The 57,108-nt window shown below is 73.0% G+C and carries 48 protein-coding genes (1 of these 48 only partly in view); 34 read left to right on the top strand and 14 right to left on the bottom strand.

Annotation, left to right across the window (positions count from 1 at the left end; translation table 11 throughout):
- A protein-coding gene (locus tag ACFVS8_RS15390; protein WP_387064039.1) for an alpha-hydroxy-acid oxidizing protein crosses the window boundary here: on the top strand, positions 1-1,109 show its 3' portion. Its footprint begins 202 nt before the window's first position; only the last 1,109 of its 1,311 coding nucleotides appear in the window; its start codon lies off the left edge, out of view; the stop codon is at positions 1,107-1,109.
- Between the two features lie 83 nt (positions 1,110-1,192).
- Positions 1,193-2,491: an alpha/beta hydrolase-fold protein gene (locus ACFVS8_RS15385; RefSeq protein WP_387064036.1), complete on the top strand. Its 1,299-nt coding sequence runs from the start codon at positions 1,193-1,195 to the stop codon at positions 2,489-2,491.
- Positions 2,492-2,510: 19 nt separating this feature from the next.
- On the opposite strand, the gene ACFVS8_RS15380 is transcribed toward ACFVS8_RS15385, so the two are convergent.
- Entirely contained in the window at positions 2,511-3,824 is a 1,314-nt protein-coding gene (locus tag ACFVS8_RS15380) for an alpha/beta hydrolase-fold protein (protein ID WP_387064033.1), read from the bottom strand.
- A gap of 119 nt (positions 3,825-3,943) precedes the next feature.
- On the opposite strand from ACFVS8_RS15380, the gene ACFVS8_RS15375 reads away from it, so the two are divergent.
- Positions 3,944-5,329 (top strand): glycine--tRNA ligase, encoded by a 1,386-nt coding sequence (locus ACFVS8_RS15375; RefSeq protein ID WP_387064031.1) that lies wholly within the window; start codon positions 3,944-3,946, stop codon positions 5,327-5,329.
- A 39-nt stretch (positions 5,330-5,368) separates the two neighbouring features.
- Here the strand turns inward: ACFVS8_RS15375 and ACFVS8_RS15370 are convergent, their stop codons facing one another.
- From ACFVS8_RS15370 to ACFVS8_RS15360, 3 genes are all read right to left on the bottom strand, one after another.
- On the bottom strand, positions 5,369-6,115 hold the full coding sequence (locus ACFVS8_RS15370; RefSeq protein ID WP_387064028.1) for a GNAT family N-acetyltransferase: 747 nt from the start codon (positions 6,113-6,115) through the stop codon (positions 5,369-5,371).
- 86 nt (positions 6,116-6,201) lie between these two features.
- On the bottom strand, positions 6,202-7,554 hold the full coding sequence (locus ACFVS8_RS15365; RefSeq protein ID WP_387064025.1) for a glutamyl-tRNA reductase: 1,353 nt from the start codon (positions 7,552-7,554) through the stop codon (positions 6,202-6,204).
- Between the two features lie 112 nt (positions 7,555-7,666).
- A complete protein-coding gene (locus ACFVS8_RS15360; protein WP_387064022.1) occupies positions 7,667-8,395 on the bottom strand; it encodes a hypothetical protein in 729 nt (242 codons plus the stop codon).
- Between the two features lie 379 nt (positions 8,396-8,774).
- Between ACFVS8_RS15360 and hemE the strand changes: the two genes are divergently transcribed.
- The 10 genes from hemE to ACFVS8_RS15310 all read left to right on the top strand — a co-directional run bounded on the left by hemE (position 8,775) and on the right by ACFVS8_RS15310 (position 17,408).
- The gene (gene hemE / locus ACFVS8_RS15355; RefSeq protein WP_387064019.1) at positions 8,775-9,914 is read left to right on the top strand and encodes a uroporphyrinogen decarboxylase; all 1,140 of its coding nucleotides are present in this window, start codon (positions 8,775-8,777) and stop codon (positions 9,912-9,914) included.
- Complete coding sequence (gene hemG / locus ACFVS8_RS15350) at positions 9,911-11,488, top strand: protoporphyrinogen oxidase (protein ID WP_387064016.1); 1,578 nt, start codon at positions 9,911-9,913, stop codon at positions 11,486-11,488. Before hemE ends, hemG begins: the two co-directional genes overlap by 4 nt.
- Before the next feature lie 97 nt (positions 11,489-11,585).
- On the top strand, positions 11,586-12,047 hold the full coding sequence (locus ACFVS8_RS15345) for a hypothetical protein (RefSeq protein ID WP_387064013.1): 462 nt from the start codon (positions 11,586-11,588) through the stop codon (positions 12,045-12,047).
- Positions 12,048-12,060: 13 nt separating this feature from the next.
- A complete protein-coding gene (locus ACFVS8_RS15340) occupies positions 12,061-12,465 on the top strand; it encodes a phage holin family protein (RefSeq protein ID WP_387064010.1) in 405 nt (134 codons plus the stop codon).
- A complete protein-coding gene (locus tag ACFVS8_RS15335; RefSeq protein WP_387064007.1) occupies positions 12,452-12,775 on the top strand; it encodes a hypothetical protein in 324 nt (107 codons plus the stop codon). The genes ACFVS8_RS15340 and ACFVS8_RS15335 overlap by 14 nt, the downstream gene beginning before the upstream one ends.
- 14 nt (positions 12,776-12,789) lie before the next feature.
- Complete coding sequence (locus ACFVS8_RS15330) at positions 12,790-13,440, top strand: GntR family transcriptional regulator (protein WP_387064005.1); 651 nt, start codon at positions 12,790-12,792, stop codon at positions 13,438-13,440.
- Positions 13,441-13,607: 167 nt separating this feature from the next.
- Entirely contained in the window at positions 13,608-14,360 is a 753-nt protein-coding gene (hemQ, locus tag ACFVS8_RS15325; RefSeq protein ID WP_387064003.1) for a hydrogen peroxide-dependent heme synthase, read from the top strand.
- A complete protein-coding gene (locus ACFVS8_RS15320) occupies positions 14,360-15,631 on the top strand; it encodes a ferrochelatase (RefSeq protein WP_387064000.1) in 1,272 nt (423 codons plus the stop codon). Before hemQ ends, ACFVS8_RS15320 begins: the two co-directional genes overlap by 1 nt.
- Positions 15,628-16,599 (top strand): hydroxymethylbilane synthase, encoded by a 972-nt coding sequence (gene hemC, locus ACFVS8_RS15315; RefSeq protein ID WP_387063998.1) that lies wholly within the window; start codon positions 15,628-15,630, stop codon positions 16,597-16,599. The genes ACFVS8_RS15320 and hemC overlap by 4 nt, the downstream gene beginning before the upstream one ends.
- The gene (locus tag ACFVS8_RS15310) at positions 16,596-17,408 is read left to right on the top strand and encodes a uroporphyrinogen-III synthase (protein WP_387063996.1); all 813 of its coding nucleotides are present in this window, start codon (positions 16,596-16,598) and stop codon (positions 17,406-17,408) included. Before hemC ends, ACFVS8_RS15310 begins: the two co-directional genes overlap by 4 nt.
- Positions 17,409-17,445: 37 nt before the next feature.
- On the opposite strand, the gene ACFVS8_RS15305 is transcribed toward ACFVS8_RS15310, so the two are convergent.
- A complete protein-coding gene (locus ACFVS8_RS15305; RefSeq protein ID WP_387063993.1) occupies positions 17,446-18,381 on the bottom strand; it encodes an SDR family NAD(P)-dependent oxidoreductase in 936 nt (311 codons plus the stop codon).
- A gap of 102 nt (positions 18,382-18,483) precedes the next feature.
- Here ACFVS8_RS15305 and hemB point away from each other — a divergent pair, with 102 nt between their 5' ends.
- The 12 genes from hemB (at position 18,484) to ACFVS8_RS15245 (ending at position 38,453) form a co-directional block, all read left to right on the top strand.
- A complete protein-coding gene (hemB, locus tag ACFVS8_RS15300) occupies positions 18,484-19,482 on the top strand; it encodes a porphobilinogen synthase (protein WP_387063990.1) in 999 nt (332 codons plus the stop codon).
- Positions 19,479-20,822 (top strand): glutamate-1-semialdehyde 2,1-aminomutase, encoded by a 1,344-nt coding sequence (hemL, locus tag ACFVS8_RS15295; RefSeq protein WP_387063987.1) that lies wholly within the window; start codon positions 19,479-19,481, stop codon positions 20,820-20,822. Before hemB ends, hemL begins: the two co-directional genes overlap by 4 nt.
- A 120-nt stretch (positions 20,823-20,942) precedes the next feature.
- Positions 20,943-22,628, top strand: a complete 1,686-nt coding sequence (locus ACFVS8_RS15290; protein WP_387063984.1) for a cation:proton antiporter — start codon at positions 20,943-20,945, stop codon at positions 22,626-22,628.
- Positions 22,629-22,773: 145 nt separating this feature from the next.
- Complete coding sequence (locus tag ACFVS8_RS15285) at positions 22,774-23,142, top strand: hypothetical protein (RefSeq protein WP_387063981.1); 369 nt, start codon at positions 22,774-22,776, stop codon at positions 23,140-23,142.
- A gap of 172 nt (positions 23,143-23,314) precedes the next feature.
- Positions 23,315-24,460, top strand: a complete 1,146-nt coding sequence (locus ACFVS8_RS15280; RefSeq protein ID WP_387063979.1) for a serine/threonine-protein kinase — start codon at positions 23,315-23,317, stop codon at positions 24,458-24,460.
- Entirely contained in the window at positions 24,457-30,474 is a 6,018-nt protein-coding gene (locus ACFVS8_RS15275; RefSeq protein WP_387063976.1) for an Ig-like domain-containing protein, read from the top strand. The genes ACFVS8_RS15280 and ACFVS8_RS15275 overlap by 4 nt, the downstream gene beginning before the upstream one ends.
- Before the next feature lie 88 nt (positions 30,475-30,562).
- Positions 30,563-31,528, top strand: coding sequence for an AAA family ATPase (locus ACFVS8_RS15270; RefSeq protein ID WP_387063973.1), 966 nt, complete (start codon positions 30,563-30,565; stop codon positions 31,526-31,528).
- Positions 31,525-32,928 (top strand): DUF58 domain-containing protein, encoded by a 1,404-nt coding sequence (locus ACFVS8_RS15265; RefSeq protein WP_387063970.1) that lies wholly within the window; start codon positions 31,525-31,527, stop codon positions 32,926-32,928. Before ACFVS8_RS15270 ends, ACFVS8_RS15265 begins: the two co-directional genes overlap by 4 nt.
- Positions 32,925-35,507 carry a transglutaminase domain-containing protein gene (locus ACFVS8_RS15260; protein WP_387063967.1) on the top strand — a complete coding sequence of 861 codons (2,583 nt, stop codon included), beginning with the start codon at positions 32,925-32,927 and terminating at the stop codon, positions 35,505-35,507. Before ACFVS8_RS15265 ends, ACFVS8_RS15260 begins: the two co-directional genes overlap by 4 nt.
- Positions 35,504-36,997, top strand: coding sequence for a DUF5684 domain-containing protein (locus ACFVS8_RS15255; protein ID WP_387063964.1), 1,494 nt, complete (start codon positions 35,504-35,506; stop codon positions 36,995-36,997). Before ACFVS8_RS15260 ends, ACFVS8_RS15255 begins: the two co-directional genes overlap by 4 nt.
- Positions 36,994-37,827 carry a PP2C family protein-serine/threonine phosphatase gene (locus ACFVS8_RS15250; protein ID WP_387063962.1) on the top strand — a complete coding sequence of 278 codons (834 nt, stop codon included), beginning with the start codon at positions 36,994-36,996 and terminating at the stop codon, positions 37,825-37,827. The genes ACFVS8_RS15255 and ACFVS8_RS15250 overlap by 4 nt, the downstream gene beginning before the upstream one ends.
- Positions 37,824-38,453 (top strand): hypothetical protein, encoded by a 630-nt coding sequence (locus ACFVS8_RS15245; protein ID WP_387063959.1) that lies wholly within the window; start codon positions 37,824-37,826, stop codon positions 38,451-38,453. The genes ACFVS8_RS15250 and ACFVS8_RS15245 overlap by 4 nt, the downstream gene beginning before the upstream one ends.
- 4 nt (positions 38,454-38,457) lie before the next feature.
- On the opposite strand, the gene ACFVS8_RS15240 is transcribed toward ACFVS8_RS15245, so the two are convergent.
- The 6 genes from ACFVS8_RS15240 to ACFVS8_RS15215 all read right to left on the bottom strand — a co-directional run bounded on the left by ACFVS8_RS15240 (position 38,458) and on the right by ACFVS8_RS15215 (position 44,265).
- Positions 38,458-38,838, bottom strand: coding sequence for a DUF1304 domain-containing protein (locus ACFVS8_RS15240; protein ID WP_387063957.1), 381 nt, complete (start codon positions 38,836-38,838; stop codon positions 38,458-38,460).
- Between the two features lie 49 nt (positions 38,839-38,887).
- On the bottom strand, positions 38,888-40,066 hold the full coding sequence (locus tag ACFVS8_RS15235; RefSeq protein WP_387063955.1) for a winged helix DNA-binding domain-containing protein: 1,179 nt from the start codon (positions 40,064-40,066) through the stop codon (positions 38,888-38,890).
- 2 nt (positions 40,067-40,068) lie between these two features.
- A complete protein-coding gene (locus ACFVS8_RS15230; RefSeq protein ID WP_387063952.1) occupies positions 40,069-40,884 on the bottom strand; it encodes an ABC transporter permease in 816 nt (271 codons plus the stop codon).
- Positions 40,885-40,889: 5 nt separating this feature from the next.
- Positions 40,890-41,951 (bottom strand): ATP-binding cassette domain-containing protein, encoded by a 1,062-nt coding sequence (locus ACFVS8_RS15225; RefSeq protein WP_387063949.1) that lies wholly within the window; start codon positions 41,949-41,951, stop codon positions 40,890-40,892.
- Between the two features lie 194 nt (positions 41,952-42,145).
- Entirely contained in the window at positions 42,146-42,922 is a 777-nt protein-coding gene (locus ACFVS8_RS15220) for an isocitrate lyase/phosphoenolpyruvate mutase family protein (protein WP_387063946.1), read from the bottom strand.
- A 104-nt stretch (positions 42,923-43,026) separates the two neighbouring features.
- Positions 43,027-44,265, bottom strand: a complete 1,239-nt coding sequence (locus tag ACFVS8_RS15215) for a cysteine desulfurase-like protein (RefSeq protein WP_387063943.1) — start codon at positions 44,263-44,265, stop codon at positions 43,027-43,029.
- A gap of 41 nt (positions 44,266-44,306) precedes the next feature.
- Between ACFVS8_RS15215 and ACFVS8_RS15210 the strand changes: the two genes are divergently transcribed.
- Both ACFVS8_RS15210 and ACFVS8_RS15205 read left to right on the top strand, forming a co-directional pair.
- A complete protein-coding gene (locus ACFVS8_RS15210; RefSeq protein ID WP_387063940.1) occupies positions 44,307-45,182 on the top strand; it encodes an LssY C-terminal domain-containing protein in 876 nt (291 codons plus the stop codon).
- Positions 45,179-45,691, top strand: coding sequence for a hypothetical protein (locus ACFVS8_RS15205; protein WP_387063938.1), 513 nt, complete (start codon positions 45,179-45,181; stop codon positions 45,689-45,691). Before ACFVS8_RS15210 ends, ACFVS8_RS15205 begins: the two co-directional genes overlap by 4 nt.
- Here ACFVS8_RS15205 and ACFVS8_RS15200 read toward each other — a convergent pair.
- Positions 45,688-46,677: an SIS domain-containing protein gene (locus tag ACFVS8_RS15200; protein WP_387063935.1), complete on the bottom strand. Its 990-nt coding sequence runs from the start codon at positions 46,675-46,677 to the stop codon at positions 45,688-45,690. The genes ACFVS8_RS15205 and ACFVS8_RS15200 overlap by 4 nt on opposite strands.
- A complete protein-coding gene (locus tag ACFVS8_RS15195; protein ID WP_387063933.1) occupies positions 46,641-47,822 on the bottom strand; it encodes a hypothetical protein in 1,182 nt (393 codons plus the stop codon). Before ACFVS8_RS15195 ends, ACFVS8_RS15200 begins: the two co-directional genes overlap by 37 nt.
- A gap of 120 nt (positions 47,823-47,942) precedes the next feature.
- On the opposite strand from ACFVS8_RS15195, the gene ACFVS8_RS15190 reads away from it, so the two are divergent.
- The 4 genes from ACFVS8_RS15190 to ACFVS8_RS15175 are packed head-to-tail and all read left to right on the top strand — an operon-like array spanning position 47,943 to position 51,909.
- A complete protein-coding gene (locus ACFVS8_RS15190) occupies positions 47,943-49,046 on the top strand; it encodes a spermidine/putrescine ABC transporter substrate-binding protein (protein WP_387063930.1) in 1,104 nt (367 codons plus the stop codon).
- A gap of 19 nt (positions 49,047-49,065) precedes the next feature.
- The gene (locus ACFVS8_RS15185; protein WP_387063928.1) at positions 49,066-49,968 is read left to right on the top strand and encodes an ABC transporter permease; all 903 of its coding nucleotides are present in this window, start codon (positions 49,066-49,068) and stop codon (positions 49,966-49,968) included.
- Positions 49,961-50,830 (top strand): ABC transporter permease, encoded by an 870-nt coding sequence (locus ACFVS8_RS15180; RefSeq protein WP_387063925.1) that lies wholly within the window; start codon positions 49,961-49,963, stop codon positions 50,828-50,830. Before ACFVS8_RS15185 ends, ACFVS8_RS15180 begins: the two co-directional genes overlap by 8 nt.
- Entirely contained in the window at positions 50,827-51,909 is a 1,083-nt protein-coding gene (locus tag ACFVS8_RS15175) for an ABC transporter ATP-binding protein (RefSeq protein ID WP_387063923.1), read from the top strand. Before ACFVS8_RS15180 ends, ACFVS8_RS15175 begins: the two co-directional genes overlap by 4 nt.
- On the opposite strand, the gene ACFVS8_RS15170 is transcribed toward ACFVS8_RS15175, so the two are convergent.
- Positions 51,888-52,499: a TetR/AcrR family transcriptional regulator gene (locus tag ACFVS8_RS15170; RefSeq protein ID WP_387063920.1), complete on the bottom strand. Its 612-nt coding sequence runs from the start codon at positions 52,497-52,499 to the stop codon at positions 51,888-51,890. The genes ACFVS8_RS15175 and ACFVS8_RS15170 overlap by 22 nt on opposite strands.
- Before the next feature lie 136 nt (positions 52,500-52,635).
- Here ACFVS8_RS15170 and ACFVS8_RS15165 point away from each other — a divergent pair, with 136 nt between their 5' ends.
- The 3 genes from ACFVS8_RS15165 to ACFVS8_RS15155 all read left to right on the top strand — a co-directional run bounded on the left by ACFVS8_RS15165 (position 52,636) and on the right by ACFVS8_RS15155 (position 56,982).
- Entirely contained in the window at positions 52,636-53,985 is a 1,350-nt protein-coding gene (locus ACFVS8_RS15165; RefSeq protein ID WP_387063917.1) for a nucleotide disphospho-sugar-binding domain-containing protein, read from the top strand.
- Complete coding sequence (locus ACFVS8_RS15160; RefSeq protein ID WP_387063914.1) at positions 53,982-55,430, top strand: NAD(P)/FAD-dependent oxidoreductase; 1,449 nt, start codon at positions 53,982-53,984, stop codon at positions 55,428-55,430. Before ACFVS8_RS15165 ends, ACFVS8_RS15160 begins: the two co-directional genes overlap by 4 nt.
- A 97-nt stretch (positions 55,431-55,527) precedes the next feature.
- Positions 55,528-56,982, top strand: coding sequence for an aminobutyraldehyde dehydrogenase (locus ACFVS8_RS15155; RefSeq protein WP_387063911.1), 1,455 nt, complete (start codon positions 55,528-55,530; stop codon positions 56,980-56,982).
- Positions 56,983-57,108: the final 126 nt, after the last annotated feature.

Here is a 57,108-nt window from a genome sequence, read left to right as displayed (position 1 = left end):
CGTTCGATCGCTGGCGGGTCTGGCCGCGCGTGCTCCGAGACGTGTCGCAGCGCGATCTCTCGATCGAGCTGCTCGGGCGGCGCCGACCGACCCCGTTCGTGCTGTCGCCCATCGGCGTGGCCGAGATGGCGCACCCCGAGGCGGATGTCGCGGTCGGCCGTGCCGCGGCCACCCTCGGGGTGCCGTACGTGCTCTCGAACCAGGCCTCCCGGCCCATGGAGGAGGTCGCCGCCCAGATGCGCGACGCGTCGTTCTGGTTCCAGCTGTACTGGAGCAGGTCCGACGAGCTGAACGCGTCGTTCGTGCGTCGTGCCGAGGCGATCGGGTGCGAGGCGATCGTGGTCACGCTCGACACGTCGCTGCTCGGGTGGCGCACGCGCGACCTCGATGCGGCGTACCTGCCGTTCACCCGCGGACTCGGCATCGCACAGTACACGAGCGACCCGGTGTTCGCCGGCCTCGTGCGCGACCGGGTCGCCGCGGGCGGCGATTCCGGACCCCGCCCGCGGGTCACGCCCACGCTGCTCGCCTCGGCGCTGTCGATCGCGCGGTCGGGCTCGCGCACGCAGCTGGTCGACGGCGGTGTCGCCGACGCGCTGCGCTCGCCGCTGCCGCGTGCCGCGGTCGAGACGTTCCTCGACGTGTTCTCCGATCCGTCGCTCACGTGGGACGATCTCGCGAGCCTCCGCGAGTGGACGAGCCTGCCGATCCTGCTGAAGGGCGTCGTGCACCCCGCGGATGCCGCGAGGGCGCTCGACAGCGGCATCGACGGGATCGTCGTGTCGAATCACGGCGGGCGCCAGATCGACGGCGCCGTCGCGACCCTCGACGCGCTGCCCGGCGTGCTCGAACGCGTCGGCGGCCGCATCCCGGTGCTGCTCGACAGCGGCGTGCGGGGCGGCGCCGATGCGTTCAAGGCCCTCGCGCTCGGGGCCACCGCCGTCGGCATCGGGCGCCCCTATGCCTACGGGCTGGCCGTGGCCGGGGCGGAGGGCGTGCGCGAGGTCGTGCGCAACCACATCGCGGAGCTCGACCTGACGATGGCGCTCGCCGGGCGCACGTCGATCGATGCCATCGGTCGGGATGCGCTCGTGCAGGCGCCCGCCTGACATCGGATCGGCCTTGTTCCGCGGCGAGCCGGGCCGATATCGTGTGCGGGAGCGCCGCTTGCGTGCGCACGATCGGGGGATCGATGAACGCAATCCTCGGCCTGCAGATCATCGGCGGCCCGCTGCCGTGGATCGTGTACGCCGTCGCGATCGGACTCGTGCTCGTGCTGCTGCTCAGGCCGCCGACGGGCCGATGGGTGCTCACCGCGCTCCTCGGCATCGTGATCGGCGGGGCGCTCGGCGTCGGACTGTACGCCGTCGTGAATGCGCTCGACCTGGTCGGCTCGCAGCTGCCCGTCGAGGTCTGCTTCTGGGTCGCTGCCGTCTTCGCCGCCGTCGGCTTGGCCGTCGTGAACCTGTGGCGCTCCCGAGTGTGGCGCAAGATCGTGGCCGTGATCGCCATCGTGTGGTTCGTGTTCACCGGCGTCATCGGCGTGAACGCGTTCTTCGGGCTGAACCCGACGCTGGGGTCGTTGTTCGGCATCGCGACCCAGGGCAGGATCGCGATCCCCACCGACAGCCCGACCGCGACCCCGACCGGCCCGCTGTACCAGTCGTGGAAGCCGCCCGCCGGCATGCCGGCGCAGGGCACGCAGGGCACGCAGAAGATCCCGAACACCGCCTCGGGCTTCGACGCGCGCGACGCGGGCATCTACCTGCCCCCGGCGGCACTCGTGGACTCGCCGCCGCCGCTGCCGCTCGTCATCATGATGATGGGGTTCCCGGGCAACCCCGACCCGACCTACATCGGCGGGGTGCTCGACACGTTCGCCGCCCAGCACGACGGTCTCGCCCCGATCGTGATCGTCGCCGACCAGATCGGCGGCGACGGCCAGACGAGGGACCCCGCCTGCGCGAACTCGACGACGTTCGGCAACGCCGAGACCTACATCACGACCGATGTCGTGAACTGGGCGAAGGCCAACCTCAACATCATCGAGGACCCGAAGTCCTGGGTCGTGGCCGGGTACTCGAACGGCGGCGGGTGCGCGATCAAGTACGGCGCCAAGGATCCGACGCTGTTCGGCAACATCCTGTCGGTCTCCGGCGAGGAGTACCCGGGTTCGGAGGATCCCGACCTCGTCACCCAGCAGGTCTACGGCGGTGACGAGGCCGCGTTCGAGGCGGCGAAGCCGGCCGCGATCATGCAGGCGGCCCCGGCCGGCACCTACGACGGCATGACCGCGGTGTTCACCGCGGGCAGCGATGACGCCCCGTACGTGGCCAGCCAGCAGGAGATCTCCGGTGTGGCGCAGCAGGTCGGGATGACGGTGACCAACTACGTGATCCCCGGGGCCGGGCACACCGGCGACGCGCTCACGGACGGCCTCACCGAGGGCTTCACGGTGCTGTATCCGGTGCTCGGGCTGTCGGCGCCCTGATCCGCCACCGCCACACGGCCTACTCGGCCGGCGGAGCCTCGAGCCCGAGGCGGGGCGCGAGCACGGCGAACCCCTCGTCGAGGCCGCCCGTCAGGGTCTTCGCACCGTGGTCGCCGCCGGGCACCTCGTAGAAGGTCGAGACGATGCCGGCGGCGGTCGCGGCATCCGCGAGCCGCTTGGTGCCCGGGACGTACACCGAGTCGTCGGCCCCCACCGCGTAGATGCCGACCGAGTCGGCGTACGGCGCCTTCGCCGCCATGATGTTCTCGGGCTTCACGGCGTCGTACTTGGCCTGATCGCCCTTGAACACCTTCGTCAGCGTCTCCTTCGGGTGCTCGACCCCGGGGTACTCGGTCGGCGCGATCGCGAGCGTGTTCCCGAACAGGTCGGGGTACTTCGCCCCGAAGTACGCCGCGCAGCCGCCGCCGTTCGAGTACCCGGCGACCGTCGTGTACTCGGCTCCCTGCAGCACGTTCAGGTGTAGCTTCGCCCAGGGCAGCACGTCCTTCGTGATGTAGGTCTCGACCGCGCCCAGATCGGTGTCGAGGCAGAGGGGGTCGACGGTGGGGTCGCCCAGTTGGTCGACGACGAGGGCGATGGGCGCGAGGCCGTCGTGCTTCGCGGCGAAGTCGTCGAGCGTGGCCGCGATGAAGTCGGGATTCGGCCGGCCCGGTTGGCCCATCATCATGATCACGAGCGGCAGGCGCGGCGGGTTCTCGACGAGCGCGGCGGGCGGCAGGTACAGGCCGGCCGGGCGGGCGGCGAACCCCGACACCGTGTTCGGAACGGCCGGCTCCGGCGTGCCGACCTCGCCGGCCGACGGCATGCCCGACGGGGCCGTCCAGGTGGAGTAGAGCGGGTCGGACGGGTCCGCCGGGGCCGGGTCGGCGCCCGGATCGAAGAAAGCGAGCGGCTGCTCGGTCTGGATCCCGAGCAGGTCGCCCAGGGTTCGGTCGATGCCGTAGGCCGCGTTGACGGCGAGCGTCGCCGTGATGGCGAAGACCGGGATCGCGATGATCGCGATCAGCTTGCGCCACCAGCGCGAACGCCAGAGGTTCCAGATCGCGAGCAGGATCGCGCCCGTCGCCGCGGGAACCCAGATCCACGCGGCATCCGACACCGGGCCGCCGAAGAGATCCAGCAGGTTGACGGTGAGCCAGAGCAGGGCACCGCCGATGAGGGCACCCACGATGATCACGACGATGGCGGTCACCGCCCACCCCACGGATGCCTCGCGGCAGAGCAGGTAGACGAACAGGGCGGCCGACAGCACGTAGAACGTGATGAGCACGGAACCGCCGACGATCCCGACATCCAGCACTGCGTCGAACATGCGACCCCCCGGCGCCATCGTGTGAGGCACAGCGTACTGGCCGAGGTGCGGCCCACGTAGGATGGTGGCACCGTTTCTTCCGGGCCGATCGGCCCGAACTCCCGACCATTGGAGCCACCGTGGCCGCTGCCAGCCGTCTCGAATCCGTCATCGCCCTCGCACAGCATCGGGGCTTCGTCTTCCAGGCCGGCGAGATCTACGGAGGATCCAGGTCGGCGTGGGACTACGGTCCCCTCGGCGTCGAGCTCAAGGAGAACATCAAGCGCCAGTGGTGGCGTTACATGGTGCAGGGCCGCGACGACGTCGTCGGCCTCGACTCGAGCGTCATCCTGCCGAAGCAGGTGTGGGAGGCATCCGGTCACGTCGAGGTCTTCAGCGACCCGCTCGTCGAGTGCCTGAACTGCCACAAGCGCTACCGCGAAGACCACCTCATCGAGGCGTACGAGGCCAAGAAGGGCCGCGCCCCCGAGAACGGCCTCGGCGACATCGTCTGCGCGAACTGCGGCACCCGCGGCCAGTGGACCGAGCCGCGCGCGTTCTCGGGCCTGCTGAAGACCTACCTCGGCGTCGTCGACGACGAGTCGGGCCTGCACTACCTGCGCCCCGAGACCGCGCAGGGCATCTTCGTGAACTTCGCGAACGTGCTGCAGGCGTCGCGCATGAAGCCGCCGTTCGGCATCGGCCAGATCGGCAAGTCGTTCCGCAACGAGATCACGCCGGGCAACTTCATCTTCCGCACGCGCGAGTTCGAGCAGATGGAGATGGAGTTCTTCGTCGAGCCCGGCACCGACGAGCAGTGGTTCGAGTACTGGCTCGACCAGCGCTGGAACTGGTACGTCGACCTCGGCATCGACCCCGAGAACCTGCGCCGCTACGAGCACGCGCAGGAGAAGCTGTCGCACTACTCCAAGCGCACCGTCGACATCGAGTACAAGTTCGGCTTCACCGGCGGCGATTGGGGCGAGCTCGAGGGCGTCGCGAACCGCACCGACTTCGACCTGTCGACCCACACCAAGCACTCCGGCAAGGACCTCTCGTTCTTCGACCAGTCCAAGAACGAGCGCTGGACCCCCTACGTCATCGAGCCCGCGGCGGGCCTCACCCGCTCGCTCATGGCGTTCCTCGTCGACGCGTACCACGTCGAGGAGGTGCCGAACGCGAAGGGCGGCGTCGACAGCCGCACCGTGCTGCGCCTCGATCCGCGCCTCGCGCCGGTCAAGGTCGCCGTGCTGCCCCTGTCGCGCAACGAGAAGCTCTCGCCGCTCGCGCGCGAGCTCGCGGCGAACCTCCGCAAGAACTGGAACGTCGACTTCGACGACGCCGGCGCCATCGGCCGCCGCTACCGTCGCCAAGACGAGATCGGCACCCCGTTCTGCATCACGGTCGACTTCGACTCGCTCGACGACGACGCCGTGACCGTGCGCGAGCGCGACACCATGGCGCAGGAGCGCGTGCCGCTCAGCGAGCTGCAGGCCTACCTCGGCGCACGGCTCGTCGGGGCCTGACACCCGACGCGGACCGCGTCTCCCGACCCCGCCGCAGGCTCAGCCTGCGGCGGGGTCTTCGCGTCGCTCCCACTCGCGCCGCAGGATTCCGTACATGGCGGTGTCCTGCCACTCGCCGTCGTTGAACTCCTCTTCGAGGATGGTCGCCTCCCGGCGCATGCCGAGTCGTTCGCACAGGGCGGCGGATGCCGCGTTGCGGGCGTCGAGCAGCGCATGCACGCGGTGCGCGCGCAGGGTGCCGAAGGCGACGTCCATGACCGCGGCGGCCGCTTCGCGCGCCAGTCCGCGCCCCTGGAACGCCGGGTGCACGACCCACCCGATCTCGAGCTGCGCGTGCTCGGCCGCGTCGAGGCGCAGCATGACGTCGCCGATGACCCGCGAGCCGGTGCGGCCGCCGTCGTTCGTGACATCGTCGGCGGTCACGGAGGCGTCGAGCGGCCCGCCCGCGACATCCGTCGGCGGCATGCGGGGTTCGCCGACGAGCTCCATCGCGAAGAAGATCGCATCCTCGTCGCGCTCGAGGCGGCGGAGGCCCGCTCGCTTCTCGGTGTGCTCGCGGGCCTGGGCGCGGTCGCGCTCGGGCCACGGGATGTAGCGCAGCACCTCCGGCAGCCGCTGATACTCCCAGACGTCGTCGGCGTCGGATGCCGCGAGCGGGCGCAGCACCAGGCGCTCGGTCCCGATCGGCACGACGGTCGCGGCCTGCGGTCCGTCGAAGTCGAACGGCAGCGCGAGGTCGGGCGCCCCGTCGGCGACGGCGGCGGCGAGGTCGGGATCGTGGCTCATGCTCCGACGCTAGCGCCCGCCCGGGGCGCGCGCTCGTCGAGAGCGCGTGCGCCCGGCCTGCGGATGCCGCCGGCCAGCGCAGTCGGTCAGCGCAGCTCGTCGGCGCGCACGCCGAACACGGCCTCGAGGCCGTCGATCCATGCACGCTGGTCGCCGGCCCTGGCGTACTCGCGAGCCCGCACCATCGGCGTGTGCAGCAGCACCCCGGCCATGTGCCGCAGTGCCGCCTCGACCTGCTCGTCGGCCGCGGGGTCGCCGGTGCTTCGGGCACGGGCGCGGGCGATCTCGGCGTCGAGCACCTGCTGCACGTGACCGCGGAGCGCGACCACCGAGGGCGCGAGGTCGAGCTCCTCGCCGACGGCGCCGAAGTTGCGGGCGGCGCGGTCGACGATCACGCGGGCCTCGTCGGTCGAGCTGAGCTCTTCGAGCGGGGCGTGCCGGCGGATCGTCTCGAGGTCGAGCAGCTCGACGCCGTCGACCTCGACGACGTCGGTGGCCACGTTCCGCGGCATGCCGAGGTCGACGATGAGCTGACGTGCGCCCTGCGCGGCCTCGGGAACCGGGCACCAGGCGCGGAACTCGGCGAGCACGGGCGCGTCGTCGGCGGCGTGCACGTCGGCCGGTGCGCTGATCGTCGCACGGCCGCCCTCGAGCAGCACCCGGTCGACCACGTGGTGGTCGGCGGTCGTGCACGTGATGACGACGTCGGCGGCCGCGGCGGCGACGGCGTAGCCGGCGTGCGACACGGCGGTGATGCCGTGTCCGGCGGCGAACTTCGCGGCCCGGCCGGAGGGCGAGTACACGCGCACGTCGGTCGCTCCGCGGTCGCGGAGGGCGGCGAGCGTCGCACCCGCGTACTGGCCGGTGCCGACGATGAGCACGCGTGCGGCCGACCAGTCGGCGACGCGGCTCGACGCGAGTTCGAGGGCGAGGCGCACGAGCGAGCGGCCCGCGCCGCCGATTCCCGTGCGGTTCTTCACCTTGCGCGAGGTCTGCGACGCGCGCTGGAAGAGTCGCTCGAGCTCGGGGGTCGTGGTGCCCTCGGCCCGCGCCTGCTCGAGCGAGCGGCGCACCTGGCCGGCGATCTCGCCCTCGCCGACGACGACGGACTCGAGGCCCGAGGCGACCGAGAAGAGGTGGCCGGCGACGGCGTTGCCGTGCACGAAGCCGAACGTGCTGCGCAGGTCGCCCGCGTCGAGCCCGGCGACGGCGCCGACCGCGCGGACGGCCTCGCGCACCGCCTCGACGGGCGACGAGCCCTCGGCGGCGTCGAGGTCGAGGTAGGCCTCGAACCGGTTGCACGTGGAGACGACGACCGCGCCCTGCAGGGCGTCATGGCCGTCGAGGATGCGCGGTGCCGCCAGGTCGGAGCTCGCCGAAAGACGCTCGAGCATGTCGAACCCGGCGTTCTTGTGGCTCGCAGTGAGACAGATGAGCACGCGGAGATTCTACCCTCACCCGGATGGGGGCTTGCCCAGTGCAGTCCCGGAGTCGGACGACCGGTGCGAGCGACCGATTCCGGCGCGGATCAGGGCGCAGGTACGCACGTGCTCAGACCCGCTGCGCCGCCAGCATCTCGGCCGAGATCACGGGGATCGGCGCGGTGAGCGGGGGCACCTCGAGGCCCTCGGCCGCGAGCGCGGTGCGGTGCCGCGCCTTCCAGTCGCGCACGATCGCGAAGAACGCGGCATCCGACAGGGCGTAGCGACGGATGCCGGGGGCGGCGAACACGACGGGCACCTCGACGCTGTTCTTCTGGCGACGCACGCGCAGCACGAGCACCGACACGACGGTCGAACCCATGACGACGGAGTCGGCCCGGATGTTGCGCACCTCGCGCCAGGGGTACGCGTCGACCTTGCGCGGGCGACGGCCCCCGCCGTCCCAGAAGGCGACGCCGAGATCGTCGACGGCGACGGTGTAGCGGCGGCCGAGTCGCACGGGCGACGCGTCGTCGTGGCGGAGCTCGTTCATGCGCGCCACGAGGCCGGAGGTGCGGATGCCGCAGGCGGGCGCGGTGCCGAAGGACTTCGCCAGGGTCGCGCCGCGTGCGCGGCTCCGCGCGGCCCGGGCGAGGGCGACGATCGCGCAGATCGTCGCGGTGAGCGCCGCGACCGCGCCGACGAGGAGCGGGAGCCGGTCGGGCGTCGAGACGGGCGGGAGCCGGGACAGCAGCGCCGAGACGGTCGGGGAGGCCGCGACGAGCGCGGCGACCACGAGCACGGCGGCGATCGCGACCAGTGCGGTGAGGCCGGTGCGATGGCGGGAGTCGGCGTTCATCGGCGGACTCCGTGAACGGATCGGCGGGGGGTGGACGACGTGCCCTGCCCGACAGCCTTGGCACGATGCGGCTGCGATCGCGACGCGAAGAGGCGTCGGACCGCGCGGCCGGAGATCGGCGCAGGGGACAGCGGGGGGATTTCGAGCAGGGACACGTCGTCGAATACTCCGTGGGGGGCGGAGGCACGCCACCTAGGGCGCGTCGTCGTGCGAGGGGGCGCACAACGTGACCGACTGTAGCGCTCAACCGCACCCGAATGTAAGGGGAACGTACGAACCTGTGGACAACCGGCGGAATTCGCTCGGATGAGCAGCGCAGGCCATGCGCTCCGCCCGTTCCCGTGCCCGCCTCCCAGCCCGATACGCGACAATGTGACCCGTGATCCTCTCCGCGCAGCATCCCCTGTCCGCCGGCCTCACGGGCGAGTCGCGCCTCGTGCGCGCATACCGGGGCGAGCGCGCCGACACGACCCCGGTGTGGTTCATGCGACAGGCCGGCAGGTCGCTGCCCGAGTACCGCGACCTGCGGGTCGGCACGCGCATGCTCGACGCCTGCCTCGACCCCGCCATGGCGAGCGAGATCACCCTGCAGCCGGTGCGCCGCCACGGGGTCGACGCGGGCATCTTCTTCAGCGACATCGTGGTGCCGCTGAAGCTCGTCGGCGTCGACGTCGAGATCCAGCCGGGGCGCGGGCCGGTCTTCGGCCGCGGGTATGCCGATGCCGCGGGCGTCGCCGAGCTGACGGCGATCGACCCGTCACGGCTCGACGAGGCATCCGCCCCCATCACCGAAGCCGTGCAGCGCACCATCGCCGAGCTGAACACCACCGACAACGGCTCGGGCACGGCGACGCCGCTCATCGGCTTCGCGGGCGCCCCGTTCACGCTCGCCGCCTACCTCGCCGAGGGCGGCCCCTCGAAGGACCACCTCGCCGCACGCACGCTGATGCACGCCGACCCGGGCGCGTGGCGCGCGCTCATGGAGTGGACCGCCGAGCTCACCGGGCGGTTCCTGCGCGCCCAGGTGCTCGCCGGGGCATCCGCAGCCCAGCTCTTCGACTCGTGGGCCGGCGCGCTCTCGCTCGCCGACTACGAGGAGCACGTGGCGCCCGCGTCGGCGAAGGCGCTCGCGCACGTGCACGACCTCTCGTACGAGGTGACGGATGCCGCGGGCGGGCGTTCGACGCGCGACGTGCCCGTCGTGCACTTCGGCGTCGGCACGGGCGAGCTGCTCGGCGCCATGCACGGCATCGGCGTCGACGCCGTCGGGGTCGACTACCGGGTGCCGCTGGATGTCGCGGTGGAGCGCATCGGCGAGGGCGTGCCCCTGCAGGGCAACCTCGACCCCGCGCTGCTCGCCGCGCCGTGGCCCGTGCTCGAGGCCGCCGTGCGCGACGTGCTGCGCCGCGCCCAGGCCGCCCCCGCCCACGTCTTCAACCTCGGCCACGGCGTTCCGCCCGAGACCGACCCGACCGTGCTCACGCGCGTGGTCGAGCTCGTGCACGAGGCGGGCGCATGAGCGACGCGACCGACGGCGGGGTGGCGCTCGAACGGCGCGCGGCCGACGTCGTCGTGGTCGGCGGCGGGGTGGCCGGCCTCGTCGGGGCGCTGGAGTGCGCCAAGATCGGCCTGAAGGTCGTGCTGCTCGAGCGCCGCGACGTGCTGGGCGGCTGCGTCGGCCGCATCGAGCTCGACGGGCTCTCGATCGATTCCGGCGCCGAGTCGTTCGCGACGCGCGGGGGAGCGGTCGCCGAGCTCATCGCCGACCTCGGGCTCTCCGGGTCCGTGGTGTCGCCGAACCCGGCCGGCGCGTGGCTGGTGTGGCCGAAGGGCAAGCCGGGTGCGGGCACCGACGGCGCCCTCGACGCCGCGCCGCTGCCGAAGACCGGCATGCTCGGCATCCCGGCCAACCCGCTCGGCGACGACGTGCGTCGCATCATCGGCTGGAGCGGCGCGACGCGCGCCTACCTCGACCGGCTGAAGCCGATCCTCAAGATCGGTCGCGCGCACAGCCTCGGCCGGCTCGTGCGCGATCGCATGGGCGACGCCGTGCTCGACCGGCTCGTGACCCCGATCTCGGCGGGCGTGTATTCGACGAACCCCGACGACCTCGACCTCGACGTGGTCGCCCCCGGTCTCAACGAGGCGATGACCCGCATGGGCTCGCTCTCGGGCGGAGTCGGGCAGCTGCTCGAGGAGCGCAAGGCCGGCGGTGCCGTGCAGGGGCTCGACGGCGGCATGCAGACGCTCGTCGACGCGCTCGTCGCGCAGCTCGACCGATTCGGCGTCGAGGTCGTGACGCTGGCCGACGTGACCGCGCTCGAGCGCACCGACGTCGGATGGCGTGCGACCGCCTCCGTCGCCGCGCACCCCGATCCGGCCGGCTCCGCGCCCGAGGCACCCGCGACCGCGCTCGTCGTCGACGCCCGGTTCGCGCTGCTCGCCGCGCCGGCGGAGGCCTCCCGACGCCTGCTCGTCGAGGCGGTCGAAGGGTGGGCGGATGCCACGTCGTGGCCGTCCGCGGCATCCGTCGAGATCGTGACGCTCGTGCTCGACGCACCGGCCCTCGACGCCGCGCCGCGCGGCACCGGCGTGCTCGTCGCCGCCGGAACGACGGGGGTGACCGCGAAGGCGCTCACCCACTCCACCGCGAAGTGGCCGTGGCTCGCCGCGCGCACCGGCGGGCGCCACGTGGTGCGGCTCTCGTACGGCCGCGCCGGCGAGGCGAACCCGCTCGACGGCCTGACCGACGACGAGGTGCGCGCCACCGCGCTCGCCGATGCCTCGGCGCTGCTGGGCGTCGAGCTCGGCGGCACGGCCCTGCGCGCGCTCGGCCGTGCGAGCTGGCGCGACGCGCTGTCGCAGGCGACCATCGGCCAGCGCGACCGGGTGCGCGACCTGCAGAACACGCTCGCCGCCGAGCCGGGCATCGAGGTCACCGGCTCGTGGGTCGCAGGCACGGGCCTCGCGTCGGTCGTGCCGAACGCGATCGCCGCGGCGGGCCGCATCCGCCATCTGGCCGTCGATCCCTCGGCGGGCGGGGCCGGCGACACGCCCGAGCACCCCGACGCCCGACCCTCGTCGAACGCATAGCCGGAACGGCATACTTTCCCGCGCAACCCCTTGCGCGAGCCGTCGCGGGGTCTACGCTGGAATGACGTCGCGCAACGCGCAGGGGAATGGGGTGCACATGAAGGGCAAGGTCCTCTTCGTCGTGGGGCTGGGTGTCGGCTACGTGCTCGGCACGCGCGCCGGCCGCGAGCGATACGAGCAGATCAAGGGCGCGGCCGCGAGCGTGTGGAACACGCCGACCGTGCAGAAGGGCGTCGACTCCGCGAAGGACTTCGCCATGGCCCGCGTCGGCAGCGTGAGCGACGCCGTGCTCGACCAGGTCAAGTCGTTCATCGGCAACGCCACGAAGGCCTCGGGCGCGTCGAAGCAAGACGTGCGCAGCGCCGCGGCCTCGGCGAAGCAGAACATCTCGAAGGCCGCATCGGCCGCGCGCGACGCCGTCGACGAGACGGCCGCGAAGCTCGACGACGCGATCGACGAGGCCGCAGACGCCGCCGCGGACGCGGCGCCCGCGAAGTCCGTGTCGAAGCCGGCCCGCAAGCCCGCGTCGAAGCCGCGCTCGTCGAAGTCCGGTTCCTGAGGCTGCAGCGATCATGCCAGCACCCACGAACGACGATCGGTCGCTCTTCCAGCTGATCGGCGAGCTGCCCGACACGGTCTCGACGCTCATCCGCGCCGAGATCGACCAGGTCAAGGCCGAGATCTCCTACAAGGTCAAGCACTTCGGCATCGGCGCGGGGCTCCTCGCGGGCGCCGCCGTGGTCGGCGTGTTCCTGCTCTTCACCCTCATCACGGCCGCGATCTTCGCGTTCGCGCTCATCATGCCCGCGTGGGCCGCGGCGCTGACCGTCGGCGGCATCCTGCTGCTGATCATCGGCGTGCTCGTGTGGATCGCGATCGTCAACTTCAAGCGCGGCAGCGAGCCGCTCGAGTCCGTCGAGAGCCTCAAGGCCGATCTCGACGCGCTGAAGGGAACGGGTGACTATGACCGCCGCTGACGCCTCGCGTGCCGCCGCCCCCGCGCCCTCGAAGCGCACCGAGAAGGAGCGCGAGCGCAACCTCAGTCGCGTGCAGGCGCGCATCGCCTCGGAGCGGGCCCGCGCCGACTTCGCCGGCACCCTGAACGCCCTCGAAGACAAGCTCAACCTGCCCAAGCAGGCCAAGCGCAAGACCGACGCCCTGAAGGCGAAGATCGATCGCATGGCCGACGAGCAGCCGGGCACGCTCCTCGCGGTCGCCGCCGGCGCGATCGCCGCCATCGGCGTGGGCATCTGGCTGGTCGTGCGCGCGGCGTCATCCGACGACTGAGCGGTGAGCGGCCGATGAGCCGAACGGATGCCGCGGCCGACGAGGTGCGCAACGCCACCGCCGTCGATCGCGTGGCCGACGCCGTGCGCGACGACATCCTGAGCGGGCGGCTCGCGCCCGACGCGCCGCTGCGCGAGGAGGCCGCGGCGGCGCAGTACGCCGTCTCGCGGCACACCGTGCGTGCGGCGTTCCAACGCCTCGCGACCGAGCGCCTCGCCGTGGCGCTGCCGTATCGGGGGGTGCGGGTCGCGGCGTTCGACCGCGAGGCGATCCTCGCGCTGCACCAGTACCGCTCCGCGCTGGAGGTCGAGGCGATCCGCATCGCGTCCGAGCGCTACGGCACCACGTGGCCCGAGCCGGTGCTCGCCCCCGCGCTCGCGGCGCTCGAGCGCTTCGCCGGGTGCGCCGACTGGGTCGAGGCCGAGCGGGTGCACCTCGACCTGCACCGGTCGCTCGTCGCCGCATCCGAGAGCCCGCGCATCATGGAGGCCCACGCCGCGATCGGCAGCGAGATCCTGCTGTTCCTGCTGCACGTGCGGCCCCACTACACGCTCGAGTCCCTCGTCGCCGAGCATCGGGCGCTCATCGACGGCGTGCAGTCGCGCGGGGCCGACGCGATCCGCGAGCACCTCGCGCACTCCTACGGCCTGCTCGGCGAGCCCTGACTCGCTCGGCGGCCGTGGGCGCAGGGGTGCTGCCCCGGGCATCCGCGAGGCCGGCGCCGAGGTGACGCCCGCGTCGGGCGGCTCCCGACCTTCTCGACGGGCCGCCCCGACATCCGATCGCCCGACCTGTTTTTGGCCGATCACGTCGAAAGGGGGAGACTAGGAGCATGTCTTCCCCCGCTGCCGAAGCGGCAGCCGACGCGCTCCAGACCCATTCCGAGGCTGCACAGCCCGACGCCGAGCAGTCTCCTGCGGGTTACACGGTGTTCGCGGTGCTCCGCCGCGATCCCGCGCGCCCCGACGATCTCGACGGGCACGACGTCCCGCGGTTCGTCGAGGAACTCGACGGCATGATCGCCCTCGTCGAGGAGGAGGGCGTCACCGTCCGCGGCATCTACGACGTCTCCGGGCTCCGCGCCGACGCCGACGTGATGCTGTGGCTGCACGGCGACACCGCCGAGGGCCTGCAGTGGGCGCTGCGCGAGCTGCGCCGTTCGCGACTTCTGCGCGCGCTCCTGCCCACGTGGAACGCCATGGGCGTGCACCGCGACGCCGAGTTCAACAAGGCGCACGTGCCCGGGTTCCTCCGCGGCGTCGAGCCGAAGGACTGGCTCACGGTCTACCCGTTCGTGCGCAGCTACGAGTGGTACCTGCTCGACCCGGCCGAGCGCGGGCGCATGCTCGCCGAGCACGGCCGCAAGGGTGCCGCGTTCAAGGGCGTCATCGCCAACACGGTGTCGTCGTTCGCGCTGGGCGACTACGAGTGGCTGCTGCCGCTCGAGGCCGACGAGCTCACCGACCTGGTCGACCTCATGCGCGACCTGCGCGCCACCGACGCGCGCCGTCACGTGCGCGAAGAGGTGCCGTTCTACACGGGCCGCCGCATCTCGACCGCGGAGCTCGTGGAGGTGCTGCAGTAATGGCCGCCGTGAACCTCGGGTCGACGAGCGGATCGGCAGGCGCAGACGCCGCCGACGCGCCGGTGCGAGGCCGCAAGCCCGCGCCCGCGGCATCCGCACCCTGCGCGCTCGGAGCCGTCGTGCCCGGCGCGACCCCCGCCGCCCAGGGCGGTGCCGAGCACGTGACCGAGCCCGTCGCATACGACGCGATCCTGCTCGCCGGCTTCGGCGGGCCCGAGGGTCAAGACGACGTGATCCCGTTCCTCCGCAACGTCACGAGCGGTCGCGGCATCCCCGACGAGCGCCTCGAAGAGGTCGCGCACCACTACCGGCACTTCGGCGGCATCAGCCCCATCAACGAGCAGAACCGCCAGTTGAAGGCCGCGCTCGAGGCCGAACTCGCCTCGCGCGGTGTCGACCTGCCCGTGCTGTGGGGCAACCGCAACTGGGACCCCTACCTCAACGACGCGCTCGGCGAGGCGAAGACGGCGGGTTACACCAAGCTCATCGCGATCGCGACGAGCGCCTACAGCTCGTACTCGAGCTGCCGCCAGTACCGCGAGGACTTCGCCGACGCCCTTGAAGACACGCAGCTCGGCGACGTCATCGAGATCGACAAGGTGCGCCAGTTCTTCGACCACCCCGGCTTCGTCACGCCCTTCATCGAGGGCGTGCGCGACGGCATCGCGGGGCTGCTCGCCGAGAACCCCGGCCTCGAGCGCGGTCAGATCGAGGTGCTCTTCGCGACGCACTCGATCCCGTCGACCGATGCCGCGAAGTCCGGTCCGGCCGACCGCGGGTTCGGCGAGGGCGGCGCGTACGCCGCGCAGCACCGCGCCGTGGCCGAGGTCGTCATGCGCGATGCCGGCGCGACCGACGTGCCGTGGCAGCTCGTGTACCAGTCGCGCTCGGGGCCTCCCTCGATGCCGTGGCTCGAGCCCGACATCAACGACGCGATCGAGGAGCTGCCCGCAGCCGGTCGCAAGGCCGTCGTGATCGTGCCGCTCGGGTTCGTGAGCGACCACATGGAGGTGCTCTGGGACCTCGACAACGAGGCGCTCGAGACCTCGGAGGAGCACGGGCTCGCCGCGGTGCGCGTGCCGACGCCCGGCACCCACCCCGCCTACATCGCGGGCCTCGTCGACCTCGTGCTCGAGCGCGTGAACGGCACGCCCGTGGCCGAGCGCCCCGCCGTCACCGAGCTCGGTCCCTGGTACGACGTGTGCCGACCCGGCTGCTGCGAGAACGTGCGCCTCGGGTTCCGCCCGGCGCTCGCGGGGATCGCACCGTGACCGCCGCCGGCTCCGGCGGCGTGATCCGCGTCGGCACCCGGGCGAGCGCCTTGGCGATGGCGCAGACGAAGCAGATCGCCGAGCGGCTCGGCGCTGCGGCGAAGGCCGAGATCGAGCTCGTGCCCGTCACGACCGAGGGCGACACCTCGCGTGCGTCGCTCGCGTCGCTCGGAGGCACCGGCGTGTTCGTCACCGCCCTGCGCGACGCCCTGCTGGCCGATCGGTGCGACGTGGTCGTGCACTCCATGAAGGACCTGCCGACGGCCGACCACGACGGGCTGCGCCTCGGCGCCGTGCCCAAGCGCGCCGACGCGCGCGACGCGCTGTGCGCCCGCGACGGCCTGACGCTCGCCGAGCTGCCCGAGGGAGCCCGCGTCGGCACGGGCTCGCCGCGCCGCATCGCGCAGCTGCTCGCCGTGCGCCCCGACCTCGAAGTGCTCGACATCCGCGGCAACGTCGACACGCGACTCGGCAAGGTCGAGTCGGGCGAGCTCGACGCGGTGCTGCTCGCGGCCGCCGGACTCGGTCGCCTCGGTCGATCGGATGCCGCGACCGAACTGCTCTCGCTCGGCGACTGGCCCACGGCCGCCGCCCAGGGGGCGCTCGCGATCGAGGTGCGCCGCGAACGTGGAACCCGGTCGCTCGAGCAGGCGCTCGAGGCGGTCGACCACCGCACGACGCGCGCCACCGCCCTCGCCGAGCGCCTCGTGCTGGCCGGACTCGAGGCCGGTTGCGCGGCGCCCGTGGGCGTCACCGCCTTCCTCGAGGACGAACTTCTGTTCCTCAGCGCGAACGTGTACAGTGCCGACGGGGCCCGGCGCATCACGAGTTCGCATGCCGCGACCCCCGAGAGCCGTTCGGCTGCCGATCTGGCGGAGGCGGCTCGCGATGTCGCCGACCGCGCCGTCGCAGAACTCCTCGGCAACGGTGCCGCTGACTTGGCTGCTGCTGCTCCGGAGGAATCGTGACCGAATTCGAACCCGTCACCGGGGTCATCGGGCTCCCCTCCCACAGCGGCAAGCCGCTGGCCGGGTGGCGCGTCCTGGTGCCCCGCGGCGGCCCCTGGGGCGACGGCGTCGCGGGCGCGTTGCGTGCCCGCGGAGCAGCGCCGATCATCGCCCCGCTCATCAACTTCGCGCCGACCGACGACCAGCCGGCGCTCGAGGCCGCGCTCGCGAAGCTCGCCGACGGCGGCTTCGACTGGCTGACCATCACGAGCGCGACCACGGTCGACGTGCTCTCGTCGTACCACGCGGTCATTCCGGAGACCACGAGGATCGCCGCCGTCGGTGAGACGACCGCGGCCGCCCTCGTGGCCGCCGGATACCAGGCCGACATCGTGCCCTCCGAAGACAACTCCGCGCGAGGGCTGCTCGAGGAGTGGGAGGCCGCGACCGACGGAGCCAAGGGGCTCCGCGTGCTCGCCCTGCGTTCCGCGATCGCGAAGCAGGTGCTCTCGATCGGGCTCGCCGAGGCCGGCCACTCGGTCGAGGCCGTCGTCGCCTACCGCACGGTCGGCGTACCGGTCGCGCAGAAGGTCGTCGACGACGTGCGCGGCGGTCGCGTGAACGCCGTGCTCGTCACCTCTGGCAGCGTCGCCGAGCAGGTGCAGGAGCAGCTCGGACCGATTCCCGAGTCGATCCTCGTGGCCGCCATCGGCCCGCAGACGCAGCGCGACGCGGCCGAGCTCGGCCTCCGCGTCGACGTGGTCGCGCGCGAGCGCAGCGCCGAGTCGCTCATCGAGGCGGTCGTCGAGGCCGCCACGGCGAACGCCTGACGCCCGACGTGCGGGCGGGCAGGCGTGTCGGTCCGTGTCAGGCGGAGGCCGAGGTGTCGCCCGCTTTCGCCACGATGCCGCGCATGACCGACCAGTAGCCGACGGGCGCGAGGCGCGTCACGAGGTCGGTCAGCCTCGCGTCGCGGCCGATGAACACGCGCGGCTTGCGGCGCTCGATGCCGTCGACGATGCGCCGTGCGGCCTGCTCGGGCGTCGTGCGGTAGAGCGCCGACTGGGCGCTCGCGGCCCGCGCCGCGACATCCGCGGGAACGGATGCCGCGACCCGCGCATGGTGGATGATGCCGGTCTGCACGCCGCCCGGGTACACGGCCGACACCGAGACATCCGTCGTCTCGAGCTCGTGCCGCAGCGCGTCGGTGAAGCCGCGCACGGCGAACTTCGACGCGACGTAGGGCACGCGGCCGGCCGGCGCGCCGAGCGCGTAGAGGCTCGCGACGTTCGCGATGTGCGCGGCAGGGCGTTCGCGGAGCGCGGGCAGGAACGCGTGCACCATGCCGACCGTGCCCCAGAGGTTGATGTCGACGACCCAGCGGAACTCCTCGAGCGTGAGCTGCTCGAACCGCCCGAGCATCGACACGCCCGCGCAGTTGAGCAGCACGTCGACCCGGCCCCCGTGGGCTGCGAGCACCTCGGCGGGCAGCGCGGCGACCGCGGCGGCGTCGGCGAGGTCGACGACGTGGGTGCTGATGAGCGTGGTGCCGTGGGCGTCGGGGTCGGCGGATGCCGCGTGGGCGCGCAGCTCGTCGGCGATCCGTTCGAGCGCCTCGCCGTTGCGGTCGACGAGCGCGAGGCGAGCGCCGCGCGCCGCGAGCAGCCGCGCGGACTCGAGGCCCATGCCGCTCGCGGCTCCGGTGACGACGCAGACGGCGTCGCGGAGGTCGAGGTGCGAAGGGCGTCGTGGGCGCCGGCTGTGCGGCGAGCGGGAGCGGGCGGTCGCGGGGGAGTTGTGCATGTCGGGCTTCCTGCGGCCGCGGCATCCGTCGCCCGACTCGCGCGGGCGAAGCTATCACGGGCTCTCGGAACCCTCGCAATCGCGGCGACGTAGGCTGTTCTGGTGACTTCCACGCCTGCCCCTCGCATCCGCCCGCGGCGCCTCCGCGAGACGCCCGCCCTGCGCCGTCTCGTGTCCGAGACCCGCCTCGATCCGGCCGACCTCGTGCTGCCCGTGTTCGTGCGCGAGGGGGCGAGCGCGCCGGTGCCGATCTCGTCGATGCCGGGCGTCGTGCAGCACACGCTCGAGAGCCTTCCGCAGGCGGTGGCGGATGCCGCGGCCGCAGGCGTGGGCGGCGTGATGCTGTTCGGCGTGCCCGAGCAACGAGACGCGCGCGGGTCGGGCGCGACCGACCCCGACGGCATCCTGAACGCAGCGACGCGCGTCGCCGTCGAGGCGGCTGCGGGGTCGCTCGTCGTGCAGACCGACCTGTGCCTCGACGAGTTCACCGACCACGGGCACTGCGGCGTGCTCGACGACCGGGGGCGCGTCGACAACGACGCGACGCTCGAGCGGTACGTCGCCATGGCCCTCGAGCAGGCGCGTGCGGGCTCCGAGCTGCTCGGCCTCAGCGGCATGATGGACGGCCAGGTCGCCGCGGTGCGCGACGCGCTCGACGACGGCGGGCACCAGGATGTCGTGCTCATGGCGTACTCGGCGAAGTACGCGTCGGCCTTCTACGGCCCGTTCCGCGACGCGGTCGAGTCGACGCTCGAGGGCGACCGCCGTTCGTACCAGCTCGATCCCGGCAACCGCCGTGAGGGGTTGCGCGAGGCGATGCTCGACATCGAGGAGGGCGCCGACATCGTCATGGTCAAGCCCGCCGGAAGCTACCTCGACGTGCTCGCCGACGTCGCCGCGGCATCCGAGGTACCGGTCTGGGCGTACCAGGTGTCGGGCGAGTACGCGATGATCGAGGCCGCCGCGGCCCACGGGTGGATCGACCGCAAGCGCGCCGTCGTCGAGTCGGTGCGCTCGATCAAGCGGGCCGGCGCCGACGCCGTGCTCACGTACTGGGCCGCCGAGCTGGCCGACTGGATCCGCAAGGGAGACCTGGCATGACCGCCGCAACGACCGCCGCCGACGCCACCAACGCCGACCTCTTCGCCCGCGCGCAGGCTGCCATCCCCGGCGGCGTGAACTCGCCCGTGCGCGCCTTCCGTTCGGTCGGCGGCACCCCGCGCTTCCTCGTCTCCGCGAAGGGTGCGACCGTGACCGACGTCGAGGGTCGCGAGTACGTCGACCTCGTGGCCGGCTGGGGTCCCGCGATCCTCGGCCACGCCGACCCGCGCGTGATCGAGGCGGTGCAGGATGCCGCGGCCCGCGGCCTCTCGTTCGGCTCGTCGACGCCCGCCGAGACCGAGCTGGCCGAGCTCGTGGAGGCGCGCGTCGCCCCCGTCGAGAAGCTCCGACTGGTGTCGACCGGCACCGAGGCGACCATGAGCGCCATCCGCCTCGCGCGCGGCTTCACGGGCCGCGACCTGCTCGTGAAGTTCGCCGGGCACTACCACGGCCACTCCGACGGGCTGCTCGCCGAGGCGGGCTCCGGCCTCGCGACGTTCGCCCTGCCCGGCTCCGCCGGAGTGCCCGCCGACATCGCCGCGCTCACCCTCGTCGTGCCGTACAACGACCTCGACGCGCTGCGCGCCGTGTTCGCCGAGCACGGCGACCGCATCGCCGCCGTCATCGTCGAGGCCGCCGCGGCGAACATGGGCGTCGTGCCGCCGCTGCCGGGCTTCAACGCCGCGCTCGTCGAGCTCGCCCATGCGAACGGCGCGCTGGTCATCAGCGACGAGGTGCTCACGGGCTTCCGTGTCTCCGCGGCCGGTTGGTGGGGGCTCGAGGCGACCGGCGAGCACGCCTACACGCCCGACCTGCTGACCTTCGGCAAGGTCATCGGCGGCGGCATGCCCGTCGCCGCGCTCGGCGGCCGCGCCGAGATCATGGAGCAGCTCGCGCCCCTCGGTCCCGTGTACCAGGCGGGCACGCTCTCGGGCAATCCGGTCGCGGTCGCGGCGGGCATCGCCACGCTGAGGGCAGCGGATGCCGCGGTCTACGCGCACCTCGACGGTGCCGCCGCGACGATCAGCGCCGCGGTCTCCGAGGCGCTCGCCGACGCGGGCGTCGCGCACGGAGTGCAGCGAGCGGGCAACCTCTTCAGCTTCGTGTTCGGCGAGGAGTTCGCCGGCAGGGGCGCGCACGACTACGCGACCGTGCTCCGCCAGGAGTCGTGGCGCTACGCGCCGTTCTTCCACGCGATGCTCGACGCGGGCGTCTCGCTGCCGCCGAGCGTGTTCGAGGCCTGGTTCGTCACGGCGGCGCACGACGACGCCGCGATCGCGCGCATCGTCGACGCGCTCCCGGCTGCGGCGCGCGCTGCGGCATCCGCTCGCCCGTCGTGATCTCGTAACCGTTCAGGCCGGTATGGTGGCGGCGGTCGGTCGAGCCGGGTGCACGGCCCGATCGACCGCGAGACGGCGTGACGCTCGCGCTCGGCAGCGGGCGACTGCCAGTCTGGAGCGATGACCGAACTGATCATCGTGGGGGTGATCGCCTTCGTGGTGATCGCCGGCGCGGCCGTGCTCGGCCCGCGCCTCGGCATCGCGTCGCCGCTCGTGCTCGTGGCGGTCGGCATCGCGGCGAGCTTCCTGCCCGTGTTCGAGCAGGTGCACGTCGACCCCGAGCTGATCCTCCAGGGCGTGCTGCCGCTGCTGCTCTACTCGTCGGCGGTCTCGATGCCGACCATGAACTTCCGCCGCGAGTTCGGCGCGATCAGCGGGCTCTCGGTGCTGCTCGTGATCGCGAGCTCGCTCGTGCTCGGCGTGTTCTTCATGCTCGTGATCCCCGACCTCGGGTTCGCGTGGGGCGTCGCGCTCGGCGCGATCATCAGCCCGACCGACGCGGTCGCGACCTCGATCATCAAGCAGACGCCGGTCTCGAAGCGCGTCGTGTCGATGCTCGACGGCGAGAGCCTGCTCAACGACGCGAGCGCCCTCGTGGTGCTGCGAACGGCGATCGTCGCGGTGGCCGCGTCGTTCTCGTTCTGGGGCGCGGCGGGCACCTTCCTCTACTCGGTCGCGGTCGCGGCGCTCATCGGCGGGCTGGTCGGGTGGCTGAACCTCGCCGTCCGCCGCCGGGTCGTGAAGCCGGCGGTCAACACCGTGCTCTCGTTCACGGTGCCGTTCATCGCCTCGGTGCCGGCCGAACTGCTCGAGGCCTCGGGGCTCGTCGCCGCGGTGGTCGCCGGGCTCGTCACCGGCATCCGCGCGCCGCGGGAGCTGTCGCCGCAGAACCGGCTGTCGGATTCGCAGAACTGGGGCACCGTCGAGTTGGTGCTCGAGGGCGTGGTGTTCCTGACCATGGGCCTGCAGATCCAGGCGATCGTCGGCGACCTGCAGCGCGATCACGCCGGTGTGCTGCCGGCGCTCCTGGTCGCGGTCGGTGCGCTCCTGGTCACGATCCTGGTGCGCGCCGCGTACGTCGCGCCGCTGCTCAGGAGCCTCGGGCGGCGGCATCGTCGCACGGCGGCGATGCAGACCAGGCTCGAGGGCCTGCAGGAGAAGCTGGCCACGCCCGAGGGCGAGCAGGAGATCCTCGAGCGGGGCGGGCAGCGTCGTGGCCCGCGGGGCGGGCGTCAGGCGACGGGTCGCGATCTCGATCGGTTCCGTCGCCGCGTCACGCAGTCGCTCGGCGACATCGAGTACTTCCGGCGCCAGCCGCTCGGCTGGCGCAAGGCCGTCGTGGTCGTCTGGGCGGGCATGCGCGGCGCGGTCACCGTCGCCGCGGCGCAGACCCTGCCGGTGGACACGCCGCAGCGCTCGCTGCTCGTGTTCATCGCGTTCGCGGTCGCGGTGCTCTCGCTGCTGGTGCAGGGCGGCACGATCGGCCCGCTCGTGCAGCGCATCGCGCCGAAGACCGACCCGGCCGAGCGCAAGGCCGAGATGCAGGCCGAGCACGCGCGCATCATGGAGATCCTCCGCGACAGCGCGTCGCAGTTCGAGCGACCGACGCGCACGGAGGGCGAGCCGACCATGGAGGCCTTCCTCGCCGAGCGCAAATACCGGCTCGACGTCATCGGGGCGCAGCGGGCCGCACTGCTCGACGCGCGAGACAACGGCACGTTCGACGCCGACGTGCTCGCCGACGAGCTGGCGAACCTCGACGCGGCGCAGATCTCGCTCGAGATGCGGGCGAAGTCGGCCGAGTGACGGCTGGGCGGATGCCGCGGCATCCGCCCTCGGCCGACGCGTAACCGGAATCACGGGTTACCGTTCGGAAACCGGCGCGAAACCGTTACCGGCTTGTGGAGCGTCGGCGGCCGTCACGGCACAGGACTCGGGCAGGATGGAAGGCATGGCCCAGCTCCGAGTGCACTCCGACCGCATCGAGGTTCACCTCACGCCGGCCGAGAAGTCGCTCTCGCTGCGCTCGGCGGACATCGTCGTGCAGCGCGACGACATCCGCTCGGCGACCATCACCGACGACCCGTGGGTGTGGATCCGCGGCATCCGCACGCGAGGCAGCGTCGTGCCGCTCGTCGTCGCCGTCGGCGCGTGGAAGTACCACGGCGGGCTCGACTTCGTCGTGGTCAAGGGCAAGCGCCAGGCGGTCGTGCTCGAGCTCGCGGCCGGCGAGTTCGCCCGCCTCATCCTCAGCACCAACCACGCCGCCGCGCTCATCGATCGGCTGAAGCTCGGCGAGACGCCCGAAGGCGCCGAATAGGGCGCCCCGGCCCCTTTCCACAGGGGTTCCGATCCGATTCGGTCGGGGGTTCCGGCTCCGCCTAGGATGATGCGCGGATGCCGCGGCCGGCCCAGCCGCGCTTCCGCCACACCCGAGACGAACGACCGGTCTGCCGGTGCGTCGACGTACGCCGGCAGGAGGGGATGAGGTCGTGCCGAAACGCTTGCCGTCCGCGCCCCCGGTGCTGTCCGGGTACACCTACGTGCGGCCGCTCGGCACCGGTGGCTTCGCCGACGTGTTCCTCTACGAACAGGACCTCCCCCGGCGCGTGACCGCCGTCAAGGTGCTGCTCGCCGACGTCGTCGACCCCGATGCGCGACGCACGTTCACGCTCGAGGCCGACGCCATGGCCCGGCTCAGCGCGCACCCGTCGATCGTGACGATCCACCAGGCCTCGATCGCCTCCGACGGCCGCCCGTACCTCGTCATGGAGTACTGCCCCGAATCGCTCGGGGCGCGCGTGAAGCGCGGCCCGATGCCCGCGGGCGAGGTGCTCGACATCGGCGTGCGCATGGCCGGAGCCCTCGAGACCGCGCATCGGTCCGGCCTGCTGCACCGCGACATCAAGCCGTCGAACCTCCTCGTCAACTCGCTCGGCGCACCGGTGCTCGCCGACTTCGGCATCGCGGGCTCGATCGGCGACGACGGCGCCGGAGACACGCTCGCGATGTCCGTGCCGTGGAGCGCGCCCGAGGTGCTCGGCGAACGCACCAACGGCACCGTCGCCAGCGAGGTCTGGAGCCTCGGCGCCACGCTCTACACGCTCCTCGCCGGCCACAGCCCGTTCGAGCTGGCCGACCGGAGCCGCAACACCGTCGACCAGCTGTCGCGGCGCGTGCTCGGTGCGAAGTACACGCCGCTCGCGCCCCGGGGTGCGCCCGCCCGCGTCGACACCGTGCTCGCGGCGGCCATGCAGCGCGATCCCGCCCGTCGCTACCGGTCGATGGCCGAGTTCGGCGAGCAGCTGCGGTGGGCGCAGTACGAGCTCGGCACGGCGCCCACCAGTCTCGAGGTCGCCTCGCCCGAATGGGCGGCCGCAGCCCCCGTCGACTTCTCCGACCCCGCGCGCCGCGGCCCGGTGGTCACGACCGTCGACCCCGACTCCCGTCGTGCCGGGCGTGCGGCCGCAGTCGCGGCGGCCCGGCCCGCCAAGCGCGTGATCGACGACGGCGGCCTCGCGCCCGCGTCCGCCCGGCCGCGCGGTCGATGGCTGCTTCCCGCGGCGATCGGCGCGGGCTCGGCGCTCGTCGTGCTCGCCGCCGCAGCGGCCGCGGCGTTCGCGTCAGGGGTGATGTGACGAGCCGTCGCCCCACGCGCAGAGGGGTCGTCACCGCGGTCGCCGGCGTCGCGGCGGTCGCCACGCTCGTCACCCTCGCAGTCACCGCGAACGGATACGAGGCGCAGGAGGTTCCGCGCCTCGAGACCTCGGTGTGGGTCACCCGCGACACCGGCCAGTACGCGCGCGTCAACACCGACCTCGCCGAGATCGACCTCGTGCGCGACGTCGACGACCCGAGCACGATCGTGCAGGTCGGAGCCGAGACGTCGGTGTTCAGCCAGGGGCTGCGCCAGCGCTGGGCGGTCGACGAGGCGGACCCGGTCGACCTGGTCGCCGAAGACAGCGGCGGCGCGAGCCCGACGCCCACCGGCACCCGCGACGTGCTCGCCGCGGGCGAGTGGATCGCCTACCGCACCGACACCGGAACCGTGCAGGTCGCGCGCGGCGACGACGACGGCGTGCCCGTCGACCCGTACGCCGAACGCCGCGCAGACGGCGGCAGCGACGCGACCTACTCGGCGACCGCGATCGGGCTCTCGCCGGCCGGGCTCGTCGCGCTCTACTCGGCACGCGAGGCCGCGGTGCGCGTCTACGACGCGGCGACCGGGCGGTTCACGGGCGATGAGGCGGCGATCGCCGAACCGCCCGTGGCCGACGCAGCCCTCCAGCTCACCTTCGCCGGCGACCGTTGGGTCATGCTCGACGCCGCAGACGGCCGGGCATGGATCGCCGGCCAGCCACGACCGGTCGCACTCGACGTCGAGCCCGACGCCGAGCTGCAGCAGGGCGGCGAGCCCGCGGCATCCGTCGTCATCGCCGACTCGGCCGGACTCGTCGGGCTGCCGCTCGACGGCACGGAGCCGCAGCGCACCGTCGACGCGACCGGCACGCCCGCGCAGCCCATCGTGGTCGACGGCGCGCTCGTCGCCGCGTGGCTGTCGGCCGACGGCGGCGAGATCTTCACGAGCGCGACCGGCGAGGTCGTGCAGCTCGAACGGCCGGAGGGCGATCCCGACTCCGAGGGGCCGCGGTCGGTCACCCCCGTGCTCCGCGGCAACGGCGACCGTGCCGTGCTCAACGAGACGTCGACCGGCCTCGTCTGGACCGTGCCCGACGGTCGCCTCGTGCCGCTCGACCAGTGGTCGCTCGACGACGACGTCGAGGACCGGGTCGGCACCGAGGTCGTCGAGGACCTCGCGAGGCAGGAGCCGCCCGTGGCGGTGCCCGACGCATTCGGCGTGCGAGCGGGTGCCCAGGTCGAGCTGCCCGTGCTGCTCAACGACCACGACCCCAACGCCAAGGACGTGCTCACCGTCGATCCCTCGTCGATCGCGGGAGGCCTCGCCGACCCCGCGTTCGGCGAGCTCGTGCTCACCTCGAACGACCAGACGCCGGCCGTGCGGGTGCGGGCCACGTCGGGGTCGACGACGTTCACCTACGCCGCGAGCGACGGCGCCGCGGCATCCGCCCCCGTCGTCGTGACCCTGACGGTCGTGCCCGACGACGTGAACAGCGCGCCCGTGTGGTGCGGCGTCGAGGCGTGCGCGCAGGCGTGGCCGACGCCCGAGCTCATGCCGGGCGGCACGGCCCTGGTCTCAGTGCTGCCGGGCTGGGTCGACCCCGAGGGCGACCCGTTCGTGCTCGCCGACGCGCAGCCCGTCGACCCCTCGGCCCCCGTGTCGGTCGTGCCGATGTCCGACGGCCGGGTCGCGATCCGGCACACCGACCCGAACGCCCCGACCGAGCGGATGCAGGTGCGGCTCACGGTCGTCGACGACCGCGGCGCCGAGTCCGAGGCGACGCTCGACCTGCGCGTCAGCTCGACCGCGGCGCTCGAGGTCGCGCCCGTCGCCGTCACCACCGGTGCGGGCGAGACCGCGATCGTGCGCATCGCCGACCACGTCACCGGCGGGTCGGGATCGATGCGGTTGCTCGACGCCGTTCCGACCGCGGCGGCAGCCGGCAACGGCCTCGCGGTGGTGCCGAACGCGGCCGTCGGCGAGGTCGAGCTGAGTGCCCCCGAACCCGGAGCGTACCTCGCCACGTTCACCGTGCAGGACACGGTCACCCGGGCGGAGCAGACCGCGACCGTCCGCGTCACGGTGGCCGCGCCAGGGGCGCCGCTCGCCCTCGCCCCGATGACGGCGTTCGTGCGTGCCGGAGAAGACGCCATGATCGACGTGCTCGGCGCGGCGCAGAACACGAGCGGGCGGGTGCTCGTCGTGACTTCGGCGGTCTCGACGACGCCCGAACTCGACGTCGGGGTGGTCGCCCAGTCGCAGGTGCGCGCGACCGGCACGACGACCGACGGCAACCCCGGTCTGGTCGGTCGCGCACGGATCACCATCGCCGACGGCGACGGGGCCAGCGCGGTCGGCGACCTCAGCGTGTTCCTCGTGCGGCCCTCGGCCGGGCCCAGCCCGATCGCGATGCCCGACACCGTCACGATGCGCGCTGGCGAGCTCGTCTCGATCCCCGTCACCGCGAACGACGTGAGTCCGCGCGCCGAGCGCCTCGTCGTGCACCCCGACGTCACCTCGTCGGGCGCCGAGGGCGAGCTCGCCTTCGCGGCCGACGACCGAGTTCGCTATCTCGCCCCCGCGAAGCCCGGAACCTACGAGCTCGGCTACGCGGTCGCACTCGAGCAGGCGCCCGAGCGGCTCGACCACTCGACGATCACCGTGACCGTGCTGCCCGAGGGAGCCAATCGCGAGCCGCAGCCGCACCCGCTTGTCGCTCGCGTGCTGAGCGGGCAGAGCGTGCGCATCGAGGTGCCGTCGACCGGCATGGACCCCGATGGCGACCGCACGGTGCTGGCCTCGGTGACCCAGCCCGCCGACGGCCAGGGCATCGTGACGATCTCGGCCGAGGGCGACGCCATCGTCTACGCCGCGCCGGCAGCGGGCACGGGTGCCGCCCAGCCCTCGTTCGAGTACGCCGTGCGCGACGCATCCGGCGCCATCGGCACTGGCAGCGTGCGCGTGGGGGTGCTCGAGGCCGCGGTGACGGATGCCGCGCCGGTGACGTTCAGCGACTACGTCCGCGTGCAGCAGGGTGCGCCTTCGCCCGTGACGGTGCAGCCGACCGGCAACGACCTCGACCCCGCGCAGGGCGAGCTCGAACTCGTGAGCCTGGTGCCGAACGCGCCCGACGGGAGCGCGGAGCACGACCGGCTCGCGGCGCTCGTCGACGAGTCCTCCTCGCTCGCCGACGATCGCGTCGTGCTGCATCCGGGCGCCGAGGCCGGCACCAACTCCTATCGGTACACGGTGCGGTCCGCCCGCACGTCGAGCACTGCCGAGGGACTCGTCGTCGTCAGCGTGACCGAGGCCGAGTCGACCGATGCGCCGCTGGTGACCGACACGGTCGTCACGGCACGCACGCGAGACGACCTGCCCGACGAGGGGCTCGACGTCGTCGAGGGGCACGTGACGTGGGCGTCGGGCGACCTCTCGGCGCTCGATCTCGAGATCTGGGGCGGCGAGCACGGGTCGTACCGGGTGGAGGGCCATCGCATCGTCGGCCCGCTCGCGGCCGAGGGAGGGCTCGTGCCGTTCCGCGTGCACGGCGACGATCGCTCGGGTCGCGAGGTCGAGGCCTTCGGATTCCTCGTGGTGCCCGCGGCCGACGACCTGCGCGTGCAGGTGCGCGCCGACCTCGACGCGATCCAGGTGAAGGAGGAGCAGCGCGTCGTGTTCGACGTGCGCGACCTGCTCGACCTGCCCGGGGGCGACCGGGTCGACGTCGACGGCGGCGACTACCGCGTGCAGCGCGCGGTCGCCTCGTGCCGGGCCGCAGGCGCCTCGGGCGCCGTCGAGTACACGGCAGGCGCCGAGGCTCCGTGGAGCGACCTCTGCCTGGTGCCGGTCCGCCTCGCCGGGCAGTCGGCCTGGTCGTGGGTCGCCGTGCCGATCACGATCGTGCCGAAGGACCCGCAGGCGATCCTCACCGCCGTCAGCCGCACGATCGCACCCGGCGCCGGCGAGACCGTGCAGCTCTACGACGAGATGACCTCGTGGGAGGGCGGCCGCGAGGGCGACCGCTCGAAGCTCGACTACGCCGTCTCCGGGGCCGGCGGGGCGTTCCTCGTCGCGCAGGCCGGTGACACGGTCACGATCGAGGCGCGTGCCGACGCCCGCCCCGGCACGCGCGAGACCGTGACGGTGAACGTCGGCGCGTTCGGCGGTCTGACCTCGGCGATCACGCTCGTCGTCGGCCAGGCGCCCGCCGATGCGCCCCGCGGCGCGGTGTTCAGCTCGCAGTGCTCGGTCGGCCAGGGGGCCTCCTGCACCGTGCAGGTCGTCGGGGTCGCCGGGGAGTACGACCCGTTCAGGGGCAAGACCGGTGCGGGGCTGAGACTCGCCGGACTCTCGTCCGGCGCCGCGAACTGCCCGGTCGCGACCGTGCGCGCGGCCGACGAGCGGTCGGTCACGCTCACCTGGCCGACCGGCCAGAGCGCCTTCGGCGGCGAATGCGTCGTGCCGTACACGGTCGCCGACGCACAGGGCCGCACGGGCGCCGGGCGCCTGACCGTCGACCTGCTCGGGCTGCCGCAGCCGCCCGCCTCTGTGTCGACCGCCGACTACTCCGAGTCGAGCGTGACGCTCGAGGTCTCGCTCGGGGCGGCCATGGGCGCCCACCCGGCCGTCTCGGGCGTCGAGATCCTCGAGGGGGGCCGATCGGTCGCGGCCGACTGCGCACCGAACGCGCCCGGCACGTGGTGGTGCCGGGTCGCGGGCCTGGTCGCGGGCGAGCGCCACGACTACGCCGCACGCGTCGTGAACAGCGTGGGCGCATCGTCGGCCACGAGCGCCGTGACCACGTGGAGCTACCGTGCACCGGCCATCTCCGACGTGTCCGTCGAGCCGGTCTACCGCCAGGGCCAGTCCTCGCCGACCACCGGCGTGGCCGAGGTGCGCGTCACGGCCGGCGGCGACGCGCGCGCGTTCCGGGTGCAGGAGACCGGCCAGGTCATCGATCGGCGCGGTCCGACCACGGTCGTCGACCTCGTGCTGGCACCCGGGCCCCAGACGGTCACGCTCGTGCCCATGAGCGTCTTCGAGCCGCCGACGGGCCGCGGCGGCAACGAGGGCGGCGCCGTCGTGAAGTCCGTGACGGTCGCCGGGGCCCCGTACTTCGACCCCGATCGCATTCAGGCGACCGCGACGACGAACGACTCCCTCGCGATCTCGGGCCTCGAACCGCGGGCCAACCAGAGCAGTCGCCCGAGCACGGTCGCGTACTTCGCCTGGCGCGACGGCGGCGAACCCCAGTGCTGGCCCGACGGCGACGGCAGGCTCGCCTACGACGCGCGATCCGCGGTCGTCTCGCAGTCCGCTGCCATCGCCGGGCTGTCGCAGTACCAGCAGTACCGCGTGAAGGCCTGCTTCTCGAACGGGTTCGGCGTCGCGGCATCCGGCACGGCCGAGGTCTTCCTGTACACGATGGTGGCCACGCCGACCGGTGATGCGAGCTACTCGGTCGCGACCACCGCGGCGACCGAGAGCGGCACGTACATCTACGCCCTCACGGGGCCGACCCTCACGGCCCTCGACGGCTTCCACCTCGAGTACCGGTCCGACCTCACCGGATGGACGACCGACTTCAACTCCGCCGTCGTCGAGTGGGCGAATCCCGGTGCGGTCTTCGTCAGGCAGTGCCACGACCGAGGTCGGGAGTACTGCTCCAACGACCTGCCGGTCGCGGCACGCACCGCACCCGCACCCGCCTCTGTCTCGTTCGGTTCCGGATGCCTCGCGGCCCCCGCCGACCCGTCGGCGGTCACCGTGTTCGAGGTCGGGGCGACCGTGTCGGGCGCCGCCGCCGGGTCGGCGGTCATCCGCAACTGGACGGTGCCAGACCCCGCGGCTCCGAACTCGGTGACGTACTCCCTCGTGTTCACCGGCGCGTACGCCGGCCTCGCCACGATCCCTCGGACGGCGACGATCTGCGAGCCCGACCCGCCGACCGACCCGCCGACGGACGCGCCGACCGACCCGCCTGCTGCTCCGGCCGCCGCCACCGTTCCATGACCCCGGGCCGTCACCGGCCAGCGCCGGCCCTGCACCGACTCGCACCGACAGACACGCACCATCCGCACCGCCCGAGAGGACCCCGACCGTGACGATCGCACCCGAGCAGGCCGCCTGGTTCGCCGAGACCTTCTCGCTCATCGCCGACAACGTCGAGCAGGCCGTGCTCGGCAAGCGGCACGTCGTCGAGCTCGTGCTCGCGACGGCCGTCAGCGGCGGCCACGTGCTGCTCGAAGACGCGCCGGGCACGGGCAAGACGGCCCTCGCCCGGGCGATCGCCGAGACGATCCACGGCACGTCCTCGCGCGTGCAGTTCACGCCCGACCTGCTGCCGGGCGACATCACGGGCATCACGGTCTACGACCAGCAGGCGGGTCGGTTCGAGTTCCATGCCGGACCGGTGTTCGCGAACGTCGTGCTCGCCGACGAGATCAACCGGGCGAGCCCGAAGACCCAGTCCGCTCTGCTCGAGGTCATGGAGGAGGGCAACGTCACGGTCGACGGCGTCACCCGGCCCGTGGGCAACCCGTTCCTGGTGCTCGCAACGCAGAACCCGATCGAGCAGGGCGGCACCTACCGCCTGCCCGAGGCTCAGCTCGACCGCTTCACGGTGAAGACCTCCATCGGCTACCCCGACGAGGCCTCGACCATGCGGATCCTGCAGTCGGTCGGCGCGCCGAAGCCCCGGCTCGAGGCGATCGTCGGCACCGACACGATCGTCGCGATGACCGAGCTGTCGCGCGGCGTCTACGTCAATCCGATCGTCTCCGACTACGTCATGCGGCTCGTCGACGCGACCCGTCGGGCGAGCGAGGTGCGGCTGGGCGTCAGCGTGCGCGGGGCCATCGCACTCTCGCGCCTCGCGATGACCTGGGCGGCCGCGGCCGGCCGCACCTACGCCACCCCTGATGACGTGCGCAGCCTCGCCGTCGCCGCGCTCGCGCACCGGCTCGTGCTCGAACCGGAGGCCGAGTTCGACGGCGTCACGGCGGTCGCCGTGATCAACCAGATCCTGCTCGACGTCGTCGCGCCGCGGGAGAACGGGGTGGCGTGACCGGTCGCAGCCCCCTCCTCCTCCGCGAGCCGGCAGCCGTCGAGTCCGTCGTCGACACGGTCACGTCGACCAAGGGCGTCACGGTCACGAGGTTCGCAAGCACGCGCCGCGGCCCGATCGCCGCCGGCGCCGCACGGGCGCGCCGCGGCATCCGCTCGGTGCTCCGCGCGCTCGTACGCACGCGCGCCCTGGTACGCGACACCGTGTCGCCCGCCGGGCTGGTGCTCGCCGCGGTCGCGCTCGGGGGCGTCCTGGCCGGCGCCGCGTTCGGCTGGTTCGAGGCCTGGGTCGTCGCGGCCATGGCGGCGAGCCTCCTGCTCGCCTGCGTGCCGTTCCTGCTCGGCGCGCACGACTACCGCGTGCGCCTCGACCTCGATCGCGACCGGGTCGTCGCGGGCAGCGAGATCCGCGGGACGCTCGTACTCGTGAACCGCGGTTCGCGGGCGTCGATGCCGAGCGTGGTCGACATCCCCGTGGGCCGGGGCCTGGTCGAGGTGCACGTGCCGATGCTCCGCGGGGGCGGGCAGCACGCGGAGCGGCTCGTCATCGCGGCCCAGCGCCGCGGCGTCATCGACGTCGGCCCCATGACCGTCTCGCGCGGCGACCCGCTGCGCGTACTGCGTCGCGAGATGCGGTGGCCCGAGGTGCAGCGCGTGCACGTGCACCCCGTGACCGTGGCCCTTCCGCCCTCGAGCGCCGGGCTCGTGCGCGATCTCGAGGGCGCCCCGTCGACCGATCTCGTCGACGCCGACCTCTCGTTCCACGCGGTTCGGGAGTACGTGCCCGGCGATTCGCAGCGGCACGTGCACTGGAAGTCGACGGCACGCACCGGCCGGCTCATGGTGCGGCAGTACGAGGAGTCCAGGCACGCGCGCATCGCCGTGCTGCTCGACCTCGACCTCGACGGCTACTCGGGCGACGACGAGTTCGAGGTCGCCGTGAGCGCGGCCGCCTCGCTCGGCGTGCAGGGCGTGCGCGAGGGCCGCGACGTGCTGGTCGGCGTCAGCTCCGAGCTCGATACGGCCGACCGCGGCGCCGTGCAGGCGATGCGCTCGCTGCAGACGGCCACGCCGCGGTCGCTGCTCGACGCGGTCGCCGGCCTGCAGGGCGCGTCGGCATCGGGTGCGGGGGCCCGCGTCATCCGTCTCGAATCGGTCGCGGCGCTCGTGTCGAAGTCCTTCGGCGACCTCTCGATCGCGTTCCTCGTGACGGGTTCGCAGGTGCCGCTCGAGCGGCTGCGGCGCGCCGCCATCACCTTGCCGCAGGGCATCACCGTCGTCGCGGTGCGCTGCGAACCCGAGGCCGAGCCGACCGTGCGCCGATCGCGCGAGCTCGCCGTGCTGACCCTCGGCCGCCTCGACGACCTCGCCCAGCTGCTCGCCCGCGGAGCGGTCAGGTGAGCGCGACCCGCGGGCGCGACGCGCTCGGCCTCGGCTACGTCGTCGTCGCCGCGACTCTCGCGACCCTCTCGGCGTGGCCGGTCTACGAGTCGGTGCGGATGCCGGTGGTCGCCGCGGCGGGAACGCTCGCGGGCCTGGCTCTGGCGTGGGGCGCCCGCCGTCTCCGGGTCGGCGCCCTCGCGCGCGCACTGCTGCTCGTGCCGGCGACGGCCGCGGTGTTCGCGCTCCTCGTGGTGCCGGTCGCGATCCCGTCGGCGGTGGGCCCGCCGGCGATGTGGATGGCCGGCATCCGCGACGGGTTCGCCGGCGTCGTCGTCGGCTGGAAGCAGGTGCTCACGCTCGCCCTGCCCCTCGGCGAGTACCAGGCGGTGCTCGTGCCGCTGCTGCTCGTGATGCTCGTCGGCACGCTGCTGGCGGCGCTGCTCGTCGCGCCCGATCGTCGGGCCTCGCCGCTCGCGGTCGTCGTCGGGCTCGCCATGTCGGGCTTCGGGCTCGTGTTCGGCTCGAGCGGGCTGAGCGACCCGGTCGCGCTGGGCCCGGTGCTCGTTCCGGCCCCGCGCGAACTCGCGGTCGCCGTCGGCGGCGTCGTCGCCGCGGTCGCCTGGCTGCTGCTGCGCTCTCGGATGATCCGAGGCGTCGCGCTGCGTCGCGCGAGCGCCGACACCGTGCAGCGTGCGGCGCTCGCCGGGTGGTCGGCCTGGCGTCGTCGCGCGCTCGCCGCGGCGATCGTGCTCGTCGCGCTGGTCGCCGGCGCGGCCGTCGCGCCCGTCGCCGCCGGATCGGCCCATCGCGAGGCCGTGCGCGACCGCATCGAGCCCGAGGTCGTGCTGCGGCAGACGCCGACGCCGCTGACGGCCTACCGGTCGGCGTTCACGAGCGATCGCGTCGACCAGGCGTGGTTGCGCATCGACGGGGACACGACCGGCGTCGAACGGCTGCGGCTCGCGACGCTCGACGCGTACGACGGGGAGACCTTCCACACGTCGGCCGGTGCCGAGTCGTCGGCGGGCGTGGCGTCGCGGTTCAGCCGCCTGCCGAGGGCCGCGGCACCGTCGGCCGGAGACGTCGAGTTCACCGTGACGGTGGGCGACGGCTACTCGGGCATCTGGGTGCCCGCACCGCTCGGGCTTCGTGCCGCGCCCGACTTCTCGGGCGCCGGAGCGGCTGTGCTCGACGACGGCTTCCACCGCTCGGGCGACGGGGCGACCTCGATCGACATCGCGCGGGTCGACCGCGTCGACGGCGGGCCGGAGCAGACGGATGCCGCGGCGCGGCCCGCATCGCCGGCCAGGGGGCTCGAGGCGGGCGACGAATACCGGCTGCTCGCCGAGCCCGACCGGGACGTGCCGCTCGAGCAGCCGGGGGACTCGCCGCTGCTCGACCTCGAGGAGTATCCGGCGCTCGCCTCGTGGATCGAGCTCCAGGCGCAGCCCGACTCGTCGGCCGGGTTCCTCGAACTCGTGCGTCGCCTCCGCGAGCGCGGCTACCTCAGCCACGCGGCCGGCGACGGCCCCGACGCGGCCTCGTGGATCGGCGCGCTCGGCTCCGGGTACTCGTTCATCCCGAGCTACTCCGGCCATTCGCAGGCCCGGATCGAGGCGCTGTTCGCCCAGCTCGTCGAGCAGCAGCGGCAGGCCGGCCCCGAGGCATCCGATGCGGCCCTCGTCGCCGGCGTGGGCGACGACGAGCAGTTCGCGGTCGCCGTCGCGCTGGTCGCCAGGGCGCTCGGCTACGATTCGCGGGTCGTGCTGGGCTTCCGGCTCGCCGGTGCCGACGACGTGGCCGGCGTCGAGGCCTGTTCCGAGGCGTGCGCGGGCGGGTCGCTCGCCGCATGGACCGAGGTGGCTCCGGGCGGCACCTCGACCGGTGGCGTCGGCGCGTGGACCGCGATCGATGCGACGCCGCAGTTCGAGGTCGCGCCGAGCCTGATCCGCGAGGGCGAGCAGCTGCCCGAGCATCCGACCACGCCCGACCGGCCCGACACCGCGACGATCGACCCGCCGTCGGCCCGGAGCGAGACGAACGACGCCGAGGCGGAGGCGGCGCGCGACACTGAACCCGCACCCGTGGTGCTGCCCGCCTGGCTGCGCCCGACGGCGCTCGCCACGGCGGCCGTGCTGCTCGCGCTGCTGCCCGCGATCGTGCTGCTTGCGGCCAAGCGGTCGCGGTCGCGTCGGCGCCGCCGCGACCCGAGCCCCGAGGTGCGCATCGTCGGCGCATGGGAGGAGCTGCTCGACGTGTACGCCGACTTCGGCGTGCGCGCCGGGCCGTCGGGCTCTCGTCTCGAGACGGCGCGCGCCTCAGGTCGCGCCGCCGCGGGCGTGCTCGCGGGTATCGTCGAACGAGCGGTGTTCGCCGCCGATCCGCCCGGGATCGCCGACGCCGACGCCGCCTGGGCGATCGTCGACGCCGAGCGCGCCGCACTCGCGGCCGCGTCCCGAGCGAGGCGGAAGCTCGGTGCGCGCCTCTCGTTCGCCTCGCTCACCCGGAACACCGCCCGACCCGCAGCACGACCCGCCGCCAGCACCCCCGTCCGCGTCACCCCCGACCGCGCCATTCACGAGGAGCCCGCCCGATGACCCCAGCCGACGCCCAGCAGCTCGCCTCCGTCGCCTCGGCCGTCGTCACACTCTCGTGCGTCATCGCCGTCGGCCTGTACGTCTGGTACGCCGCGATGCTCGCGAAGGTGTTCGCGCACGCCGGGCTCCCGCCCTGGTCGGCATGGGTGCCGGTGGTCAACCTCATGCAGGTGTTCCGCCTGGGCGGGCAGAACCCGTGGCTCGCGCTGCTGCTCTACGTTCCGCTCGCCCAGATCGTCGGCGTCGTGTTCCTGGTCATGGCGCTGCACCGCATCAGCGGGCAGTACTGGCGCGGCGTCGGCACGACCGTGCTCGGCGTGCTGCTGCCGCCCGTCTGGGCGACGGTGATCGCGCTCGGTCCGTCGCCCGATCCAGAGCGCGGTCGGATGCCGGTGCGCACCGCGTCGGGGTCGATCCCGGCCGTGGCGCCCGGCCGTCCGCTGGCGGACCCCGCGTCGGCCGTCGCCTCCGGCTGGAACATGCCGACGGCGGCGACCGCCCGGCACACCACGGCACCGCACGCGCCCGTCACCCCCGCACCGTGGGCGCCGCCGCCGCCGCCCGTCGCGGAGCCCGCACCCGCGACCCGCACGGGCGCGTGGCCGTCGGGCGACTCGGCACCGATCCTCCCGGCGTGGGCCGACCTGCACCCGCGCGGCGCGGCGCCCGCCGCGGCGCCCGCCGCGGCGCCTGCCGCGCCACCCGCAGCGGCGCTCGGAGCCCACGACGCGGCAGGCGCCCACGCCGCGCCGGGCGTGACGGACGCCGCGCAACCCGCCCAGCGGATCCCCGGCCGCATCCAGCCGTTGCCGGCCACGCCCGTGGCATCCGCCTCGCACCTGAACGCGGCGAGGCCAGAGGTCGCGCCGACGCGCCAGGCCGCCGCGGCGACGCCCGAGGCCGCGCTGACGCCCGAGGCCGCGCTGACGCCCGAGGCCGCGCCGATGCCCGAGGCCGCGCCGCCGAGCGTGCCCGCGCCGACGGGTGCGACCGTGCCCGCACTGCCGAGCCTGCCGAGCCTCCCGGTGCCCGCCGAGCCGCTCGCCGCGGGCGTCGTCATCACGGGGGTCGACGACGACCTCGACGACGACCTCGACGACGACCTGCTCGACCGCACCGTCGTGGTCTCGCGCAAGCCACTCGTGACCTGGCGCCTCGTGCCCGAGGGCGGCGAGCCGCTGGTGCTGCCCGGCGACGTGGTGCTGCTCGGCCGCAACCCGCGTGCCGCAGGAGCCGGGGAATCGCGCCTCGTCGTGCCCGACCCGAGCCGGACGCTGTCGAAGACCCACGCCGTGCTGCACCTCGTCGGCGAGGCGTGGAGCATCACCGACCTCGCCTCGACGAACGGCGTGCTCGTCGCCGACGAGTCGGGTGTCGACCGGCTCCTCGACGCCGGGATCCCCACGCCGGTGCCCGGCCGGTTCGTGCTCGGCACGCTCGCCGTGCACATCGACCGCGACCCGCCGCACGCCGGCGTGCCGGGCCGATGACGGCGCACGAGGTGCGGCTCGCGACGGCGACCGCGACCGACGTCGGGCTCGTGCGTCGAGCGAACGAGGACTCGGCGCTGGCCGAATGGCCGGTCTACGCCGTGGCCGACGGCATGGGCGGGTACGAGGCGGGCGACCGGGCGAGCGCGGCGGTCATCGACGCGTTCCGCAGGCACGTGGTTGGCGGCAGGGTCGCGAGCATCGCCGGCGTGCGTGCGGCGCTGACCGAGGCCGCGTCCGCCGTGGCCGCGGTCGCGGCGACGACGGAGCGCGGTGCCGGCTCGACGATCGCCGGGGTCGCCCTCGTCGACGACGAGGGCGACCCCGCGTGGCTCGTCTTCAACGTGGGCGACTCGCGCGTCTACCGGCACCGCGGCACCGAACTCGAGCAGGTCACGGTCGACCACTCGCTCGCGCAGGAACTCGTCGAGTCGGGCGAACTGCGCCCAGAGGAGCGCAACGCGTTCGCGCAGCGCAACGTCATCACCCGTGCGATCGGCGGCCCCGACAGCACCGCCGACAGTTGGCTGCTGCCGGTCGTGAACGGCGAGCGACTGCTGATCTGCAGCGACGGCCTGACGGGCGAGGTCAGCGACGAGGGCATCCGGGCGACCCTCACCATGGGCGGCCGCGCCGAGTCGGTCGCCGCCGCACTCGTGCAACGGGCCAGGCAGGCGGGCGGCCGCGACAACATCACGGTCGTGGTCGTCGACGTCATCGCGGGCGGTCACGACGAGACGGCGGATGCCACGACGGGGGTCGCGCCCGGTGCGGATGCCGCGGCATCCGATGACGATCACACGACCATTCCCGTGCGGGGCCGGGCATGAACGCGGCGGATCACCCGCAGGCCGTCGACGTCGACGAGACGCGCGTGGTCGATCGCCGCGGGTCGGATGCCGGCCGCGACGAGGTCGGCGACACCGTCGTGGTCGATCGCGCGCCTCTCGCCGTGCCCGACGGCGTCGAGACTGCGGACGAGGGCGAGGTCGGGGTCGGGGGCGAGGTCGAGGACACGGTGGTGGTCGACCACGACCTCCGCGCCGCGCGCGCGACGGCCGGAGACACGGTCGTCGTCGAGCGCACGGTCGTGCGGCCGATCGAGCCTCCGGCGGGATCGCCCGACGGGATCATGCACGAACCCGCCCGCCGCGGCACGCGGCCCGGTGCCGCACCGGTGCCCGACGAGGTGCTCGGATACGCCGAGGTCGGGTCGGGGCCAGGACTGCTCGAGCACTACGCGGTGCGCGGCGAACCCCGTGCGCCGGTCGCGCCGCCGAGGGCCTCGACGCGGCCAGCAATCGACGCGCCGACCCGAGACCCCGCAGCCGTGCTTCCGTCGGTCGCACGACGGTCGCGCCGGTCGGCCCGGCTGGTCCTGGTCGCGTTCGGCGCCTCGATCGTCGTCGCTGCGGCGGGTCTCGTGGTCGTCGGGGTGCTCGCGTTCGCGGGCTGACCGGTCAGGCGAACAGGAACAGCACGAACCCGATGAGCGGCAGCGTTCCCTGCACGAGCGCGGGCCGCAGGTACCCGCGGCCGGTCGTCGTCAGCACGGCCGCCGCGAGCGCCATGCACGCGGTCGAGAACAGCACGAGGGCGCGCCCCGCCTCCTCGACGCCCGACCACACCAGGATGAGCCCGAGCGCGGCGCCGATGCCGAGGAACAGGTTGTAGAAGCCCTGGTTGTAGGCCATCGGCTTCGTGATGTCGGCCGCGGCCTGGTCGGCGACCCCGAAGGTCTTCCAGGTCTTCGGCCGCGTCCACAGCACGCTCTCCAGCAGGAAGATGTAGCCGTGCAGCAGCGCGGCGAGTGCGACGAAGACGCTGGCGATGACGAGCATGCGGCGATCGTACCCGGGGGCGCCGGGCGTCGGCGCGGGGGCACGCCTGTCAGCTCGACGGCGACTCGACCTCGATCCGGGGCTCGATGCCGAGGAACCGGCCGAGTTCGGCGACGGATGCTTCGAGCGCGCGCTGCTCGTCGGCGTCGAGCGCGCGCCACGGTACGACCCGCACCGTCGATGGCGCCGAGGCGGTGGGCGGCGCCCACCGGCCGATCATGACGCCGTCGCACATGAGCGCGTGGAGCGGGAACTCGGCGTGCACGCTGCTGTCGCCCGGTGCCTGCAGGTAGGCACGGGGCGGCGCGTAGCCCATGATGTACTCGTCGTACGCCTGCAGCAGGTCGATCGTCGGGCCCTCCGCTGCCGCCGCCCCAGTCCCGCCCTCCGCTCCCGCCGAGCCGGGTTCGGTGCCGGCGGCCGCGCTCGCGAACCGATCGAGCTGCGACGCGCGCACGTGATGGGCGACCCCGTCGACGTCGAGCGTCTCGATCGGGTCGCCCGCGGCATCCGCCCGCTCGACGACGTCTGCGAGCGCGCGCCTCGCATCGGTCAGCGTGAAGCCCGACCAGGCCGCGAAGTCGCGATCGGTCACGGGCCCGCGCGCGTCGAGGAACCGGCTCGCGAGGTCGGCGAGCGCGTCGTCGCGCGGCCTCGGCGCAGACGGCGGCACGCGCTGGTCGAAGGCCGCGTGCGTGCGCTGCCTGCCGGCGTTCGCGCCGCTGATGAGGAGCCGTTCGAGCTCCGCCCGCATGAGGACGTACGACAGCGGCACCCCGGTGAAGGGCAGGCCCGCGTCGGCCAGGGCGGTCGCGAACTCGGCGCGCGTGCGATGGCCGCCGTCGGCGCTTCGCGCCACGACGTCGAGCGCGCGCACCGCATCCGCGCCGTCGACGCCGGTCGAGCGGTAGTAGGTGCCGTTCGCACGATGCACGCGCTCCGCCGAGAGCTCGAGCATCCACCTGGCGTCGTCGGGGTGCAGGAAGTGCCAGGTCGGGCGCAGCACGTGCGTGCGCAGGATGCGTCCGGCGTCGAGGTCGGCGGCGACGCTCGCGGCATCCGGCCTCACGCCGTGCGGAACGCGTTGCGCGAGCCCCCACTGCGCGGGCACGAACTCCTGGGCCTGCACCGCGCCGAACCGGCGAACGGACTCGGGTGCCGAGGGGTCCGACGGATGCCGCAGCCCCTGCACGTGCAGGCGCAGCGCGCGCAGTTCCGCGAGGTCCACGCCTACGACACGTCCCGCCGCCACGTGGTGAACCCGCCGATGAGGGTGGTGACCAGGCCGATGCCGAGCAGCACCAGCCCGCCCTGCCACCACTCGAGCGCGTCGGTCGAGCCGATCGCGGCCACGCTGTAGAACGAGGCGCCGACCAGGGCGTCGCTCGCGGCGCCCGGCAGGAACTTGCCGATGCCGGCGGTGACGTCGTTCAGCGAGGCGGCGAGGCGCAGGATCGGCTCGACGAACTGGGTGAACGCGATCACGATGACGATGGCCGCGACCTGGTTGGTGACGAGCGCGCCGAGCCCGACGCCGATCGTGCCCCAGAGCGCCATGGCGAGCACTCCGCGGCCGATGAGCGCCCATGTGTCGGTGGAGTCGAGCCCCGTGTCGATGCCGAACGCTCCGAGCGCTGCCGCGCCCGTGCCGACCGAGGTCGCGAACGCGACCACACCGAGTGCGGCGCCGAACAGCAGCTGCGACACGTACTTCGCCCACAGCACGCTGGTGCGGTGGGGCTGCACGAGGAACGTCGGCGTCAGCGTCTTGTGTCGGAACTCCGTGGTCACCGCGAGCGCACCGAACAGCACCGGGAACACGTACCCGATCGACGACGCGAAGCTGTAGACGAGCGGGGCGAGCCCCTCGGTCGGCAGCGGGGTCGAGCTCGCGCTCGCCGCAGCGCCCGGATTGTCGGTCGCCCAGCCGAGGAACGCGCCGAAGCCACCGGCGAGGAACGCCACGTAGAGCACGAGCAGCAGCGTGAGCAGCCACCACATGCGGGTGGTGAAGATCTTCTGGAACTCGGAGCCGAGCGCGCGCATGCCCATCACTCCTTGGCCCCGCCGGCGGTGGCGCCGGCGTCGTCGTCGGGGGTTTCGGATGCCGCGGGCGGCGCGTCGCCGTCGGGCTCGGGTTCGTCGGGCGCGGCCTGGTCGGGTTCGTCAGGCGCAGACTCGTCGGGCGTCGCCTGGTCGGCGGCCTCTTCGTCGTGGGCGCCGACGTCACCGCTCACGAGCGTGAGGAACGACTCCTCGAGCCCGGACTTCAGGCGGTACAGCGACTTGAGCTCGACCCCGCCGACGAATGCGGCGTGGCCGACGAGCCCGGGGTCGGGTTCGGCCACGATGAAGCCGTTACGGCCCTCGGTGAACTCGAGGCCGGCCTGCGACAGGGCGGCCGAGAGCCTGGCGCGGTCGGGGGAGTCGGCGATGGTGCGCGGCGCCGACTCGAGCTCGAGGCTCGCGAGCGTGCCGGTCTTGGCGAGGCGGCCGCGCGAGATGATCACGACGTCGTCGACGCTCTGCTGCACCTCGCTCAGCAGGTGCGAGCTCACGAGCACCGTGCGGCCGTCTTGCGCGAGGCGCTGCAGGAACGTGCGGATCCACTTGATGCCCTCGGGGTCGAGGCCGTTGATCGGCTCGTCGAGCACGAACACCGAGGGGTCGCCGAGCAGCGTGAAGGCGAGCGCGAGTCGCTGCCGCATGCCGAGCGAGTAGCCGCCGACGCGGCGGTCCGCGAACTCGCCGAGCCCGACCTGGTCGAGCACCACCGGCACGCGCGACGCGGGGATTCCGGCGGCGGTCGCCGTGACCTTCAGGTGGTTGCGGGCGGTGCGGCCGGGGTGGAAGTTCGCGTCGAGTGCGGCGCCGACCGTCTCGATCGGTCGCTTCAGCGCGTGGTAGGGCGTGCCGCCGAACGTGGCCGTGCCGCTGGAGGCCTTCACCAGCCCGAGCAGCACCCGCAACGTCGTCGTCTTGCCTGCGCCGTTCGGACCGAGGAACCCGGTCACCCTGCCGGGCTGCACGGTGAAGCTGAGGTCCTCGACGGCGGTGACGCTGCCGAAGTGCTTGCTGAGCCCGGTGATCTCGATGGGGATGCCGCTGGTCATGCGCTCTCCTCGTCTGCGGGGCGTCGGCCGCGCATGGCCGCGCCCCCGCACGGCCCGGCGACGCGTCGCCTTCGTTCACCCTAGCGACGCAGGGTCGCGCGCGGCATCCGTCACGCGGGGGATTCGCGAGATCGACGGATGCCGCGCGCGCGACGTTCGTGCTGATCGGAGCCGTTTCGGCGCCCGCCGACGCGTCAGTTGAGCGGTCGGATGCCGTCGGGCAGCACACCCCCGAGGTACAGGTCGGTCGCGAGGTCCTGGAGCGCGCCGAGCGCGACCCGCTGCGTCGTCGGGCCGTACGAGACGCGGGAGACGCCGAGCTCCTGGAGGCGCTCGGGCGCGGGCACCCCGGGCAGGCCGATGAGCGTCACCTTGAGCTCGCCGATGCCGGCGACGAGCTGCTGCACGACCTCCTCGCCGAAGATGCCGGGCACGAAGACGCTCGTCGCTCCCGCGTCGAGGAACGCGCGGCCGCGCTCGATGGCGTCGGCCACGTTCACCTCGAGCGTGCGGTCGCGTCCGCGCAGGAACGCGTCGGTGCGGGCGTTCAGCGCGAACGGCACGCCCTCGGCGTCGGCCGCGGCGACGGCGGCGCGCACCGCGGCGACCGACTCGTCGAGGGGCTTCAGCTGGTCTTCGAGGTTCGCGCCGACGATGCCCTCGCCGATGGCGCGGCGGATCGTCTCACCGGCGTCGCCGTACCCGGCCTCGAGGTCGGCGCTCACCGGCACGTCGACGTCGCGCGCGATGCGGCCGACCATGTCGAGCATGAGCTCGACCGGGATCTGCTCGCCGTCCTCATACCCGAACGTCGCGGCGATCGAGTGGCTCGCGGTCGCGAGGGCCTTCGTGCCGGGCAGGGCGGCGACGGCGCGAGCGGAGACGACGTCCCACACGTTCACCACCTGGAGGAGCTCGGGTGCGGTGTGCAGGCGGCGGAGTTCGGTTGCGCGTTCGACGATGCTGGTCATGCCTCCAGCGTATGGTCGCGTCGGAGTCCCTCGGCCGCGAGCGGCGGATCGGGTCCGGAATCCGCGACCCGAGCCGTCTCTCCCCGCGCGTCGGCGCGACGTGGTCAGCGCAGCGCCGCGGCCAGGCCCGCGAGCAGCCGGTCGACGTCCTCGTCGTCGGTGTAAGGCGCGAGGCCGATGCGCAGCCCGCCGGCGTCGCCGAGGCCGAGGCGTCTTGAGGCCTCGAGGGCGTAGAAGTTGCTGCTCGGGGCGAGCACCTTCACGTCCGCCAGTCGCTCGCTGACGGCGGATGCCTCGTGGTCGGCGAACGTGAGCAGCAGGGTCGGCGTGCGGCGGGCCGCGCGCGAGTGCAGGGTCGTGCCGGGCAGCTCGGCGACGGCGGCCTCGATGCGGGCGAGCAGCCGGGACTCGTGCTCGTGCAGCCCCGCATACGAGGCCTGCAGGCGGGCGCGGCGCGACGCCGCGGCATCCGTCGTCGCGGCTGCGTCGCTCGCGGCACCCACGGGCGCCGCGAGCCCTGCGAGCACGTCGACGGCGGCCGTCACCCCGGCGAGCAGCTCGTAGGGCAGCGTGCCGAACTCGAACCGCTCGGGCACGACGTCGGTCGCGGGCAGCAGCTTGTCGGGCACGATGCGCTCGAGCAGCTCGGCCCGTGACACGAGCACGCCGCAGTGGGGACCCAGGAACTTGTAGGGCGAGCACGTGAGGAAGTCGGCGCCGAGTTCCCCGAGATCGGGCAGTTCGTGCGCGCTGGAGTGCACGCCGTCGGCCCACACCAGGGCGCCGACCGCGTGCGCCGCCTCGGCGACGGCCGCGACATCCGGCATCGTGCCGATGAGGTTCGAGGCGGCCGTGATCGCGACGAGGCGCGTGCGCTCGCCGAGGAGCCCCGTGACGGCCTCGACCGGCAGCTCGCCCGTGGCCGGGTCGAAGTGGGCCCAGCGCACGGTGGCGCCGACGCGCTCGGCGGCCTGCACCCACGGCCGCACGTTCGAGTCGTGGTCGAGGCTCGTGACCACGATCTCGTCGCCGGGCCCCCACTCCCTCGACAGGTGGCGCGAGAAGTCGTACGTGAGCTGGGTGGCGCTGCGGCCGTGCACGATGCCGCGCGGGTGCGCGTCGGCGAAGTCGGCCATCGCGAGGCGGAACCCGTGCACCGCGTCCTCCGCGCGCCGTTCCGAGACCGACGACGTGCCCCGGTTCGAGAGGGGGCCCGTCAGCACGGAGGCGACGGCCTCGCCGACCGCGCGTGGCGTCTGCGTGCCGCCCGGCCCGTCGAACTGCGCCCATCCGCTCTCGAGCGACGGGAATGCGGACCGGATGCGGGCGACGTCGTAGGCCATGCGGCGAGCCTAAACGCCGCCACTCCGGTTAGCATTCAGCCATGAGCGGGGGTGGGGCCGCGGTATCCAGGGCGCAGGGAGCATCGTCTGCGCAGCCGAGCCCGAAGCGCGGGCGACGGTTCTCGGTGAACGCCGTGCTCGACGAGTTCTTCTTCGTGTTCGCCGGGCTCGCCGCGATCTGGCTCGCGTACCTGCTCTTCAGCGAGTCGTTCACGCTCGGCTGGTGGGGCATCCTGGTGATGATCGCGTTCTGGGTGCTGCTCGCCTACCTGGTGCTCCCGCGCGTGCACCGGGTGCTCACCACGATCTACGTGCCCGACTACTTCATGGGCCGCACGCGCACGAGCGACGGGCTCTTCGGCGACCCGGTCAACCTGGCCGTACTGGGCGGCGAGGCGGAACTGCTGCAGGCGATGCGCGATGCCGGGTGGACCCGCGCCGACGAGGTCACCGGGGCGTCGAGCTGGCGCATCATCACCTCGACGATCACACGCCGGAGCTACGACGAGGCCCCGGTCAGCCCGCTGTTCCTGTTCGGTCGCAAACAGGACTTCGCGTTCCAGCAGGAGGTCGAGGGCAACCCGGCCAAGCGCCATCACGTGCGGTTCTGGCGCACGCCGCAGGGGTGGTTGCTGCCCGGCGGCGCGCGGGTCGACTGGCTCGCTGCCGGCACCTTCGACCGCGCGGTGGGCTTCTCGATGTTCACGCTGCAGGTCACGCACAAGATCGACGCCGACACCGACGTCGAACGCGACCACATCGTGCGCACGCTGCGCGAGTCCGATCCGGTGATCGAGGTCAGCGTGCTCGCGGACTTCTCGACCGGGTACCACTCGCGCAACGGCGGCGGCGACACCATCCGCACCGACGGCGACCTGCCGGTGATCGACGTCAGTCGCGTGGCGGTGCCGTCGTGAGCGACGCGCGCAAGCGGTCGTCGACCGAGCCGCTCGAGCGGCTGGTCGGTCGAGCGGATGCCGCGGAGCCGCCCATGAAGCGCCCGGCCGCCGTGACCATGGGCGCGGTGCTCGTCGTCCTGCGGGTGCTGGGCGGCGCGATCTGGCTGCTCGCGCTCGGCGCGAACTGGCGCACGGTCCTGGCCGACGAGCTCGACGTCGTGACCGTCGACGCCGACACGCTGAACGCGTCGCTCGCGATCATCGTCGTGCCGGGGGCCGTCATCCTCCTCGTCGAGCTCGTGCTCGCCTGGCTCATCTTCCTCGGCGTGAACTGGGCCCGCATCCTGGTGATGATCTTCGCGACGCTCAGCATCAGCGGGTCGTTCGCCGCCTGGTGGGCCGGCGACCAGGAGCTGCACCTCGACTTCACGCTCGTGACGCTCGCGCTCGACATCCTGGTGATGCTCGCCCTCTCGAGCCGGGCCGCACGTGCGTACGCGCGGCGCCCGCGGCGGGGCGCGGCCTAGGCGGGCGCGCCCTCGCCGAACGCGCGCAGCCAGTGGTCGGCCACGAGTTCGGCGACCAGCAGCTCGCTGAGCGCCGCGATCGAGTCGTCCTCGTCGCCGTCGAAGCGGATCACCTGCTCAGCGCCCGGCAGGTCGCGCCCGACGGCGGCGAAGCGCGAGCCGCGCTGCGCCATCCAGTCGAGGGCCTGGGCGTCCCAGGCCGAGCCGGCGAACACGAGCGCGCGGTAGTCCTGCGTCTTGGTGAGGTACACGTCGACGTGTGACCAGTCGCCGGTCTCCGAGGCGAACGCGCCGCGCCGAGGCACCTCGCGGATCATGAGCGCCGACTGCTGGGCGCTCGACGCGCGTTCGGCGGGGGCGAGCGCCCACGTGCCGGTCGGGGTGGCGAGCAGGTCGGCGAGCTGCGGCATCCATTCGTCGACCGTGTCGAGCAGGCGGGAGTTGGCGGATGCCGCGGCGCGCACGGCTGCGGCGCCGAACCGTTCGGGCGGGGCGGTGCCGAGCAGCTCCTCGAGTACCGCGTCGAGCACGGCGAACGTCGCGCGGAACGTGCGGCAGGCCACGCCCGACGCCTCGACGCCGGCGAGCAGCGGCACGACGATGTCGGCGGCGCGCCCGAGCTCGGAGTCGGGCCGGTTGGTGACGGCGACGAGTCGCCCGGTGCCGCGGTAGCGCTCGACGGCCCGAAGCACCTCGACGCTGCCGCCCGTGGCCGAGACGGCGACGACCGCGAGGTCGGGCGCCGCCGGCGGCAGCAGCTCGGCGCTCGCGAGCTCGACGACGACGTTCGCACCGACGCTGCGGTAGCGGCGGGCGACGACGTCGGCGGCGTAGCGGCTCGAGCCCATGCCGAGCACGAGCACGCGCGAGGCGGCGAGCATCGGCAGGCGTTCGAGCCCGGAGAGGCCGGAGTCGAGCGCGTCGGCGAGCTGCTCGAGCGTGGTCGGGATCAGCTCGAGGTCGGCTCGAAAGGCGGCGGTGTCCATGGGCTCTCCGGGGTCTCGTTCGTCGAAGCGTAGCGATGCGTGATCGCGGCGTCAGGCGCGTAGCGCCAGGCCGGCAGGAAGTGGTCGGCGTAGTGCAGCTCGGCGGCGAGCTGCTCGGCCTCGAAGCCGGGCAGCAGTGCGTCGTCGAAGAGCTCGGGTCGCGCGAGCTCGCTGCGGTAGGCCGCGAGCAGTGCGGCCCTGGCCCGGTCGGCCCAGAGCCACGCGCCCTCGTCGGCCCGGCGCAGTCGCTTCTGCGCGACCGCCGCGACGAGGTCGAGCGATACGAGCAGGTGGGCGATGTCGCGGGCGGCGGCGTCGGGGCGCTCCCGATCGGCGGGGTCGAGCTGCGGGTCGCCGTCGAAGTCGATGACCGTGTACCGCCGGCCGTCCGTGCTGCCGGGGTCGGGGGAGGCGAGCACCTGGCCGAGGTGCAGGTCGCCGTGGATCGGGAACTCGAATCCGGGCGCCGTGCCTTCCAGCGAGCGGATGTCGCGGGCGAGCGCCTCGCGACGGTTCCGCAGCCGCGCCCCGGTCGGCCCGTCGCCGGCTGCGACGGCTCTTCGCAGCGCGTCGTCGGCCCGGTCGAGCCTGGCCGTCGCGGCATCCGCCCCGCCGGGGGAGGCGTTCGCGCCGAGCGCGCCGTGGATCCGGGCGGCCTTCGCGCCGAGCGTCGCGGGCCAGGCGGGCTCGGGGCCGCCGCCGCCGACCGCCGCGACGACGTCGTCGACGGCCCAGGTCCAGCCGTCTTCGGCCCCTGGCAGGTACTCGGTCACGACCGCGAGGCTCGACTCGCCGAGCTCGGGGTGCCGCCAGGCGACGCGTCCGTGGAGTCGCGCCACGTCGTCGGAGCGGGCCTCGGCGAGCCGTTCGAGCAGGTCGCCCGCCCGATCGGCGGCGGCCCACCGGCCGACGATCTTCACGACGAGACGCCCGTCGACGATGACCGAGGTGTTGGTCTGGTCGACGGCGATCGCCCGCTCGCCGGCGGTCTCGGCCACGGCGGGTTCGACCAGGCGCGCCAGGGCGAGCGCGACCCCGTCGCCGGCTGCGGGGGGAGCGCCGTCGAAGGCGATCGTGCCGTCGGGCGCGACCGAGAGGGCTCGGCCGGCGAGCACCGGTCGCGGGCCACTGACGAAGGAGTTCATTGAATCCGGATTGTAACAACTGTGCAAAACCGTCACCAGTACGTCCTGAAAACCATTGCGGTTCCTTGATGCTCGGTGCAACAATTCCACAACCTTTCCCGACGCCCCAGGAGGTCCCCCATGTCCACCACGCGCCGCATCTCCATCGCCGCGGCCGGAACCGCCGCGCTGGCACTCGCCCTGTCGTCGTGCTCCGGCAGCACCGGCGGCGACTCCACCGAGATCGACCCGAGTGCCGACATCTCGAAGCAGACGCTCACCGTCTCGATCTGGGCCGACTACTACCCCGAAGATCTCGCCGCGCAGTTCGAGGAGGCGACCGGCGTCAAGACGACGATCGTGAACCACACCACGAACGAGGACATCGTCGCGAAGCTCACCGCGAGCGCCGACTCCGGCATCGACGTGGCGTTCGTCTCCGGCCAGTACGCGCAGGCGCTCGGCGAGCAGGGCCTGCTCGCCGAACTCGACAAGTCGCTCATCCCGAACGAGTCGAACCTCTACCCCGAGGCGCTCGAGCTCGACTACGACGAGGGCAACGTCTACTCCGAGCCCTACGCCTGGGGCACGACGGGCCTCTGCTACCGCCCCGACCTCACGGGCTTCGACCCGACGTCGTGGAACGACCTGCTGAACCCGAAGCCCGAGCTCGACGGCAAGACCACCATGCTCTCGACCGACCGCTGGCTCGCGATGCCCGCGCTCAAGGCTGCGGGCCACTCGCTCAACACGACCGACGACGCCGAGCTCGCCGAGGCCAAGGACCAGCTGCTGAAGACCAAGCCGACCCTGCTCGCCTACGACGACACCACGTTCTACTCGAAGCTCGTCTCGGGCGAGGCTGCGATGGTCGAGGCGTGGGACGGCTGGTGCAACTACGGCATCGCCGAAGACCCGTCGATCAAGTTCGTCGTGCCCGACGAGGGCGCCGACCTCTGGGTCGACACCATGACCGTGCTGGAGAGCTCGAAGAACAAGGAGGCCGCCATGGCCTTCGTGAACTACATCCTCGACCCCGAGGTGCAGACGTGGGTCGCCGAGAACATCCTCTACAAGGTGCCCAACCAGGCCGCGATGGAGGCCCTCGACCCGACGCTCATCGAGTCGTACCCGACGCTCGGCATCACGGTCGACGAGCTCTTCCAGCAGGAGGTCATCGTCGACCTGGGCGAGGACTCGCTCAAGTACGTCGACCTCAACTCCGAAGTCCTCGCGACGAACTGACGCGCGCGACCCCGACGCTGTGACCCAGACGCCCCACCAGACGACCCCCGGCGTGCGCGCGAACCGCGTGCGCCGGGGGCTCGCCCCTGTTCCGTTCCTCGCCCCGGGAATGCTCTTCCTCATCGTCTTCATGGCGATCCCGGTGGGGCTGCTCGCGTTCTACACGTTCTTCAAGCGCGGCCGCTTCGGCGGCATCGTGTTCGAGTTCACGTTCGACAACTGGACGAAGCTGCTCGAGCCGCTCTACCTCGGCGTCATCGTGCAGTCGATCGGCATGGCGCTCGTCGTCACGCTGCTCGCGCTCGCCATCGGCTACCCGATGGCCTACGCGATCGCCGGGCTCTCGCCCAAGTGGCGCACGATCGCGCTGATCGCCGTCGTGCTGCCGTTCTGGACGAACTTCCTCGTGCGCACCTACGCCTGGATCCTGCTGCTGAACAATGCGGGCTGGGTGAACCAGGCGCTGCAGGGCCTCGGCCTGACCGACGAGCCGATCAGCATGCTCTACACGCCCCAGGCGATCGCAGTCGGCCTGCTGTACATGTACCTGCCGCTCATGGTGCTGCCCCTCTACGCCTCGCTGCAGCAGCTCGACCCGTCGCTGCGCGAAGCCGCCACGAACCTCGGTGCGAACCCGTGGCGCGCGTTCCGCACGGTGACGCTGCCGCTCTCGCTGCCCGGGGCGCTCACCGGATGCGTGTTCGTGTTCGTGCCCGCGATGTCGAACTTCGTGATCCCCGAGCTCATCGGCGGCGGCAAGACGATCATGGTCGGCAACCTCGTGCGCGACCAGTTCTTCGAGGCCCGCGACTGGCCGTTCGGCGCGACCCTGGCCCTGCTGCTCACGATCATCCTCGTGCTCGTCATCGTGCTGCAGTCCGCGGTCTCGCGCCGCGTCACGGAAGGACCCCGACGTGGCTGAGACGACCACCCGAACGGATGCCGCGGCCGCCGCGAACCCGACCACGACCGCGATGCGCGAGCTCGAGCCCTCGGCGAAGCCGCGCGCCGTGCGCAAGCCCCGCGGCATCCTCGTTCCGCTCTGGATCGGGTACGTGTTCCTGTACCTGCCGATCCTCGTCGTCGTGATCATGAGCTTCAACGACTCCGAGAACCTGTTCGTCTGGCGCGGGTTCTCGCTGCGCTGGTACCCCGAGGTGTTCGCCGACCAGGCGCTCATGCAGGGGCTCGGCAACACCCTCATCGTGGCGACCGGCGCGACGGCGATCGCGACCGTGCTCGGCACGCTGCTCGCCTACGGCATCCAGCACTACACGCGCGGCGGGTTCGTGCGGGCGTTCGCGATCGCCCCCGCGATCCTGCCCGACCTGCTGCTCGGCATCGGACTGCTCACGCTGTTCGCCCTGCTCGGCATCACGCTCGGCCTGCACTCGGTGATCCTCGCCCACGGCGTGTTCGCGACCGCGTTCGTGACCGCGATCGTGCTCGCGCGCATGGCGAGCATCGACCCGAGCCTCGAGGAGGCCTCGCGCGATCTCGGGGCCGGGCCGGTGCGCACGTTCATGCGCGTGACCCTGCCGCAGCTCGCGCCGGGCATCGTGGCGGGCGCACTGCTCGCCTTCACGCTCTCGCTCGACGAGTTCGTCATCGCGTTCTTCACCACCGCGCCGACCCAGCCCACCCTGCCGATCGTCATCTACTCGATGGTGCGATTCGGCGTGACCCCCGAGGTCAACGCCCTCGCCACCCTGCTGCTGTTCGTGAGCGTCGTGACCGTGATCGCGGCGCAGCGCCTGACCCGACTGACTGGATCCTCGAAATGACCACTGCCCCACTGCTCCGGGTCGACGGCGTGCGCGCCGTGTACGGCGACACGGTCGCCCTGCACGATGTCTCGCTCGACATCGGCGACAACGAGTTCTTCGCCCTGCTCGGCCCGTCGGGCTGCGGCAAGACCACGCTGCTGCGCTCCATCGCGGGCTTCGAGACGCCCGCCGCCGGCCGCATCGAGGTCGACGGCCACGACCTGCTGCGCATGCCGGCGCACAAGCGCCCGGTGAACATGATGTTCCAGAGCTACGCGCTGTTCCCGCACATGAGCATCGAGAAGAACATCGCCTACGGCCTCGAGGCCGAGGGCCTCGGGCGCGCCGAGATCGCGCGGCGGGTCGCCGAGGTCGTCGAGGTGGTCGGGCTCGGGCACCTCGCCAAGCGCCGCCCGGCGCAGCTCTCGGGGGGCCAGCGCCAGCGCGTCGCGCTCGCCCGCGCCATCGTCAAGCGCCCGCGCCTGCTGCTGCTCGACGAGCCGCTCTCGGCGCTCGACCGGCAGGTGCGCGCCTCCATGCAGCTCGAGCTGAAGCGCCTGCAGCACGAGGTGGGCCTCACCTTTGTGGTCGTCACGCACGACCAGGAGGAGGCCATGTCGATGGCCGACCGCATCGCCGTGCTGCGCGACGGGCGCCTCGAGCAGCTCGCGACCCCGCAGGAGCTCTACGCGAACCCGGCGTCGCGGTTCGTCGCGTCGTTCATCGGATCGGCCAACCTGCTCGACGGTGCCGCCTCGTCGACCGGCATCGACGTGCCGGGCGTCGGCTCGGTGCCGGCGCCGCACGGGCTCGCCGCGGGCGCTGCGGCGACCGCAGTCGTGCGCCCCGAAGACGTCGAGCTGATCGAGGCCGCGACCGCCGCGATGCGCGGCACGGTCATCGACACCTACTTCCTCGGCGGGGCCTCGACCATCTCGATCGAGGTGGAGGGACTGCCGGCGACGCTGCTCGCGACCGTGCACGGCGCGAGCCGTCTCGTGCGGGGCGAGTCCGTGGGCGTGCGCTTCGGTCGCACCTCGGTGGTCGCGCGCGAGCACGCCGCCGAGGCATCCGTTCAGGAGGCGGTCAGCGCATGACCCGTCGCGAGCCTCGCGTTGGCCACGATGAGCTCGAGGGCTGCATCATGGTCGATGGTCGGGTGCTCGGCGATGATGCGGTAGCCGTAGGCGTCTTCGAGGGCGACCAGGTTTCGGGCGATCACGAGCGACGACTGCGCGAGCGTGAAGATCCCGCGCGCGGCGCCCTGCTCGAGCACGACCTGGTACATGCCGACCTGGCGGTCGTAGAGGGTGGTCAGCAGCGAGGCCATGAGCGGGTTGCGGCCGGCCGAGCCGCCGAGCTCGCAGAGCAGGCGCACCTCGGTGTCTCCCGGCCCGCTCGGGAGGCCCGACTTCGCGAGCGCGAGCAGGCGCGCCACGGGGTCGTCGGGCAGGCCCTCGAGCATGCGCACGCGACCCTCGTAGAAGCGCTCCATGCCGGCGCGGTTGGCCTCGAACATGAGCTCGTCGATGTCGGGGTAGTAGTAGAGCACCGCACCCGACGTGAGCCCGGCCTCCTCGGCCACGCGGTTCAGCCGCGCGCCCTCGGGGCCGTGCGCCGCGATCGCCCGCTGGGCCGCGGCGACCAATTGGCTCCGACGCTCCTCCTGCCGCTTCGGCCTGGCCATGCGCGCTCCCCTCGTGGCAGACAGATTGTCTGCATCATTGCTCAATCTTAGGGCGTTTCGACCGCTTTCCATATAGGTCTTGACCGACCAGATTCTCTCTAGCAACATTCAAAGAACACCGATGAACGGAGACCCGATGACCGAGGAACGGCGCACCTATCTCTTCATGCCCGAGAGCGCGTACGGCCCGACCAACAACTGCATCGGCATCGGCAACGAACTGCTGAAGCGGGGGCACCGCGTCGTGTTCGCCGCCGAGCGCTCCTGGCAGGGCAAGCTCGCGGCGCTCGGGTTCGAGGAGGACCTCGTCGACCTCGCGCCCGTCGAGGAGCCGGCCGCGGGCGCCGACGCGGGCGCCGACGCGGGCGCGGGCGCCGGCGACGAGGCCGACCAGGACGCGGGAGCGTTCTGGAAGGAGTACATCAAGGCCGTCTCGCCCGAGTTCCGCAAGAGCACCGCCGAGCAGCTCGAGACCGTCACGCTGCCGATCTGGGAGGAGCTGGCGAACGGCGCCAAGCACTGCGAGCCGCAGCTCAAGGCGATCATCGAGCGGGTGCAGCCCGACGTGATCATCGAGGACAACGTCATCGCGTTCCCGGCGCTCGTCACGGCGGGCGTGCCGTTCGTGCGCATCGTGAGCTGCAACCCGCTCGAGGTTCCGGGCGAGGGCGTCGCGCCCGTGTTCTCCGGCCTCGCCGAAGACGACCGGGAGGGCTGGGCGGCATTCCGCGCGGAGTACGAGCGCACCCACCGCGCCTTCTGGGAGTCCTACAACGCCTGGGTGCAGGAGCAGGGCGCGCCCGCGCTGCCCGACCTCGAGTTCATCCACACGGGCGTCGAGAACCTCTACGTGTACCCCGAGGTGCTCGATTACACCGACGACCGCGCGCTCGACGAGCACTGGACCCGCCTCGACTCCTCCGTCCGCGAGACCGAGCAGGCTCCCGCCGACCTGCCCGCCTCGTTCACCGACGGCAGTCGACCGCTCGTGTACTTCAGCCTCGGCTCGCTCGGCTCGGCCGACGTCGACCTCATGAAGCGCGTCATCTCGGTGCTCGCCGACCTGCCGGTGAACGTCATCGTCTCGAAGGGGCCGCTGCACGACGAGTTCGAGCTCGCCGACAACATGTGGGGCGCCGAGTTCCTGCCGCAGACGAAGATCCTGCCGCTCGTCGACCTCGTCATCACCCACGGCGGCAACAACACGACCACCGAGGCGCTGCACTTCGGCAAGCCGATGATCCTGCTCCCGCTCTTCTGGGACCAGTACGACAACGCCCAGCGCGTGCACGAACGCGGCTACGGCATCCGCCTCAGCACCTACGGCTTCACCGCCGACGAACTCCAGGGTGCCGTGACGGGCCTGCTCGCCGACACCGCCCTGCGCGAGCGCATCGCCGCCGTCGGCGCCGACATCCGCTCGAAGGACGGTGTCTCGGCCGCGGCCGACGCCATCGAGCGCGCGGGCGCCCGGGTGCACGCGTGACGCAGATCGCCCAGGCGACGGATGCCGCGACGCAGGCGCTCGCGGGCGCGGCACCGACCCCGTTCTGGCTCGATCGCCCCGAGGCGCCCGCCGCGCGCCCCCGGGTCGAAGGCGCCGTCGAGGCCGACCTGGTCGTCGTCGGAGGCGGATTCACCGGGCTCTGGACCGCCTGGCAGGCCACCGAGCGCGAGCCGGGTCGATCGGTCGTGATCCTCGAGTCCGAGCGCATCGCGCACGGCGCGACCGGCCGCAACGGCGGCTTCGTCGCGGCCTCGCTCACGCACGGCCTGACGCATGGCGAGGCGATCTGGCCGAAGCAGGTGCGGGCGCTGCACGAGGAGGGCGACCGCAACCTCGCCGCGCTCGTCGAGGCGATCGAGGCCGCCGGCATCGACTGCGACCTGCGGCGGGTCGGCAAGACGACGCTCGCGATCGAGCCGTGGCAGGTCGACGGGCTCCGCGAGGCGCGCGACCTCGGCGCGAAGTTCGGCGTCGACCTCGAGCTGCTCTCGCGCGACGAGGTGCAGGCCGACGTGCACTCGCCGACCTACCTCGGCGGGCTCCGCGACCGCACGGGCACCGTGCTCGTCGACCCGGCGAAGCTCGCCTGGGGCATGGCCGCCGAGCTCGAGCGCCGCGGGGTGCGCGTGTACGAGGCATCCGCCGTGACCGGGCTCTCGCGCATCAATGCAGCGGGCGGTGCGGGTGACGGCACCGGGGCCGGGGTCCGGGCGACCACCGCGCACGGCCACGTCGACGCGCGCGAGGCGGTCGTCGCGACCGCGGCGTACCCGTCGCCGCTGAAGCGCCTCGGGAACTACATCATGCCGCTCTACGACCACGTGCTCATGACCGAGCCGCTCACCGAGGCGCAGCGCGCATCGATCGGCTGGGCCGAGGGGCAGGGGCTCACCGACGCGGGCAACCAGTTCCACTACTACCGGCCCACCGCCGACGGCCGCATCCTCTTCGGCGGATGGGACGCCGTGTACTACTTCGGCGGCAAGGTCGATGCGAGCCTCGAGCAGCGCGACAGCTCGCACGAGCTGCTCGCCCGCCACTTCTTCGAGACGTTCCCGCAACTCGCGGGGCTGCGCTTCACCAACCGGTGGGCCGGGCCGATCGACTCGACCACCCGGTTCACGGCCGCCTACGGCACGGCGTTCGGCGGGCGCGTCGCCTACGCGGTCGGCCACACCGGCCTCGGGGTCGGCGCGTCGCGGTTCTCTGCGGATGTCGCACTCGACCTGCTCGCGGGGGAGCCCACGTCGCGCCTGCGCTACGACATCGTGCGCAAGCGACCGTTCCCCGTGCCGCCCGAGCCGCTCCGCAACCCCATCATCCAGTTCACCCGCCACTCGATCCTGAGCGCCGACGCGCACGAGGGTCGGCGCAACCTCTGGCTGCGCACGCTCGACCGCTTCGGGCTCGGGTTCAACTCGTAGGCAGCTCACCGGGCTCGCGCCACCGACCACGCACGACCGCGACGAGGCATCCGTCACCGGCATCCGCCGCCGGATCCCGTCCTCTGAAAGGAACACCATGACCACCGGCACCTTCATCGGCGAGTACCGCGCCGGCTCGGGCGGCGACACCGTCATCACGAACCCGGCGACCGAGCAGGAGGTCGCGGCGTTCAGCGCCTCCGGCGTCGCCGACGTCGACGAGGCCGCGGCGGCGGCGCGTGCGGCTCAGCCCGAGTGGGCGGCGAAGACGCCTGGGGAGCGCTCGCTCGCGCTGCTGAAGCTGGCCGACGCGCTCGAGGCCGACGCCGAGAACCTCGCCCGCCTCGAGGTCGAGGACTCGGGCAAGCCGTGGACGACGGCGTACGACGGCGAGCTGCCGTTCGGCGTCGACAACCTGCGCTTCTTCGCGGGCGCCGCCCGCTCGCTGGACGGCACGGGCGCGGGGTCGTTCTCGAACGGCTACACGTCGATCCTCACGCGCCGTCCGGTCGGCGTCGTCGCGGGCATCACACCGTGGAACTTCCCGCTCATCATGGCGATCTGGAAGGCCGGGCCTGCGCTCGCCGCCGGCAACGCGGTGATCGTGAAGCCCGCACCGGCCACCCCGCGCACGACCCTGCGGTTCGCCGAGCTCGCGCTCGAGGCCGGGCTGCCCGCTGGCCTCTTCAACGTCGTGACCGGCGACGCCGAGGTCGGCCAGGCGCTCGTCACCCACAAGCAGGTCGACATGGTGAGCGTCACCGGGTCGACCCAGACCGGCAAGGCCGTCATGCGCGGCGCCGTCGAGGGTGTCAAGCGCGTGCACCTCGAGCTCGGCGGCAAGGCGCCCGTCATCGTGTTCAAGGACGCCGACCTCGGCGCCATGGCCCACGCCGTCGCGCTCGGCGCGACCTACAACACCGGGCAGGACTGCACGGCCGCGACCCGCGTGTACCTCGAGCGCTCGGTCTACGACGACGGCGTCGCCGCCCTGCGTGCCGCGATCTCCGACATCAAGGCCGGCGACCCGATGGACGCCGAGACGCACATCGGCCCGCTCATCTCGCGCGGGCACCGCGAGCGCGTCGAGGGGTTCGTCTCCCGGGCGGTCGCCGAGGGAGCGGAGGCGCTCGTCGGCGGCCGCGCCATCGACCGCGTCGGCTCGTACTTCGCCCCCACCCTGCTCGTCGGCGCCGCCCAGTCGTCCGAGATCGTGCAGGGCGAGGTCTTCGGCCCCGTGCTCGTGGTGCTGCCCTTCGACGGCGAGGCCGAGGGCATCGCCCTCGCGAACGACAACGCGTACGGCCTCGCCTCGTCGGTGTGGACCTCGGATGTCGCGCGCGCCCTGCGCGTGAGCCAGTCGCTCGACGTCGGGGTGACCTGGGTCAACGACCACCTGCCCATCGCCTCGGAGGCGCCGCACGGCGGAGTCAAGGGATCGGGCTTCGGCAAGGACATGTCGATGGAGCCGCTGCTCGACTACTCGGTCACCCGGCACCTCATGATCCGGCACGCGGCACCACCCGAGACCACGGGCTTCCGCCCCGCCTGATCCCTCGGCCGGTCGTGCGTGGGCGGGCGCCGGCGCGCTCGCTGGCCAGATCAGGGCGGCCGGGGACTGCGGGAGGAGATTCGCGCGAGCGGAGGGCGGTTCACACGGAAACGCCCTCCGCTCGCG

Source organism: Agromyces sp. NPDC058110 (assembly GCF_042884735.1).
In the GTDB taxonomy this organism is placed as follows: domain Bacteria; phylum Actinomycetota; class Actinomycetes; order Actinomycetales; family Microbacteriaceae; genus Agromyces.
Note: the sequence above shows the minus strand (reverse complement) of the source record. Positions and strands in the feature narration are given on the sequence as shown.

What these genes read in the sequence shown, in the direction of transcription:
- ACFVS8_RS15165 (WP_387063917.1), top strand. Translation starts at nt 52,636, where the DNA reads ATGACCGAGGAACGGCGCACCTATCTCTTCATGCCCGAGAGCGCGTAC.
- ACFVS8_RS15340 (WP_387064010.1), top strand. Translation starts at nt 12,061, where the DNA reads ATGCCAGCACCCACGAACGACGATCGGTCGCTCTTCCAGCTGATCGGC.
- ACFVS8_RS15175 (WP_387063923.1), top strand. Translation starts at nt 50,827, where the DNA reads ATGACCACTGCCCCACTGCTCCGGGTCGACGGCGTGCGCGCCGTGTAC.
- ACFVS8_RS15215 (WP_387063943.1), bottom strand. Translation starts at nt 44,265, where the DNA reads ATGGCCTACGACGTCGCCCGCATCCGGTCCGCATTCCCGTCGCTCGAG.
- ACFVS8_RS15250 (WP_387063962.1), top strand. Translation starts at nt 36,994, where the DNA reads ATGACGGCGCACGAGGTGCGGCTCGCGACGGCGACCGCGACCGACGTC.
- ACFVS8_RS15225 (WP_387063949.1), bottom strand. Translation starts at nt 41,951, where the DNA reads ATGACCAGCGGCATCCCCATCGAGATCACCGGGCTCAGCAAGCACTTC.
- hemQ (WP_387064003.1), top strand. Translation starts at nt 13,608, where the DNA reads ATGTCTTCCCCCGCTGCCGAAGCGGCAGCCGACGCGCTCCAGACCCAT.
- ACFVS8_RS15220 (WP_387063946.1), bottom strand. Translation starts at nt 42,922, where the DNA reads ATGACCAGCATCGTCGAACGCGCAACCGAACTCCGCCGCCTGCACACC.
- ACFVS8_RS15385 (WP_387064036.1), top strand. Translation starts at nt 1,193, where the DNA reads ATGAACGCAATCCTCGGCCTGCAGATCATCGGCGGCCCGCTGCCGTGG.
- ACFVS8_RS15230 (WP_387063952.1), bottom strand. Translation starts at nt 40,884, where the DNA reads ATGCGCGCGCTCGGCTCCGAGTTCCAGAAGATCTTCACCACCCGCATG.
- ACFVS8_RS15200 (WP_387063935.1), bottom strand. Translation starts at nt 46,677, where the DNA reads ATGGACACCGCCGCCTTTCGAGCCGACCTCGAGCTGATCCCGACCACG.
- ACFVS8_RS15370 (WP_387064028.1), bottom strand. Translation starts at nt 6,115, where the DNA reads ATGAGCCACGATCCCGACCTCGCCGCCGCCGTCGCCGACGGGGCGCCC.
- ACFVS8_RS15170 (WP_387063920.1), bottom strand. Translation starts at nt 52,499, where the DNA reads ATGGCCAGGCCGAAGCGGCAGGAGGAGCGTCGGAGCCAATTGGTCGCC.
- ACFVS8_RS15210 (WP_387063940.1), top strand. Translation starts at nt 44,307, where the DNA reads ATGAGCGGGGGTGGGGCCGCGGTATCCAGGGCGCAGGGAGCATCGTCT.
- ACFVS8_RS15195 (WP_387063933.1), bottom strand. Translation starts at nt 47,822, where the DNA reads ATGAACTCCTTCGTCAGTGGCCCGCGACCGGTGCTCGCCGGCCGAGCC.
- ACFVS8_RS15380 (WP_387064033.1), bottom strand. Translation starts at nt 3,824, where the DNA reads ATGTTCGACGCAGTGCTGGATGTCGGGATCGTCGGCGGTTCCGTGCTC.
- ACFVS8_RS15285 (WP_387063981.1), top strand. Translation starts at nt 22,774, where the DNA reads ATGGCCCAGCTCCGAGTGCACTCCGACCGCATCGAGGTTCACCTCACG.
- ACFVS8_RS15290 (WP_387063984.1), top strand. Translation starts at nt 20,943, where the DNA reads ATGACCGAACTGATCATCGTGGGGGTGATCGCCTTCGTGGTGATCGCC.
- ACFVS8_RS15245 (WP_387063959.1), top strand. Translation starts at nt 37,824, where the DNA reads ATGAACGCGGCGGATCACCCGCAGGCCGTCGACGTCGACGAGACGCGC.
- ACFVS8_RS15305 (WP_387063993.1), bottom strand. Translation starts at nt 18,381, where the DNA reads ATGCACAACTCCCCCGCGACCGCCCGCTCCCGCTCGCCGCACAGCCGG.
- ACFVS8_RS15240 (WP_387063957.1), bottom strand. Translation starts at nt 38,838, where the DNA reads ATGCTCGTCATCGCCAGCGTCTTCGTCGCACTCGCCGCGCTGCTGCAC.
- hemG (WP_387064016.1), top strand. Translation starts at nt 9,911, where the DNA reads ATGAGCGACGCGACCGACGGCGGGGTGGCGCTCGAACGGCGCGCGGCC.
- ACFVS8_RS15345 (WP_387064013.1), top strand. Translation starts at nt 11,586, where the DNA reads ATGAAGGGCAAGGTCCTCTTCGTCGTGGGGCTGGGTGTCGGCTACGTG.
- ACFVS8_RS15330 (WP_387064005.1), top strand. Translation starts at nt 12,790, where the DNA reads ATGAGCCGAACGGATGCCGCGGCCGACGAGGTGCGCAACGCCACCGCC.
- ACFVS8_RS15255 (WP_387063964.1), top strand. Translation starts at nt 35,504, where the DNA reads ATGACCCCAGCCGACGCCCAGCAGCTCGCCTCCGTCGCCTCGGCCGTC.
- ACFVS8_RS15335 (WP_387064007.1), top strand. Translation starts at nt 12,452, where the DNA reads ATGACCGCCGCTGACGCCTCGCGTGCCGCCGCCCCCGCGCCCTCGAAG.
- hemL (WP_387063987.1), top strand. Translation starts at nt 19,479, where the DNA reads ATGACCGCCGCAACGACCGCCGCCGACGCCACCAACGCCGACCTCTTC.
- ACFVS8_RS15190 (WP_387063930.1), top strand. Translation starts at nt 47,943, where the DNA reads ATGTCCACCACGCGCCGCATCTCCATCGCCGCGGCCGGAACCGCCGCG.
- ACFVS8_RS15155 (WP_387063911.1), top strand. Translation starts at nt 55,528, where the DNA reads ATGACCACCGGCACCTTCATCGGCGAGTACCGCGCCGGCTCGGGCGGC.
- ACFVS8_RS15320 (WP_387064000.1), top strand. Translation starts at nt 14,360, where the DNA reads ATGGCCGCCGTGAACCTCGGGTCGACGAGCGGATCGGCAGGCGCAGAC.
- ACFVS8_RS15360 (WP_387064022.1), bottom strand. Translation starts at nt 8,395, where the DNA reads ATGAACGCCGACTCCCGCCATCGCACCGGCCTCACCGCACTGGTCGCG.